The 57,671-nt window shown below is 49.8% G+C and carries 54 protein-coding genes and 1 riboswitch (1 of these 55 running past the window's edge); of the genes, 33 read left to right on the forward strand and 21 right to left on the reverse strand.

Annotation, left to right across the window (positions count from 1 at the left end):
* Positions 1-117: 117 nt before the first annotated feature.
* The 4 genes from BZG72_RS03665 to nagB form a co-directional block, all read right to left on the reverse strand.
* The gene (locus tag BZG72_RS03665; RefSeq protein WP_077666120.1) at positions 118-1,698 is read right to left on the reverse strand and encodes a cation:proton antiporter family protein; all 1,581 of its coding nucleotides are present in this window, start codon (positions 1,696-1,698) and stop codon (positions 118-120) included.
* A 283-nt stretch (positions 1,699-1,981) separates the two neighbouring features.
* Positions 1,982-3,196, reverse strand: coding sequence for a DNA-binding transcriptional regulator NagC (gene nagC / locus BZG72_RS03670; protein WP_046073573.1), 1,215 nt, complete (start codon positions 3,194-3,196; stop codon positions 1,982-1,984).
* 7 nt (positions 3,197-3,203) lie between these two features.
* Complete coding sequence (nagA, locus tag BZG72_RS03675) at positions 3,204-4,340, reverse strand: N-acetylglucosamine-6-phosphate deacetylase (protein WP_077666121.1); 1,137 nt, start codon at positions 4,338-4,340, stop codon at positions 3,204-3,206.
* A gap of 11 nt (positions 4,341-4,351) precedes the next feature.
* Complete coding sequence (gene nagB, locus BZG72_RS03680) at positions 4,352-5,152, reverse strand: glucosamine-6-phosphate deaminase (RefSeq protein WP_077666122.1); 801 nt, start codon at positions 5,150-5,152, stop codon at positions 4,352-4,354.
* A 317-nt stretch (positions 5,153-5,469) separates the two neighbouring features.
* On the opposite strand from nagB, the gene nagE reads away from it, so the two are divergent.
* Together nagE and glnS are read left to right on the forward strand one after the other, a co-directional pair.
* A complete protein-coding gene (gene nagE, locus BZG72_RS03685) occupies positions 5,470-6,978 on the forward strand; it encodes an N-acetylglucosamine-specific PTS transporter subunit IIBC (RefSeq protein WP_046073570.1) in 1,509 nt (502 codons plus the stop codon).
* A gap of 211 nt (positions 6,979-7,189) precedes the next feature.
* Entirely contained in the window at positions 7,190-8,857 is a 1,668-nt protein-coding gene (gene glnS, locus BZG72_RS03690; protein ID WP_046073569.1) for a glutamine--tRNA ligase, read from the forward strand.
* A 52-nt stretch (positions 8,858-8,909) separates the two neighbouring features.
* Here the strand turns inward: glnS and fcrX are convergent, their stop codons facing one another.
* On the reverse strand, positions 8,910-9,356 hold the full coding sequence (gene fcrX, locus BZG72_RS03695; RefSeq protein WP_046073568.1) for a ferric iron uptake transcriptional regulator FcrX: 447 nt from the start codon (positions 9,354-9,356) through the stop codon (positions 8,910-8,912).
* Positions 9,357-9,540: 184 nt separating this feature from the next.
* Between fcrX and BZG72_RS03700 the strand changes: the two genes are divergently transcribed.
* Positions 9,541-10,041, forward strand: a complete 501-nt coding sequence (locus BZG72_RS03700; RefSeq protein WP_046073567.1) for a DUF4442 domain-containing protein — start codon at positions 9,541-9,543, stop codon at positions 10,039-10,041.
* 70 nt (positions 10,042-10,111) lie between these two features.
* On the opposite strand, the gene fldA is transcribed toward BZG72_RS03700, so the two are convergent.
* The 3 genes from fldA to BZG72_RS03715 all read right to left on the reverse strand — a co-directional run bounded on the left by fldA (position 10,112) and on the right by BZG72_RS03715 (position 11,806).
* Positions 10,112-10,639 (reverse strand): flavodoxin FldA, encoded by a 528-nt coding sequence (gene fldA / locus BZG72_RS03705; RefSeq protein WP_046073566.1) that lies wholly within the window; start codon positions 10,637-10,639, stop codon positions 10,112-10,114.
* Between the two features lie 111 nt (positions 10,640-10,750).
* Entirely contained in the window at positions 10,751-10,972 is a 222-nt protein-coding gene (locus tag BZG72_RS03710; RefSeq protein WP_021022467.1) for a DUF2788 domain-containing protein, read from the reverse strand.
* Positions 10,973-11,032: 60 nt separating this feature from the next.
* The gene (locus BZG72_RS03715; RefSeq protein ID WP_077666123.1) at positions 11,033-11,806 is read right to left on the reverse strand and encodes an alpha/beta fold hydrolase; all 774 of its coding nucleotides are present in this window, start codon (positions 11,804-11,806) and stop codon (positions 11,033-11,035) included.
* Between the two features lie 99 nt (positions 11,807-11,905).
* Between BZG72_RS03715 and seqA the strand changes: the two genes are divergently transcribed.
* Both seqA and pgm read left to right on the forward strand, forming a co-directional pair.
* On the forward strand, positions 11,906-12,451 hold the full coding sequence (seqA, locus tag BZG72_RS03720; RefSeq protein WP_046073564.1) for a replication initiation negative regulator SeqA: 546 nt from the start codon (positions 11,906-11,908) through the stop codon (positions 12,449-12,451).
* 28 nt (positions 12,452-12,479) lie between these two features.
* Positions 12,480-14,126 carry a phosphoglucomutase (alpha-D-glucose-1,6-bisphosphate-dependent) gene (pgm, locus tag BZG72_RS03725; protein ID WP_077666124.1) on the forward strand — a complete coding sequence of 549 codons (1,647 nt, stop codon included), beginning with the start codon at positions 12,480-12,482 and terminating at the stop codon, positions 14,124-14,126.
* A 55-nt stretch (positions 14,127-14,181) separates the two neighbouring features.
* Here pgm and BZG72_RS03730 read toward each other — a convergent pair whose 3' ends face one another.
* Complete coding sequence (locus BZG72_RS03730) at positions 14,182-14,991, reverse strand: DUF1853 family protein (protein ID WP_077666125.1); 810 nt, start codon at positions 14,989-14,991, stop codon at positions 14,182-14,184.
* Between the two features lie 147 nt (positions 14,992-15,138).
* Between BZG72_RS03730 and BZG72_RS03735 the strand changes: the two genes are divergently transcribed.
* Both BZG72_RS03735 and BZG72_RS03740 read left to right on the forward strand, forming a co-directional pair.
* The gene (locus BZG72_RS03735; protein ID WP_046073561.1) at positions 15,139-15,336 is read left to right on the forward strand and encodes a DUF2517 family protein; all 198 of its coding nucleotides are present in this window, start codon (positions 15,139-15,141) and stop codon (positions 15,334-15,336) included.
* Between the two features lie 176 nt (positions 15,337-15,512).
* Positions 15,513-16,271: a Nif3-like dinuclear metal center hexameric protein gene (locus tag BZG72_RS03740; RefSeq protein ID WP_077666126.1), complete on the forward strand. Its 759-nt coding sequence runs from the start codon at positions 15,513-15,515 to the stop codon at positions 16,269-16,271.
* Between the two features lie 112 nt (positions 16,272-16,383).
* Here the strand turns inward: BZG72_RS03740 and BZG72_RS03745 are convergent, their stop codons facing one another.
* Complete coding sequence (locus BZG72_RS03745; protein WP_046073559.1) at positions 16,384-17,673, reverse strand: citrate synthase; 1,290 nt, start codon at positions 17,671-17,673, stop codon at positions 16,384-16,386.
* Between the two features lie 399 nt (positions 17,674-18,072).
* Here BZG72_RS03745 and sdhC point away from each other — a divergent pair, with 399 nt between their 5' ends.
* The 8 genes from sdhC (at position 18,073) to sucD (ending at position 27,612) form a co-directional block, all read left to right on the forward strand.
* Entirely contained in the window at positions 18,073-18,465 is a 393-nt protein-coding gene (gene sdhC, locus BZG72_RS03750) for a succinate dehydrogenase cytochrome b556 subunit (RefSeq protein WP_046073558.1), read from the forward strand.
* Positions 18,459-18,809 (forward strand): succinate dehydrogenase, hydrophobic membrane anchor protein, encoded by a 351-nt coding sequence (gene sdhD / locus BZG72_RS03755; RefSeq protein WP_046073557.1) that lies wholly within the window; start codon positions 18,459-18,461, stop codon positions 18,807-18,809. Before sdhC ends, sdhD begins: the two co-directional genes overlap by 7 nt.
* On the forward strand, positions 18,810-20,576 hold the full coding sequence (gene sdhA / locus BZG72_RS03760) for a succinate dehydrogenase flavoprotein subunit (protein WP_046073556.1): 1,767 nt from the start codon (positions 18,810-18,812) through the stop codon (positions 20,574-20,576).
* Between the two features lie 14 nt (positions 20,577-20,590).
* Positions 20,591-21,301: a succinate dehydrogenase iron-sulfur subunit gene (locus BZG72_RS03765; protein WP_077666127.1), complete on the forward strand. Its 711-nt coding sequence runs from the start codon at positions 20,591-20,593 to the stop codon at positions 21,299-21,301.
* 114 nt (positions 21,302-21,415) lie between these two features.
* The gene (gene sucA / locus BZG72_RS03770) at positions 21,416-24,226 is read left to right on the forward strand and encodes a 2-oxoglutarate dehydrogenase E1 component (RefSeq protein ID WP_046073554.1); all 2,811 of its coding nucleotides are present in this window, start codon (positions 21,416-21,418) and stop codon (positions 24,224-24,226) included.
* A 28-nt stretch (positions 24,227-24,254) separates the two neighbouring features.
* Positions 24,255-25,463, forward strand: coding sequence for a 2-oxoglutarate dehydrogenase complex dihydrolipoyllysine-residue succinyltransferase (odhB, locus tag BZG72_RS03775; RefSeq protein ID WP_046073553.1), 1,209 nt, complete (start codon positions 24,255-24,257; stop codon positions 25,461-25,463).
* A 107-nt stretch (positions 25,464-25,570) separates the two neighbouring features.
* On the forward strand, positions 25,571-26,737 hold the full coding sequence (sucC, locus tag BZG72_RS03780; RefSeq protein WP_046073552.1) for an ADP-forming succinate--CoA ligase subunit beta: 1,167 nt from the start codon (positions 25,571-25,573) through the stop codon (positions 26,735-26,737).
* A 2-nt stretch (positions 26,738-26,739) separates the two neighbouring features.
* Entirely contained in the window at positions 26,740-27,612 is an 873-nt protein-coding gene (sucD, locus tag BZG72_RS03785; RefSeq protein ID WP_046073551.1) for a succinate--CoA ligase subunit alpha, read from the forward strand.
* Positions 27,613-27,693: 81 nt separating this feature from the next.
* Here sucD and znuB read toward each other — a convergent pair whose 3' ends face one another.
* Both znuB and znuC read right to left on the reverse strand, forming a co-directional pair.
* Positions 27,694-28,482: a zinc ABC transporter permease subunit ZnuB gene (gene znuB, locus BZG72_RS03790; RefSeq protein ID WP_046073550.1), complete on the reverse strand. Its 789-nt coding sequence runs from the start codon at positions 28,480-28,482 to the stop codon at positions 27,694-27,696.
* Positions 28,475-29,239, reverse strand: coding sequence for a zinc ABC transporter ATP-binding protein ZnuC (znuC, locus tag BZG72_RS03795; protein WP_077579204.1), 765 nt, complete (start codon positions 29,237-29,239; stop codon positions 28,475-28,477). The genes znuB and znuC overlap by 8 nt, the downstream gene beginning before the upstream one ends.
* An 80-nt stretch (positions 29,240-29,319) precedes the next feature.
* Here znuC and znuA point away from each other — a divergent pair, with 80 nt between their 5' ends.
* The 3 genes from znuA (at position 29,320) to BZG72_RS03810 (ending at position 34,365) form a co-directional block, all read left to right on the forward strand.
* Positions 29,320-30,216, forward strand: a complete 897-nt coding sequence (znuA, locus tag BZG72_RS03800; protein ID WP_077666128.1) for a zinc ABC transporter substrate-binding protein ZnuA — start codon at positions 29,320-29,322, stop codon at positions 30,214-30,216.
* Positions 30,200-31,534, forward strand: a complete 1,335-nt coding sequence (gene mepM, locus BZG72_RS03805; RefSeq protein WP_077579205.1) for a murein DD-endopeptidase MepM — start codon at positions 30,200-30,202, stop codon at positions 31,532-31,534. Before znuA ends, mepM begins: the two co-directional genes overlap by 17 nt.
* Before the next feature lie 188 nt (positions 31,535-31,722).
* Positions 31,723-34,365 (forward strand): AraC family transcriptional regulator, encoded by a 2,643-nt coding sequence (locus tag BZG72_RS03810; protein WP_158075440.1) that lies wholly within the window; start codon positions 31,723-31,725, stop codon positions 34,363-34,365.
* 306 nt (positions 34,366-34,671) lie between these two features.
* Here the strand turns inward: BZG72_RS03810 and BZG72_RS03815 are convergent, their stop codons facing one another.
* Positions 34,672-35,100, reverse strand: coding sequence for an HIT family protein (locus BZG72_RS03815; RefSeq protein ID WP_077579207.1), 429 nt, complete (start codon positions 35,098-35,100; stop codon positions 34,672-34,674).
* A 164-nt stretch (positions 35,101-35,264) separates the two neighbouring features.
* On the opposite strand from BZG72_RS03815, the gene BZG72_RS03820 reads away from it, so the two are divergent.
* On the forward strand, positions 35,265-35,870 hold the full coding sequence (locus tag BZG72_RS03820; protein WP_077605923.1) for a DUF924 family protein: 606 nt from the start codon (positions 35,265-35,267) through the stop codon (positions 35,868-35,870).
* A 74-nt stretch (positions 35,871-35,944) separates the two neighbouring features.
* On the opposite strand, the gene argS is transcribed toward BZG72_RS03820, so the two are convergent.
* A complete protein-coding gene (gene argS, locus BZG72_RS03825; protein WP_046073544.1) occupies positions 35,945-37,675 on the reverse strand; it encodes an arginine--tRNA ligase in 1,731 nt (576 codons plus the stop codon).
* Positions 37,676-37,989: 314 nt separating this feature from the next.
* Between argS and BZG72_RS03830 the strand changes: the two genes are divergently transcribed.
* Positions 37,990-38,535, forward strand: a complete 546-nt coding sequence (locus BZG72_RS03830) for a VOC family protein (RefSeq protein WP_158075441.1) — start codon at positions 37,990-37,992, stop codon at positions 38,533-38,535.
* Between the two features lie 26 nt (positions 38,536-38,561).
* On the opposite strand, the gene purU is transcribed toward BZG72_RS03830, so the two are convergent.
* Positions 38,562-39,395 carry a formyltetrahydrofolate deformylase gene (purU, locus tag BZG72_RS03835; RefSeq protein WP_046073542.1) on the reverse strand — a complete coding sequence of 278 codons (834 nt, stop codon included), beginning with the start codon at positions 39,393-39,395 and terminating at the stop codon, positions 38,562-38,564.
* A gap of 159 nt (positions 39,396-39,554) precedes the next feature.
* Here purU and BZG72_RS03840 point away from each other — a divergent pair, with 159 nt between their 5' ends.
* From BZG72_RS03840 to rnd, 7 genes are all read left to right on the forward strand, one after another.
* Entirely contained in the window at positions 39,555-41,519 is a 1,965-nt protein-coding gene (locus tag BZG72_RS03840) for an ATP-dependent DNA helicase (protein WP_077666131.1), read from the forward strand.
* Positions 41,520-42,215 (forward strand): tRNA (adenosine(37)-N6)-threonylcarbamoyltransferase complex dimerization subunit type 1 TsaB, encoded by a 696-nt coding sequence (tsaB, locus tag BZG72_RS03845; protein ID WP_077605927.1) that lies wholly within the window; start codon positions 41,520-41,522, stop codon positions 42,213-42,215.
* A gap of 32 nt (positions 42,216-42,247) precedes the next feature.
* Positions 42,248-42,550, forward strand: a complete 303-nt coding sequence (locus BZG72_RS16555; protein WP_046073539.1) for a hypothetical protein — start codon at positions 42,248-42,250, stop codon at positions 42,548-42,550.
* A 22-nt stretch (positions 42,551-42,572) separates the two neighbouring features.
* Positions 42,573-43,118 (forward strand): Slp family lipoprotein, encoded by a 546-nt coding sequence (locus BZG72_RS03855; RefSeq protein ID WP_046073538.1) that lies wholly within the window; start codon positions 42,573-42,575, stop codon positions 43,116-43,118.
* Positions 43,119-43,136: 18 nt separating this feature from the next.
* Positions 43,137-44,096, forward strand: coding sequence for an alpha/beta fold hydrolase (locus tag BZG72_RS03860; RefSeq protein WP_241832512.1), 960 nt, complete (start codon positions 43,137-43,139; stop codon positions 44,094-44,096).
* A gap of 121 nt (positions 44,097-44,217) precedes the next feature.
* Positions 44,218-45,909 carry a long-chain-fatty-acid--CoA ligase FadD gene (gene fadD / locus BZG72_RS03865; protein ID WP_077579211.1) on the forward strand — a complete coding sequence of 564 codons (1,692 nt, stop codon included), beginning with the start codon at positions 44,218-44,220 and terminating at the stop codon, positions 45,907-45,909.
* Between the two features lie 85 nt (positions 45,910-45,994).
* Positions 45,995-47,128 carry a ribonuclease D gene (gene rnd / locus BZG72_RS03870; RefSeq protein WP_077666255.1) on the forward strand — a complete coding sequence of 378 codons (1,134 nt, stop codon included), beginning with the start codon at positions 45,995-45,997 and terminating at the stop codon, positions 47,126-47,128.
* Between the two features lie 74 nt (positions 47,129-47,202).
* Here the strand turns inward: rnd and minE are convergent, their stop codons facing one another.
* The 3 genes from minE to minC are packed head-to-tail and all read right to left on the reverse strand — an operon-like array spanning position 47,203 to position 48,966.
* Positions 47,203-47,472 carry a cell division topological specificity factor MinE gene (gene minE / locus BZG72_RS03875; protein ID WP_046073536.1) on the reverse strand — a complete coding sequence of 90 codons (270 nt, stop codon included), beginning with the start codon at positions 47,470-47,472 and terminating at the stop codon, positions 47,203-47,205.
* Between the two features lies 1 nt (position 47,473).
* A complete protein-coding gene (gene minD, locus BZG72_RS03880; protein WP_046073535.1) occupies positions 47,474-48,286 on the reverse strand; it encodes a septum site-determining protein MinD in 813 nt (270 codons plus the stop codon).
* A gap of 17 nt (positions 48,287-48,303) precedes the next feature.
* Positions 48,304-48,966, reverse strand: a complete 663-nt coding sequence (gene minC, locus BZG72_RS03885) for a septum site-determining protein MinC (protein WP_077666132.1) — start codon at positions 48,964-48,966, stop codon at positions 48,304-48,306.
* Positions 48,967-49,235: 269 nt separating this feature from the next.
* Here minC and BZG72_RS03890 point away from each other — a divergent pair, with 269 nt between their 5' ends.
* Together BZG72_RS03890 and BZG72_RS03895 are read left to right on the forward strand one after the other, a co-directional pair.
* The gene (locus BZG72_RS03890; protein WP_069361431.1) at positions 49,236-49,511 is read left to right on the forward strand and encodes a YcgL domain-containing protein; all 276 of its coding nucleotides are present in this window, start codon (positions 49,236-49,238) and stop codon (positions 49,509-49,511) included.
* Positions 49,512-49,521: 10 nt separating this feature from the next.
* Entirely contained in the window at positions 49,522-50,493 is a 972-nt protein-coding gene (locus tag BZG72_RS03895) for a lytic murein transglycosylase (protein ID WP_046073532.1), read from the forward strand.
* A gap of 51 nt (positions 50,494-50,544) precedes the next feature.
* On the opposite strand, the gene BZG72_RS03900 is transcribed toward BZG72_RS03895, so the two are convergent.
* Positions 50,545-50,970: an H-NS family histone-like protein gene (locus BZG72_RS03900; RefSeq protein WP_046073531.1), complete on the reverse strand. Its 426-nt coding sequence runs from the start codon at positions 50,968-50,970 to the stop codon at positions 50,545-50,547.
* A gap of 272 nt (positions 50,971-51,242) precedes the next feature.
* A riboswitch (Lysine riboswitch) is annotated at positions 51,243-51,424 on the forward strand.
* An 88-nt stretch (positions 51,425-51,512) separates the two neighbouring features.
* On the opposite strand from BZG72_RS03900, the gene BZG72_RS03905 reads away from it, so the two are divergent.
* Positions 51,513-53,096, forward strand: a complete 1,584-nt coding sequence (locus BZG72_RS03905; RefSeq protein WP_046073530.1) for a Na+/H+ antiporter NhaC family protein — start codon at positions 51,513-51,515, stop codon at positions 53,094-53,096.
* 107 nt (positions 53,097-53,203) lie between these two features.
* Positions 53,204-53,785: a thymidine kinase gene (locus BZG72_RS03910; RefSeq protein ID WP_046073529.1), complete on the forward strand. Its 582-nt coding sequence runs from the start codon at positions 53,204-53,206 to the stop codon at positions 53,783-53,785.
* 77 nt (positions 53,786-53,862) lie between these two features.
* On the opposite strand, the gene cspD is transcribed toward BZG72_RS03910, so the two are convergent.
* The gene (gene cspD, locus BZG72_RS03915) at positions 53,863-54,084 is read right to left on the reverse strand and encodes a cold shock domain-containing protein CspD (protein WP_046073528.1); all 222 of its coding nucleotides are present in this window, start codon (positions 54,082-54,084) and stop codon (positions 53,863-53,865) included.
* 804 nt (positions 54,085-54,888) lie between these two features.
* On the opposite strand from cspD, the gene clpS reads away from it, so the two are divergent.
* Together clpS and clpA are read left to right on the forward strand one after the other, a co-directional pair.
* On the forward strand, positions 54,889-55,209 hold the full coding sequence (gene clpS / locus BZG72_RS03925; protein ID WP_046073527.1) for an ATP-dependent Clp protease adapter ClpS: 321 nt from the start codon (positions 54,889-54,891) through the stop codon (positions 55,207-55,209).
* A 45-nt stretch (positions 55,210-55,254) separates the two neighbouring features.
* Complete coding sequence (gene clpA, locus BZG72_RS03930; protein WP_077579213.1) at positions 55,255-57,510, forward strand: ATP-dependent Clp protease ATP-binding subunit ClpA; 2,256 nt, start codon at positions 55,255-55,257, stop codon at positions 57,508-57,510.
* Between the two features lie 64 nt (positions 57,511-57,574).
* Here clpA and infA read toward each other — a convergent pair whose 3' ends face one another.
* Positions 57,575-57,671, reverse strand: the end of a protein-coding gene (gene infA, locus BZG72_RS03935; protein ID WP_021022425.1) for a translation initiation factor IF-1. 122 nt of this gene lie beyond the right edge of the window; the window shows 97 of its 219 coding nt (coding positions 123-219); the start codon falls outside the window, past its right edge; the stop codon is at positions 57,575-57,577.

Consider the following 57,671-nt stretch of genomic DNA (forward strand, 5'->3'; position numbering starts at 1 on the left):
GGTAAATATTATTTAATAAAAACCATAAAAAATGAATTTAATTCAAAAATGGCGCAGTTTTTATACAAAAACGCACAAGTGAAGCATCACTTGTGCGTGAGTAGGGTGGCAGAGTGGTTAGGTATCCGGATGTGAGAAGCGGTCTCTTACGTGACGCGCAAAGCCACTACCTGCCTCTTGATAGATATTAAAGGCTTCATCCACGCCAAGTGCTTTGAGTTGGTCGAGCTCATCTTGATATTTGGCGATGGCAGCGACTTTACCACTGAATTGTGTTTGTCGAATTTGCTCGAGTGCCAACGTATTGGCGTGGCTGTGAGGCATGGCCAGTAAAATGAGCGAGATATTGCCATCAGACACGGCTCGTGACCAAAAGTCGGGATCAGTCGCGTCGCCTAAAATAACACGTCGTCCTTCTTGCTGATGACGAGTGACAGAGTCTTCTCGTGTGTCAATCCCCACTATGGGTTGGTGGTGTGTGGTGGCGAGTTCGTCGTAGGCGCCTGAGCCAATACGTCCCATCCCCAATACCAAAATACTGGCATCACCGAGATTGATTTGTTGATCACTGGGGTGAAGTTTGTCGGGTGCACGCTCAGGTAGCCAGCGTGATGCCCAACCATACAGCTGATTACTAAAGGTATTGAGCGGGGCGGAAAAGGCAAAACTGAGTGATACCGCGATGGCGATGGAGACCAAGATCGGGCCGGGCATCAGTCCTGTTTTATACGCCAAGCCACCCACAATGAGTCCAAACTCACTGAAGTTGAATAAGGTGAGCGTGGTAAATAAGGCAGTACGGACGCGGTAACGGAATCCATTAACGATCCAATAGTAGAGTACGCCCTTGATGGGCAGTAATAACATCAAGATCAGGGCAAAACTAAAGCTTTGCCAGGTAGGCTGTTCGGACAAGCCAATGTTGAGGAAAAAGCAAACTAGAAAAAGCTCTTTCATATTAAACAGTGACTTGGCCATTTCGGATGCACGTGGGTGACTGGCAAGCAGCATACCGAGAATAAGTGCGCCTAAGTCAGGTTTAATCCCCACCGCTTCAAACAATCCAGCGCCAGCCACTAGGGCGAGGAACACGGCATAAAGAACCAACATTTCACCGTGACCTGCCTTGTCCAAAAGCTTACCCAATAGAGGTTTTAGCAGAGGTAAACCAAAGAGGAGGAGGGCGGTGAGTTCGGGGGTTTTTCCTGATGTGGCGGTGAGGAAAATCACGGCAAAGATATCTTGCATGATCAGCATGCCGATGGCCAAGGTGCCATAGGTGGCATTAAGCTCACCTTTTTCTTGCAGCGCTTTGATGGCAAAGACGGTGCTAGAAAACGAAAGCGCGAAGCCAAGCAGCAGCATTTCAGACATACTCATGCCTGACAGCATAGGAATGCTCAGTGCTTTAAGGCCCATTAGCGCGAGAGTAAAAAACGCGGTTGTCAGGACATTATGGGCAGTGGCCCCAAACCAGATTTCTTTCGCAAGCAAGGTTTTGACATCAAGCTTTAAGCCGATAGTAAACAGCAGCAATGTGACACCCAGGTCGGCCAGCTGCGTGATCACCGGTGTCGACTGGTAGCCCATGGCATGGAGAACAAAGCCAGCGATAAGAAAGCCAACCAGTGGCGGGAGGTGGCAGCGCATTAATGCATAGCCACTGATAAATGCAGCGGAAATAAAAACCAATTCCATATCTTGTACTTATTCTAAAGTTGAGTGAGACAAGGCATTGTCGGTAACGTGGCTATAATGTACACGTTTTGTGGTCAGTATGTGAATGTAAAATAAGGAAGCGTGAGAAAAGGCCGGTGAAGATAAGATGAGGCAAGGCGGCATTTGCAGAGAAGACTGACGTTGCGAGAGAAGATGCCCGCTCTCCTAACCGCTGGCTGACCAACGGTTAGGGATTAACGTCTCGGCTAGGTTTAACTGACATGTTTTAATCACTCAACATGTCAATCCAAGTAGTGAAAAACTACTCCTCCAACAGCTCTTGTAGGAGCTCACCATTAAGCATCGCCCGCTTGACTAAGGAAAACGCAGCCATTGTAGGCTGAGCCTCCAGATTTGCGCTAACAATCGCCAGCTTCTCGTGGAAACTTGGCAGTGATTGATTCTCTACACAGCGCTCAATGGCAGGAAACACCACACTTTTTGCCGCGGTAATTTTGCCAGCAATCACCACCAGTTGTGGATTAAACAGGTTTACGGTCATCGCGATCGCTTTACCCAGATGATTGCCAACTTTAACCAACACTTGGCGTGCTAACTCATCACCTTGCTCTGCGGCTTGGCAAATGGCTTCGATGGTTAGGCTTTGATCATAACTGAGGCTACTGGGATGCCCTTGCGCAAGCAGTTGTTGGGCGTGCTCAATGATGGCTTCGTTTGAGGCCACGGTTTCTAAGCAGCCAAAGTTGCCACACTGACATTTTTTACCCAGTGGATCGATCTGCACATGGCCGAGCTCACCGACATTGCGGTTATGGCCAAGAAAAATTTGCCCATTGACGATGATCCCCGCGCCAGTACCATGATGCACACTGACCAGCATAGAGTCATAGTAGTCTTGGCTCGCCCCAAAGTAGTGCTCCGCCAGCGCTTGACCGCGAATATCGTTGCCAACGAAAGCCTGCACACCAAACTCTTCGCGCAAGGTATCAGCAAGTGCAAGTTGTTTGATATTGATGTTGGGCATGTATTCGACCACCCCTGAATCAGGGTCAACCAAGCCAGGCATGACCACGGATATCGCAATCAGTTCTCGGAGTGCGTGTTGGTGCGTTTCCAAAAATTGGCTAACGATATGAATCAAGCCTTGAACAAGCTCGTCCTGATCATGGTAGTGGAAGGTTTCGCCGTGTTCGGCCAAAGAGGCACCACTCAAGTCATACAAAGACAACTCAATAAAATGACGACCCAATCGTACCGCAAGGGTATGAAAGGGCGCACACTCGGTGGTGAGAGAAATGGCACGACGTCCACCTGTCGATGCTTGTTGTGCCACCTCTTTAATGAGGCCTCTTTCTAGCAGTTGGCGGGTAATTTTGGTCACACTTGCCGGCGCCAATCGGCTTACATCGGCAATTTGTATGCGTGAAATAGGCCCTTGTTGATCAATTAATCGATAAACGGCAGCTCCGTTAAGTTGCTTTACAAGATCGACATTCCCGATTTTTCCGCCAGTCATAGGTGTCCTAGCTTTGTAGATATTGTCCGTTTACGATCGTCGCTTGAACGTTGATTGCACGGTCGAAAATGGCAAGATTCGCAATTTTCCCCGGACGAATGCTGCCATAGTGTTGTTCGATACCGATTGCGCGAGCGGGATAGAGCGTAGCCATCCGCAAAGCTTCATCCAAGGCGATCCCTACATGCTCAACACTGTTATAAATCGCCTGATCCATCGTCAGTGCCGAGCCGCCAAGCGTGCCATTTTCATCAACACACTTACCGTCACGGTAATATACTTTCTTACCTACAAAAATAAAGTGATCCATGTCGGCTCCTGCTGGTGCAACCGCATCCGTAACCAACACTAATTTCTCACCTTTTACTTTATGTGCGAGACGAATATTAGGGTACGAGACGTGAAAGCCGTCAGCAATTACACCAGTGTAGACATCAGGTGTATCGTAGATGGCACCGACGACACCTGGCTCACGGCCTGAAATAGAGGTCATTGCGTTAAACAGGTGCGTGGCAAAGGAAATGCCGTGGGTAAAGCCTTGCTTAGCTTGTGCGTAAGTGGCATTGGTATGGCCAGCAGAGACCACGATACCAGCTTGCTTCAGGGCTTGAATATGCGACGCGGGCGCCAGTTCAGGCGCGAGGGTGACTTTGGCAATCACATCCGCATTTTCGCATAAGTAGTTGATCATCTCATCGTTGCTTGGGCGAATATAGTCAGCGCTGTGTATCCCCTTTTTTTCGATATTCAAATAAGGGCCTTCAAGGTGTAACCCCAGCGCCTGATGGGGCTGCTGTTTTTGGTAAGCACGCATGGCGTTGATGGCGGCTTGCATATCGGTATCAGAGCTAGTGATCAGGGTGGGGAGAAAGTTGGTGCAACCTGATTTAAGGTTAGCCTGATGCATGGTCGCGATGGTGTCAGGGGTAATGGCATCATTAAACATCACGCCGCCACAGCCATTAAGCTGAAGGTCAATGAAGCCTGGGCTGACTAATGCACCGTCGAGCGCGCGCGTGGCAATATCATTGGGCAGGGCGTCTTGTCGACAGACGGCGTCAATCAGGCCTTCTTTAATCACGATGGCATGATCATCCAACACCTCATGGCCAGTAAAAATCCGGCAGTGGGTTAACGCATACATGCTTCAATTCCTTATAAATGGTGTATATTTTGGGCTTCAAGCTCTTGAAAATACTTTACAGTTTTTACTTTTAGTTCTGCTGTTGAAGGTGCATCGCACACAATCATCGCTTTTGGGTGCAGTTGTAGCGCTGATACTGTCCATAAGTGGTTTACTGACCCTTCTACCGCGGCCTCAAGTGCCTGGGCTTTATTGTGTCCTGTGACTAGGATCATGACTTCTTCTGCATCTAACAAGGTGCCGACACCAATGGTGAGCGCATGCTTAGGTACTTGACTGATATCATTATCAAAGAAGCGAGAGTTTGCCACACGGGTATCCTCGGTCAAGGTTTTGATCCGTGTTCTTGATGCTAATGATGACGCGGGTTCATTAAACGCAATATGACCATCGTTTCCTACACCACCCATAAAGAGATGGATTTTGCCGTACGCTTTGATTTTTTCTTCATAGCGTTGGCACTCGGCATCGACATCGGTCGCATTTCCATTAAGCAAGTTGATGTTTTTTTCTTGAATATCAATATGGTTAAAAAAGTTTTCGTACATAAAGGTACGATACGCTTGTGGGTGATCAGCAGGGATCCCACAGTATTCGTCCATATTAAAGGTCACCACGTGCTCAAAACTGATTTCGCCTTGCTGGTGGAGCTTAATGAGTTGCTTATAGGTGTTGAGTGGCGTCCCCCCTGTGGGTAAGCCCAGAACAAAGGGGTTATCGGCAGTCGGCGAAAACGTGTTGATGGTATCGACGATATAGCGAGCCGACCATAGGCCGACTTGTTGGCTGGTTTGTAAAGGAATGAGTCGCATCGGTCACCTCGTTCTATCAATGCTCAGTTCGTGGCCATAGCATAACGGATATGCTCATTTATTTTCATCATAAAATAAGTTTTATGATCAGGCTAACAATTTTCTCTGTGTATGGGGTGTTTTGGTGATGATTCTCACAAATAACGCGGGTTTAATTTGCGAGGCGAATTTATTGACATAAACTGCAATTGACTAACATTGCTTTACAAAAGAAGTGATTTAACAAAAGTCCTTGGGCAAGCGTCCAAGTTAGATGCCCAGCCGCGGAGCAAGCGTTAGCGTGGTGGGGCACTGAAAAATATAAAGGGGGAACGACGGTGAATATTCTTGGTTATGCACAACGTATAGGTCGTGCGCTGATGGTACCGGTTGCGGTATTACCAGCGGCTGCGATCTTGATGGGGGTCGGCTACTGGCTTGACCCAACTGGATGGGGGGGCAACAGTGCCCTAGCTGCTTTCTTGATAAAATCAGGGGCAGCGATTATCGACAATATGTCAGTGTTATTTGCCATCGGTGTGGCATATGGCATGTCAAAAGATAAAGACGGCGCCGCCGCTCTGGCAGGCTTTGTTGGCTTTATGGTGATCACCACGCTGTGTGCGCCGGGTGCGGTAAGCCAAATTGGCTTGGTCGATATTTCAGTGGGCAACAATGAGCTTGCGTTCAGCAAAATCAACAACCAGTTTATCGGTATCTTGATCGGTGTGGTGTCTGCTGAGCTGTACAACCGTTATAGCGGTGTTGAGCTGCCTAAAGCCTTGGCTTTCTTTAGTGGCCGGCGTTTGGTGCCTATTTTGGTCTCTGTTGTGGCGATCATCATCTCGTTTGTATTGATGTTTGTCTGGCCTGTGTTATTTGGTGGCTTGGTTCACTTTGGTGAAAGCATCACCAACCTAGGTGCCGCGGGTGCCGGTGTTTATGGCTTCTTTAACCGCTTACTTATCCCTGTTGGTCTGCACCACGCGCTTAACGCCGTATTCTGGTTCGATACGGTCGGTATTAACGACTTGGGCCGCTTCTGGATGGGGGCACAAGGCCTTGAAACAGGCGAAGCGATTAAAGGGACCACAGGCATGTACATGGCAGGCTTCTTCCCCGTCATGATGTTTGGTCTACCGGGTGCAGCGCTTGCGATTTATCACACAGCGCGTCCTGAGAACAAAGCACGTGTTGCGTCTATCATGATTGCTGCTGGTTTTGCGTCTTTCTTTACTGGGGTGACCGAGCCACTTGAATTCTCATTCTTGTTTGTCGCACCTTTGTTGTTCGTGTTGCATGCGCTATTAACCGGTGTTTCCTTGTTTATCGCGGCCACTTTCGACTGGACGGCAGGCTTCGGCTTCTCGGCAGGTTTAGTTGACTTGGTGTTGTCGTCGAAAAACCCTGTGGCTAACCAGTGGTACATGCTGCCTATCATGGGCCTTGTATTCTTTGCGCTTTATTATGTGTCATTCCGCGCCGCGATTTCAGCGCTCAATCTGAAAACGCCAGGCCGAGAAGATGACGCAGTAGAAAGTGCACCTGCGAGCGCCAATACCGGTGAAGCGAGCGATAATCGCGAGCTTGCACGCAAGTACCTTAAAGCCCTTGGTGGTCATCAAAACCTAACATCGATTGATGCGTGTATCACCCGTCTGCGTCTGTCGGTTGCCGACCGCGAGGTGGTTGATGAAGCGAAATTGAAAGCCATTGGAGCGATGGGAGTCGTCAAGCTTGGCGAGAACAACTTGCAGGTCATTCTTGGCCCTCTAGCAGAAATCATTGCCGGTGAGCTGAAACAAATTCCAGAAGATGAAGATTTGTCAAACGTCGCGCTGCCATAAACGAGGCACTGTACGACAATGATCTGAACAAAGCGCCCAGCCAACAGCTGGGCGTTTTTTAGGTTTGTGTCATCGCTTTCGCGCAAAAAAGTAACAAATAGGCCTACACCGCGATGACAATGACAACAACGGGTTGAGTCGCAGCGCGGAATAGGAGATCATAGTATCTATGTAGCTTTAAAATTCGCATTTTTGATACGAGGTAACCTTGATGAGTGATGCTGAAGCTCGTCCCACTAACTTTATTCGCCAAATCATTGATAAAGACTTGGCGGAAGGGAAACACACAGCGATCGTGACACGTTTCCCACCAGAGCCGAATGGCTATCTGCACATCGGCCATGCCAAATCAATTTGTTTGAACTTCGGGATCGCACAAGACTATCAGGGTGAATGTAACCTGCGTTTTGATGATACCAACCCAGAAAAAGAAAACGTGGAGTACGTTGAGTCTATCAAGCGTGATGTGCAATGGTTGGGCTTTGACTGGGCAGGAGAGGTGCGTTACTCCTCAAACTACTTTGATAAGCTTTATGGTTACGCGGTTGAACTGATTGAAAAAGGGCTAGCGTACGTCGAAGAGCTGACGCCCGATGAGATCCGAGAGTATCGTGGAACATTGACCGAGCCGGGCAAGCACAGCCCTTATCGTGAACGTTCGGTTGAAGAGAACTTAGCATTGTTTGAAAAAATGCGTGCTGGTGAGTTTGCAGAGGGTAAAGCCTGTTTGCGTGCCAAAATCGATATGGCGTCGCCCTTTATGGTAATGCGTGATCCGGTTTTATACCGCGTGCGTTTTGCGCATCATCACCAGACTGGGGATAAGTGGTGCATTTACCCAATGTATGACTTTACTCATTGTATCTCGGATGCACTAGAAGGGATTACCCATTCTCTTTGCACCCTTGAATTTCAAGATAACCGACGCCTATACGATTGGGTGTTGGAAAATATCACCATCGACTGTACGCCGCGTCAATATGAGTTCAGCCGCTTAAATCTCGAGTATACCGTGATGTCCAAGCGTAAGCTGAACCAACTGGTGGAAGAGCAGTTAGTGAACGGTTGGGATGACCCGCGTATGCTGACTATCTCTGGCTTGCGTCGTCGTGGTTACACGCCTGCCTCGATTCGTGAATTTTGCCAGCGTATTGGTGTGACCAAGCAAGACAATACCATAGAGATGAGTGCGCTTGAGTCTTGTGTACGCGATGATTTGAACGAAAATGCGCCACGAGCAATGGCGGTGCTCGATCCGATTAAACTGGTGATTGAAAACAAAGCCGATGATGTCGAATGGCTTGATGCGCCAAATCATCCCAATCAGCCCGAGATGGGCACGCGTCAGGTGCCCTTTTCGCGCGAGATCTGGATTGAACGTGAAGATTTCCGTGAATCAGCCAACAAGAAGTACAAGCGACTGGTGCTGGACAAGGAAGTGCGTTTGCGCAATGCCTATGTGGTAAAAGCAGAGCGTTGTGAGAAAGACGATGATGGCAATATTACCACTGTGTATTGCAGCTATGATCCAGACACCCTCGGTAAAGATCCTGCCGATGGGCGTAAAGTGAAAGGGGTGATCCATTGGGTCTCTGCTGCTGAGGCGTTACCCGCTGAATTCCGTTTGTACGACCGTTTATTCACGGTGCCAAATCCGGCGGGTGCGGATAACTTCGCTGAGACGATTAATCCGGCGTCATTGCAGGTACAACAGGGGTTTGTTGAACCAAGTATGCAAAATGCGCCAGTAGAGAAGGGTTATCAGTTTGAACGGACAGGCTATTTCTGTGCAGATAATAAAGATAGCCGTAAAGATGCACTTGTCTTTAACCGGACCGTGAGTTTACGTGATACCTGGGCGAAGATAGAAGGTAAATAATAAAAAGCCGGCGTGATGACCACGCCGGCTTTTTTCGAACGTTCACACTGAATCAATCAGCGTTATGAATGGATGGGTCGGCTTTGCAATCGCCTTCCTTACAGTGACCATACAAATACAAACTATGGTTTGTCAGTTGCACATTAAAGCGTGCGGCGATTTCTTTCTGACGCTCTTCAATCAAATCATCAGAAAATTCAATCACTTTACCGCAGTCAAGGCAGACTAAGTGGTCATGATGATGCTGTGTCGCCAATTCAAATACGGACTTTCCGCCTTCAAAATGGTGACGCGTGACAATGCCTGCATCGTCAAATTGGTTCAATACGCGGTACACGGTTGCTAGGCCAATTTCTTCACCTAGGTCAATTAATTTCTTATACAGGTCTTCGGCACTGATGTGCTGGCAATCTGGCTGTTGCAGCACTTCTAGGATCTTGAGCCGTGGGAGGGTGACTTTGAGCCCAGCTTGCTTCAACGCCTGGTTATTGTCTGACATGTGTATCTACCTGTTTTCTGCCTGAGTTAAGACAGTTGGATTAGCAAGGAAAATATCTTATAAGCCTATCAAAATTGCACTGCTCTCGCTACTCTCGACATGTATTCTTAGGACGAAATTTGATCATTTGTGGTTGCATCAATGTTTACGAGATGTGAATATTATCTGGTTAGACCAGATAAGGATGTCAACTTACATGTATCGCTTCTACAAACCACGTATTGTTAAGTGGGCACTTAACAGCTGGCCACCGTTTTGGGGCGCAGGGATCCATATTGATGCGATTAGCCAGGATTTTAAACGCGTCAACATGCGTTTGAAACTCCGCTGGTGGAATAAAAATGCCAATCGTACCCAGTATGGCGGTAGCATCTTCTCCTTAACCGATCCTGTCTATGCGCTCATGTTAATGGGGATTCTCGGCCCTCAGTACCATGTTTGGGACAAACAAGCAGATATCAATTTTATTAAGCCGGGAACCACGGACTTGTACGCAGATTTTGTGATCAGTGATGCGGTGTTAACCGATATCCAACAACAAGCAGGGCGAGGCGATAAGGTATTGCCCGAGTTTGTTGTCCACGTCAAAGACGCGCATGGCGAGGTGGTTGCTGAAGTAAGACGTACACTTTATGTGAGAAAAAAACGCCAGTATCGAGATACAGCCAGCAAACAAGCCGCATGATCGGCCCGTTGTGCACCGATTAGATAAAAAACGCCAAGGTTGAGTCCCCTTGGCGTTTGATAAGCCAGACTTAGTCTTCAAGCTCTGCGAGACACATTTCTTCGTAAACTTGTTTCACCCACTTGCTCACACGCTCGTCGGTCAGTTCAGGCTGGCGATCTTCATCCACACACAAGCCAACAAAATGGTTGTCATCAACCAATGCTTGTGAGGCTTCAAATTCATACCCCTCAGTTGGCCAATGACCAATGATGGTCGCGCCTTTCGCTTCAATGATGTCGCGGACGGTGCCCATGGCATCACAGAAGTATTCTGCGTAATCTTCCTGGTCGCCACAGCCGAAAATAGCCACGAGTTTTGTTGAGAAGTCAATTTGCTCTAACTCTGGGAAAAAGTCATCCCAGTCGCACTGTGCTTCACCGTAATACCATGTTGGAATACCGATCAGCAGCAAATCGAAGTTATCAATATCTTCTTTGCTGCTCTTCGCGATATCTTGCACGTGAACCATTTGCTTGCCTAACTGCTTTTGAATGGTTTTTGCAATTGCTTCCGTGTTTCCCGTGTCACTACCAAAGAAGAGACCTACACTCGCCATATAAAAAACACCCGTTTTGTCAGTGGGTTGCTGTTTGCAACTAACTCGAATTAAAGAAAAAGCGTCGCTTTTTCAAACCTATATGATTAACCAGTGACTTCAGTGCTAGGGTTAGCCGATGCCGACCCCTTCCCAAACCAACTGAATCACACCTTTTACGATAAAGCCGACACAGCCTAGTGTGAGCACAAACCAGACGATCCGTCGGCCGAATACTGGCACATTGCCCTCACGTAACACGTCTTTAATTGCCATGCCGATAAAAAAGAAAATCGCGGCGAAGACGAGATCTAGACCTATTTTCTCGAGCAATTGAAAGTGCTCGTAAAGCATGCGTGCCTCCATTGAGCACCGACTTATGCGGCGCAATATATCACAAGGGTCACTTAACTGTTAACGCTCGCTCGGCATTAAAAAACGTTCTATGACGCTGGCAACCACCGCCGGTTTTTCAGCATGTAGCCAATGACCCGTGCCTGCCACCATATGCGCTTTTGAATGAGGGAACTGAGCGACAATGGCCTCGCGGTGGTCTGGCAGAATGTATTCAGAGTTCTGCCCTTTGACAAACAGAGTTGGGCCCGAATACTGGCCAAACTCTGTCCATCCCATGATGTTACGATAGCCGTGATAAAGATTATCAATATTGAAGCGCCAGGCGTAGTGACCGTGATCGGTTTTATAGAGTGATTTCAATAAAAATTGGCTCACGCCTGGATTTTCAATCGATTCATTCATAATGGTTTGCGCTTGTTGGCGGCTTTCCAGTGTCACCCTTTGTGTCTGATGCAATGCCCTGAAAACATTGTCATGTCGGTTAACTTGATAATCGACTGGGGCAATATCCATCACCACCAATTGTTCTACGCGCTCTGGAAAACGCTGGGCGAGGGCCATCGCCACTTTACCACCCATTGAATGACCAACGATAATGGCTGACTCAAGCTGTTGTGCATCCATCCACGCGATCACGGCATCGGACTGGCTTCGATAATCTGTGTCCTGTGTATGATAGGAGCGACCATGGTTAGGTAGATCAACTTGATAGACACAAAAATGGTCGGACAGTGTCTTGGCGAGCCCGCCTAAATTATCGAGATCACCAAATAAACCGTGGATCAATACAAGCGGTGAGCCCTCACCGCGAGACTTTCCGTTTAATAACACGTTGCTTTTCTCTCAGATTACTGGCTTTAACGTAGAGTATACCTATCTATCTCTGTATAATCGCCCCGTTAAACGATAAACAGGACGCGATGAAAAACAATGAAGACGATAGAGGTTGACGACGATCTATACCGGTATATTGCCAGCCAAACTCAGCATATTGGCGAAAGCGCATCAGACATCCTGCGTCGCTTACTGCTGTCGGACTCGGCACCGCAGCCAACCCAGGCTGCGCCGACGACGCCCTCTCGTTCTAGCGGTATTGTTGTCAGTAAAGACGCTGGGCGCAGTGCGTCCGTTGATCGTGTCAAAGCGATGCGAACGTTATTGATTTCAGATGAGTTTGCGGCTCAAGAACGAGCTATTGGTCGTTTTATGCTGATCCTCACCACCTTATACCGTGTTGACCAACAAGGATTCGCAGATGGTATGGCGCTAAAAGGGCGTACCCGTCTGTATTTTGCCGATAATCCACAAACTTTATTAGAAAGCGGCAAAACCACCAAACCCAAGCAGATTCCAGACACCCCTTTTTGGGTCATCACCAACACGAACACTGGCCGTAAGCGTCAGATGGTGGAGCAGCTTATGGAAAAAATGCAGTTCCCGAGTGATTTGACTGAGAAGGTTGTGAACGCGATTTAATCTATGCCACTCATGGGAGAAGAGAATTATGGCAGTGCATCCTCAAGCCGGACAGCGCGCGAATCCGCAAGATTTGTGTGATATCCCGGCGCTTGTGACGCGTTTTTTCCAGGCTCAACCACGTCCAGGTGATCCGTCGCAACGTGTTGCGTTTGGGACGTCAGGACACCGTGGAAGCGCGTTGAACACGACGTTTAACCGCGATCATATTTTGGCGATTGCACAAGCAATTTGTGATGAGCGCAGCGCGCGCGGCATTTCTGGCCCGGTCTTTGTGGGAAAAGACACTCATGCGCTTTCAGTACCAGCATTCGATGCCGTGGTTGAAGTGTTAACGGCCAATCACGTTACGGTGATTGGCCAAGCTGAGCAAGGGTATACACCCACCCCAGGGGTATCGCAGCAGATACTCGCCTACAACCGCGCGCATGACGCGAAAGCGGACGGGATTGTCATCACTCCCTCGCACAACCCACCGCAAGATGGGGGCATCAAATACAACCCGCCCCATGGTGGACCCGCCGAAGGCGAAATCACGAAAGCAATAGAAACGCGAGCGAATCACTATATTGAAACCCATCTCGTCGGCGTTAAACGCTCGGAGATTGATGCGGCGATGCACAGTGACTATTACCAAGCGCAAGATCTTGTGACGCCATATGTCTCTGGGCTGGCCAAGGTTGTTGATATCGAGGCTATTCAAAAAGCGGGTTTAAAACTTGCCGTTGACCCTTTGGGGGGCGCAGGGATCCGCTATTGGCAGCAAATTGCCGCGCATTATCAACTGGATATTACCCTGATTAACGATCATGTCGACCCAACGTTTGGCTTTATGCCGCGCGATAGCGATGGCGTGATTCGTATGGATTGCTCGTCTGCATACGCAATGGCCGGACTATTGGCGTACAAAGATGATTATGATTTGGCATTTGGCAATGATCCAGACTTTGATCGCCACGGCATCGTGACTCCCGAAGGATTGATGAACCCGAATCACTATTTAGCCGTGTGCATCGATTATTTGTTCCGCCACCGTCCGCAGTGGTCAGCCGATTTAGGCGTGGGTAAGACCCTGGTGTCCAGTGCGATCATTGATAAGGTGGTTGGCGATCTCGCTCGTCCGCTGGTTGAAGTGCCCGTCGGCTTTAAATGGTTTGTGCCTGGCTTGAGTGAAGGAACGCTTGGCTTTGGCGGGGAAGAAAGTGCCGGTGCCTCATTCTTAACCTTTGATGGGCAGCCATGGTCAACAGATAAAGATGGTATCATTCTTTGCTTACTGGCAGCAGAAATTCTGGCGGTAACGGGGCTTACGCCACAGGCGTATTATCAAAAACTTGCCCACAAGCACGGTGATCCGTCGTATAACCGATTACAAGCGGTTGCCAATGCAGCGCAAAAGCAGGTGCTCAGTCAGCTCAGCCCCGAGATGGTGACGGCAGAGAGCTTGGCGGGCGATACCATCACCGCCAAACTGACGCATGCGCCGGGGAATGGCGCTGCCATCGGAGGACTGAAAGTGGTCACGGAGTTTGGTTGGTTCGCTGCGCGCCCATCAGGGACAGAAGATATTTATAAAATCTACTGTGAAAGCTTTAAAGGTGATGATCACTTGCGTTTGATTGAGCAAGAAGCGCAACAAATTGTTGACCGCGTGTTCAACGCTCAAGGCGTTTAGCGCGTCCCGTCGTGACGCTGTAGTCGAAAACGCGTACAGACAATGTGCGCGTTTTTTATTTCAAAGCGGGTAACGCGGGTATCGTCTCTGGCCAGTCGCGGGGTACCACGAACCAAGGGGTGAGTGAGTCATCTAACAAGTGACAGGTGCGAGATAGCTCATCAAGTGATGCGCGTTCGAGCTTGGGCAAATCAGCGAAAGCGGGCAGTGACAACCACTGGTCGCGGGCCAATACGGCAAATTCCCTGTCTGTTGGTAATGCATCTGGCCAACACCACCATCCCCCAATGCTGTCATGATTGACGGGTGGCCACTCTGGTAGGGGCTGCTCGCCATGATGATAATGGCGGTACAACCTTCCTTGCACCATTAAACGCTTCTCACTTGGTTGCCAGTGTGGGTATTGCTGACAGAAGCTTGGGTGGCTGGACAGCGCCAATTGGTGGTCAAGCATTCGCGCCACTTTGATATCCAATGCATCCTTGGCATTGGGGCCTAACCAACGGTTGTCATAGGCGAGGTAGAATTTTACCGCTACCTCCCAGTGCTCTAGTTGCCCCTGATATCTGACTAAAAAGTCGATGGCACCTCGCGTCTTGCCGCCTTCATTAATTTGTATTTCCTCAGCTTCTAACCCCAAATGCGGGTGACAATCAATGAGCTGAGTGAGCAGCCACTGATAGTAAAAGCCGATACGCTTTGGTCCCTTATAGGGCGAGGGAGATGGCAGTAATTTGTGTTGCCAAAGATGATGAGGCACAACCGGGAAGTGCTTGTCGCTGAGTAGTGAGAACTGATTTTGTAACCAGCTAAAGTCGGCATTGATTTGATCTTGGTTGCTAAATAGCGGATCGGTGTCACTCATGATGTAATTTTATTACCTTGTTAAAAGACTGTTAAAGCTGAATCTGGTAATTTTTGGGTGAAAAATAACCATTTATGTAGTAAAAAAACAAAACGGGTGGTACACTACGTCCATACTTGCAAACTGGTCAGATGAGTGAGGTTGATTATGTATACACCGTTCGATAAAACCCGTGTTGTGTTGCGCCGCTGCGCGGTTGTGATCGCGGGCATCACTTGCCTGCCAACACTGATTGTGCCGCCAATGGCATCGCGTTTATATAGCCATTTACATCAAGTCTGGCTTAAAGACAGCACCAAGCCAGTCTGGTTAGCTGAGTCGGAAAAGGTCGGTGGTTTTTTCTAACCCACCTTTACCTCATCAAGGCTTAGCCTATCGTATAAGCCATAAATACGTATAGATGCAGCCGAACAGATAGGTAGCGATTAGATAAGCGGTGAGCCATTCGTGCTCGCCGCTTTTTTTATTTTTGCTTGTCAGGTTACACTGTTGCCATTGTCTCGCAAGTGGATGTGAATGCTATGAATAATTTTGAACTGGAAGCATTGCTCAACGCCGAACTAAAACCGGATAGCATCAAAGACTACAGCCCGAACGGACTGCAAGTGCAAGGGCGTGATGAGGTTCAAACCGTCGTCACAGGGGTGACGGCTTGCCAAGATCTTATTGATGCAGCGATTGAGCAGAATGCGGATGCCATCCTGGTGCACCATGGTTACTTCTGGCGCGGCGAACCACAGCAAATTCGCGGCATGAAGTACCAACGTATCAAGATGTTGATTGAACATGGCATCAATCTATACGGTTATCACTTGCCTTTGGATATTCACCCGACGCTGGGTAACAACGCGCAACTTGCCAAACGTTTAGGCATTGAGCTGCTTGGGGGACTGGAGCCTGACAACCCTGTCTCGATTCCTGTTTATGGAAAGCTTTCAACGCCCATGACGTTGGCTCAGTTTGAGCAACAAGTGGCCACGGTGCTTAACCGAACGCCCCTTGTGATTGACGGTGGCCAACAAACGCGGATTGAAACCGTCGGGCTGTGTACTGGTGGCGCGCAAGATTTTATCGACTTGGCCGCCTCACAAGGGATGGATGCGTATCTGTCGGGTGAGATTTCTGAGCGCACAACCTTTTCGGCGCGCGAGCAGGGTGTGCATTATATCGCGGCAGGGCATCACGCGACCGAGCGTTATGGCGTGAAAGCGCTAGGGGAGTGGCTTGCCCAGCAGCATGGTTTGAATGTGCACTTTATTGATATCGACAATCCAGTGTAACGCCTAGGCGTTGAAGCTAAGTGCGATAAAAGGTAGACGCAGCAATGTGATAAACTGCTGATGATAAAGAAAAAGCCGCCTATTGGCGGCTTTGTTATATGACATTCGCGGCTTAACTGCGCTTGTCCATCGGCGTAAACTCGCGTTGCGTATAGCCTGTGTAAAGCTGACGCGGGCGCCCAATACGCTTGTGTGGGTCGGTATGCATTTCATTCCAGTGAGCAATCCAACCAATGGTACGAGACATCGCGAAGATCACTGTAAACATCGACGTGGGAATCCCGATCGCTTTCAGGATAATGCCTGAATAGAAATCAACGTTCGGATAAAGTTTCTTATCGATAAAGTAATCATCTGACAATGCGATGCGCTCTAGCTCCATCGCTACATCAAGCAGTGGGTCCTGTATTTGTAACTCATTGAGCACTTCGTGACAGGCTTCACGCATCACGGTTGCGCGAGGATCGTAGTTCTTGTAGACGCGGTGACCAAAGCCCATCAGGCGGAATGGATCATCTTTGTCTTTCGCGCGAGCAATATACTCAGGAATGTTATCAACATGCCCGATTTGCTCAAACATACGCAAGCACGCTTCATTCGCACCGCCGTGGGCGGGTCCCCATAACGAGGCAATCCCTGCCGCAATACAGGCAAATGGGTTCGCACCTGACGAGCCCGCAAGGCGTACTGTTGATGTGGATGCGTTTTGTTCGTGATCGGCGTGCAGCGTAAATATTTTATCCATTGCACGCGCAACCACAGGGTTGACCTCATACTCTTCGCATGGCGTGGCGAACATCATGTGTAGGAAGTTCTCCGCGTAGTCGAGGTCGTTACGTGGATAAATAAATGGCTGCCCGATCGAGTACTTGTAACACATTGCAGCCAATGTTGGCATTTTCGACAGTAAACGGAACGCCGTGATTTCACGGTGTTGATCGTTGTTGATGTCGAGAGAGTCGTGATAGAACGCGGCCAGTGCACCTACAACCCCGACCATTACGGCCATTGGGTGAGCGTCACGGCGGAAGCCGTGGAAGAAGCTTGCAATCTGTTCATGCACCATGGTGTGGCGCACGATCATTGAGCGAAACTCATCGTATTGCTTTTGGGTAGGGACTTCACCGTAGAGCAGGATATAACAGACTTCTAAATAATCAGCGTTATTGGCAAGTTGATCTATCGGGTAACCGCGGTGCAGCAATACGCCGGCTGCGCCATCGATGTAGGTGATTTGCGAATTGCACGAACCCGTTGCGACAAAGCCAGGATCAAAGGTGAAATAGCCTTCGTTTACCAGCTGGCGCACATCAATGACTTCTGGACCGACGGTGCCCTCGATAATCGGCAGTTCGATTGGTGCTTTCCCTTCGATATGTAGGGTAGCTTTCTTCTCTGCCATAACAATCTCCTTTGTTATTTTATAATCCCATCCAGGATACGGACTCGACCGTTGTACCGATCGACCCTAATGATGTCAATTTTTAACCTATCGATGTGTGCGTCAGTTAATAACTTATTTGCAATGCGAGTTAAATATCTGTTGTGAGATTCCGGTCAATTTTGTGCGTTTGTAATTGTCTGTTACGCCACGTATACTTTTTCGAGGTCTCTGGGCAAATCAGTATCCTAGAGCGTTTAGGGGCTCAAACACCTTTCCTAACTGACGTGATCCATTCGCCAAGAATTGCAGTTATAAGCAATAAGGTACATGAAGCGCGTTACGCAGATGTTGCAGGTCTTACGCTTTGAGTACTGAGGTTCAGAGAGTGTAATAACTATAAATGCTCAATGGAGCTGAGTGGGCAATATCGTGAAAGAAAGAAAGTCAAGACCCGTAAACCTCGACCTCCAGACGATTCGTTTCCCGATAACAGCGATTGCGTCTATATTGCATCGAGTGGCAGGTGTCATCACCTTTGTCTCGATCGCCATCCTCCTATGGCTGCTTAGCCTGTCTCTCTCTTCTCCTGATGGATTTCAATCCGCTGCTGCCATTGTCGATAGCTTTTTCGTCAAACTGATCCTTTGGGGCATTTTGACGGCGCTGGCGTATCACATTGTTGGCGGGATCCGTCATTTGATCCAAGACATGGGTTATTTTGAAGAGCTGGAGTCTGGCGCGCAAAGTGCGCAGGTTGCATTTGTTATCACTGGCGTGTTGTCTGTGTTGGCGGGGGTTTTAGTATGGTAACTAAAAACATCTCATCGGTCGGGCGCAATGGTGTGCACGACTATGTGCTGATTCGCGCCACTGCGATTCTCATCACACTTTACACACTTTATATGGTCGGTTTTGCCGTTTTTGGTCCTGAGATTACGTATGCCTCATGGACAGCGTTTTTCGGCCAGACCAGTACCAAAGTCTTTACCATGTTAGCCCTGGTCTCCGTGCTGATTCACGGCTGGATCGGAATGTGGCAAGTATTGACTGATTATATCAAGCCAGCCTTGCTGCGTGGCATGTTGCAACTGGGCGTTGTGGCCATGCTACTGATCTATGTTTTCGCCGGTTTCTTTGTATTGTGGGGTGTGTAAGTGAGTATTCCAGTTCGCGAATTTGACGCAATTGTCATTGGCGCAGGTGGCGCAGGTATGCGCGCCGCACTGCAAATATCAGAGCAGGGCCTAACCTGTGCACTGTTATCTAAAGTGTTTCCAACTCGTTCGCACACTGTGTCCGCGCAGGGTGGGATTACGGTAGCACTGGGTAACTCGCACAAGGACAACTGGCAATGGCACATGTATGACACGGTGAAAGGGTCGGATTATATTGGCGACCAAGATGCCATTGAGTACATGTGTAAGACAGGCCCTCAATCTGTGATTGAGCTTGAAAAAATGGGGCTGCCATTTTCTCGCTTCGAAAACGGATCCATCTATCAACGCCCGTTTGGTGGCCAGTCCAAAGAGTTTGGTGGCGAGCAAGCAGCGAGAACGGCAGCGGCTGCTGACCGGACCGGGCACGCACTGCTGCACACTTTGTATCAACAGAATATTAAAAACAAGACCACGATCTTCTCTGAATGGTATGCGCTTGATTTGGTTAAAAACCAAGACGGTGTAATCGTTGGTGCCACGGCCATGTGTATGGAAACTGGCGAGATTTGCTACTTCAAATCCAAAGCAACCGTGTTGGCGACAGGTGGCGCTGGTCGTATCTATCAATCAACCACCAATGCGCATATCAATACCGGTGACGGTGTTGGTATGGCGCTGCGCGCAGGCGTGCCAATGCAAGATATGGAAATGTGGCAATTCCACCCCACAGGCATTGCTGGAGCGGGTGTATTGGTGACGGAAGGTTGTCGTGGTGAAGGCGGTTATCTGCTCAATAAAGATGGTGAACGCTTTATGGAGCGTTACGCCCCCAATGTGAAAGATTTGGCAGGGCGTGACGTGGTGGCGCGTTCAATGATGATCGAGATCCGAGAAGGGCGTGGCTGTGACGGCCCATGGGGCCCACACCTCAAATTGAAGCTCGATCACCTTGGCAAAGATGTGCTCGAGTCTCGTCTACCCGGTATCCTTGACTTGTCGCGTACCTTTGCGCACGTCGATCCTATCAAAGAACCGATTCCGGTGATCCCAACCTGTCACTACATGATGGGGGGCATTCCAACACAAGTGTCTGGCCAAGCAATCAAGCAAGACCCGCTCGGCAATGACATTGAAGTACAAGGTTTGTTTGCCTGTGGCGAGATTGCCAGCGTGTCTGTTCACGGTGCCAACCGCTTAGGCGGCAACTCATTGCTCGACTTGGTTGTCTTTGGCCGTGCGACCGGCCTGCATCTTGGCGAGACACTCGCCGCGCAAGTAGAAGCGCGCGATGCGAGCGAGTCAGACATTGAGGCGTCACTGGCACGGGTTAATCGTTGGAATAACACCCAGCAGGGTGAAGACCCGGTTGAGATCCGCAAAGATTTGCAAGCTTGTATGCAAGAAAACTTCTCTGTGTTCCGAGAAGGCGAGGCGATGGAAAAAGGGCTGAAAGAGCTGAAGGAAATTCGCGAACGCCTTAAGTCGGCGCGTCTTGATGATACGTCAACCGAGTTCAACACCCAGCGTGTCGAATGTTTGGAGCTGGAGAATTTGATGGAAACCGCGTATTCAACGGCGGTATCAGCCCATTATCGTACTGAAAGCCGTGGCGCACATGCGCGTTTCGACTATCAAGACCGCGATGATGAAAACTGGCTATGCCACTCCATCTATAACCCAGAAACCGAAGCCATGTCGAAGCGCGACGTCAATATGGCGCCAGTGCACCGTGAGGCTTTCCCACCGAAAGTCCGCAGTTACTAAGGGGGTCGAGAACGATGAATGTTAAGTTTTCTATCTATCGCTACAACCCAGATGTAGATAATGCGCCATACATGAAAGACTACACGCTGGATGTGCCTGAAGGGTCTGACATGATGCTGCTGGATGCGCTCATTCAGCTTAAAGAGCAAGATCCTACTTTGGCTTTCCGTCGCTCGTGCCGTGAAGGTGTCTGTGGTTCTGACGGCGTCAATATGAACGGTAAAAATGGCCTGGCATGCATCACGCCGCTGTCCGCACTGATGGACAAGTCCGAAATCGTGATTCGTCCGCTACCCGGTCTACCGGTGGTGCGTGATCTTATTATTGATATGGGGCAGTTCTATGAGAACTATGAGCGTGTCAAACCCTACCTGATGAATGATGAAACGCCACCGTCGCGAGAGAACTTGCAAGCGCCGGAAGATCGCGCGGAACTTGATGGCTTGTATGAGTGCATTATGTGTGCATGTTGCAGTACCGCATGCCCTTCATTTTGGTGGAACCCTGACAAGTTTGTTGGTCCAGCGGGCTTGCTTGCCGCTTACCGTTGGCTGGCGGATAGCCGTGACACAGCGACCGAAGAGCGGTTATCTGATCTAGACGACGCTTTTAGTGTCTTCCGTTGCCACGGGATCATGAACTGTGTCAGTGTATGTCCAAAGGGACTGAACCCAACCAAGGCAATTGGGCATATCAAGTCTATGCTGATTCAGCGCGGCGTTTAAAACGCTGAACCAATAACGTAGAAAAAAATGCCCCGTCCTCGGACGGGGCTTAATAACAGGTAACCCGGCCTCAGACCGGTGTTTGGATAAATAACTAGTGGTTAAGGGATAACAATGCAAAATGGCGTGATGAAGGCTTGGTTAGAGTCTTCTCATTTGGCTGGCGCCAATGCAACGTACGTAGAAGACCTCTACGAAATGTACCTCAGTGACCCGGAGTTAGTTGATCAAGAATGGAGAGCGGTTTTCGACCAGCTGCCAGTGGTAAGTGATACCGCGGTAGAACAACCTCACTCTCGTGTTCGTGATTACTTTCGACGCTTAGCTACCGATACATCGCGTGCAAGTGCTTCAGTCAATGATCCAGATGTAGACGCGAAACAAGTCAAAGTTCTTCAACTGATTAATGCTTTTCGTTTCCGCGGCCACCAACAGGCCAGCCTAGACCCTCTCGGGTTATGGAAACGTAAACCTGTACCTGATCTGTCACCTGCTTTTCACTCTCTTAATGAGCAGGATTTCAACGAAACCTTTAATGTCGGCTCATTTGCGATTGGTAAAGACAATATGCAATTGGGCGAGCTGTATGATGCGCTTGAGAAGACTTATTGTGGGTCTATCGGTGCAGAATACATGCACATTACCGATACCGAAGAAAAGCGCTGGATCCAAGGTCGCCTGGAGTCTGTGGTTGGACAGCCGCAGTTTAGCGAAGAAGAAAAGCTCACCTTTTTAGAAGAGCTCACCGCAGCTGAAGGCCTCGAACGCTATCTTGGTGCCAAATTCCCCGGCGCTAAGCGGTTCTCTCTTGAAGGCGGTGATTCGCTGATCCCGATGCTGAAAGAGCTGATTCGCCACGCGGGTAGCGAAGGCGCACGAGAAGTGGTGGTCGGAATGGCTCACCGTGGGCGCCTCAATGTGTTGGTAAACGTATTAGGTAAGAAACCGTCCGAGCTTTTTGATGAGTTCGCGGGTAAACAAGACGAGAGTTGGGGAACCGGGGATGTGAAATATCACCAAGGCTTCTCGTCTGATTTCGCGACACCGGGGGGGGATGTTCACCTTGCGTTGGCGTTCAACCCCTCACACCTTGAGATTGTGAACCCGGTGGTGATGGGGTCCGTGCGTGCTCGCCAAGACCGACTGGAAGATAATACCGGCTCGAGTGTCCTCCCTATTACCATCCACGGTGATGCCTCTATCGCCGGGCAAGGAGTGGTACAAGAGACCTTCAACATGTCGCAAGCGCGAGGCTTCCAAGTAGGCGGCACCGTGCGCATCGTGGTCAATAACCAAATTGGGTTTACCACGTCGAATCCGGCTGATTCACGCTCGACGCAATACTGTACAGACATCGCTAAGATGGTGCAGGCGCCGATTTTCCACGTCAATGCAGATGATCCCGAGGCGGTTGCTTTTGTATCGCGCTTGGCGCTCGATTTTCGCAACGAGTTTAAGCGTGATGTGGTGATTGACTTAGTCTGTTACCGTCGCCATGGCCACAACGAAGCGGATGAGCCCAACGCGACTCAGCCGATGATGTACCAAAAGATCAAAAAGCATCCTACTCCGCGTAAGCTGTATGCCGATGTATTGGATCAACAAGGGGTCGCTAATCTCGAAAAAGCCACTGAGATGATCAATGAGTATCGTGACCTTCTCGATAGTGGTGAGTGTGTGGTGAAAGAGTGGCGCCCAATGGTGTTGCATTCTGTCGACTGGACGCCCTATCTAGGCCACGATTGGACGGTAGAGTGGGCGAATAAGTTCGATGCTAAGCGTCTGAAAGAGCTGGGTCATCGCATTTGCCAGTTGCCGGATAGCCATAAACTCCACAGCCGTGTTGCCAAGCTCTACAAAGATCGCAAAGCGATGGTAGAAGGCGAAAAGATGGTTGATTGGGGGATGGCTGAGACCCTTGCTTATGCCACTTTGGTTGATGATGGCAAACGTATCCGCATTACGGGTCAAGACTCAGGTCGCGGCACCTTCTTCCACCGTCATGCGGTGCTCCACAACCAAGAAGATGGCAGCACGTATTTGCCACTTGCAAATATCCATGACAAACAAGGACCATTCGAGATCTTCGATTCCGTGTTATCGGAAGAAGCGGTACTGGCGTTTGAGTACGGTTACGCCACCGCTGAGCCAGGCGGTTTAACCGTGTGGGAAGCACAGTTTGGTGACTTCGGCAATGGTGCGCAAGTGGTGATTGATCAGTTCATCAGCTCTGGTGAACAAAAATGGCGCCGCATGTGTGGCCTGACTATGCTACTTCCTCATGGCTATGAAGGGCAGGGTCCCGAGCACTCGTCAGCACGTTTAGAGCGTTATCTGCAACTGTGTGCTGAGCAAAATATGCAGGTTGTGGTGCCATCAAGCCCCGCGCAGGTTTATCACATGTTGCGCCGGCAAGTGGTGCGCCCAATGCGTCGTCCTTTGATCGTTATGTCACCGAAGTCGCTGTTACGTCACCCACTGTGTGTGTCTAACTTGGAAGACTTAACCGAGGGTGATTTCCTACCAGCGATTGGTGAAATGGACGATCTTGAGCCAAGCAAGGTGAAACGCGTCGTGATGTGCTCGGGCAAAGTCTATTATGATTTGCTACAAGCACGCCGAGAGCAAGAGATTGATGACGTTGCCATTATCCGTATTGAGCAACTTTATCCATTCCCTCTGGACGCGGTTAAAGACGCGATTGCGCCTTATAGCAATGCGAAAGACTTTGTTTGGTGCCAAGAAGAGCCACAAAACCAAGGGGCGTGGTACAGCAGCCAGCACAACTTCCGTGCTGCCTTACCGCAAGATGCCACATTGACCTATGCCGGACGCTCGGCATCCGCATCACCTGCGGTAGGTTATATGTCTGTACACCAGAAACAACAAAAAGCGTTAGTTCAAGACGCTCTGACCCTAAAGTAAGAACTAGAACATTAAGGATAAATACGATATGACAATCGAAATTCTGGTTCCCGATTTACCCGAATCTGTGGCTGACGCAACCATTGCCACATGGCACAAACAGCCAGGTGACTCGGTAACCCGTGACGAAGTACTGGTTGATATTGAAACAGATAAGGTCGTGCTGGAAGTGCCTGCCCCTGCTGATGGGGTGTTGGAGTCCATCATTGAAGATGAAGGGTCAACCGTATTAGCGAAACAGGCCATCGCCAAAATCAAAGAAGGTGCCGTCGCAGGTGAGCCAACCAAAGATGTTCCTGCACAATCAGAGTCTTCACCTGACAAGCGCCACACCGCCTCACTAGAAGAAGAGACGAACGACGCGTTAAGTCCTGCGGTACGTCGTCTGCTTGCTGAGCATGACCTCTCTCCTGACGCCGTGAAAGGCACAGGTGTGGGTGGACGCATTACGCGAGAAGATGTTGAAGCACACCTTAAGAGTCAGCCTGAGCAGGGTGAGCAAAAAGCACAAAGCCAAGATGTGCCACCTGTGGCTGAACGCGGTGAGAAGCGTGTTCCTATGACGCGCTTGCGTAAACGTGTCGCTGAGCGCTTGTTAGAAGCGAAAAACAGTACCGCGATGCTGACCACCTTCAATGAAGTGAACATGAAGCCCATCATGGACTTGCGTAAGCAATACCGTGATAGTTTTGAAGAGCGTCACGATATTCGTCTCGGCTTTATGTCTTTCTATGTGAAAGCGGTCGTCGAGGCCTTGAAGCGTTACCCAGAAGTCAACGCATCCATCGACGGTGATGATATCGTTTATCACAACTACTTCGATGTCAGCATGGCGGTATCTACACCGCGTGGTCTGGTTACCCCTGTGCTGCGCGATTGCGACAAGCTGGGCTTTGCGGATATTGAAAAGGGTATCCGTGATTTGGCGATTAAAGGCCGTGATGGCAAGCTCACCGTCGATGAACTGACCGGGGGCAACTTCACCCTCACCAATGGCGGTGTTTTTGGCTCATTGATGTCAACGCCGATCATTAATCCCCCTCAAGCAGCCATTCTTGGCATGCACAAGATCCAAGACCGCCCAATGGCGGTGGATGGCAAGGTCGAAATCTTGCCGATGATGTACCTGGCGCTTTCTTATGATCACCGTCTGATTGACGGTCGTGAATCGGTAGGCTTCTTGGTGACCATCAAAGAACTTCTAGAAGACCCAACACGTCTGCTTCTGGACGTTTAATGGCGCTACCCCCTGTTTTTGAGGGGAGCCATTTTAGAGGGGACGGAGGTCCCCTCATTTGGAAAGCAAAAAGACACAATAATGGACACTAACACGGATAGAACATCATGAATCTGCACGAATATCAGTCAAAGCAGCTGTTCGCTGAATATGGTCTACCAGTTTCAGAGGGCTATGCTTGCGACACACCACAAGAAGCTGCTGAAGCAGCCGATAAAATTGGCGGAAACAAATGGGTCGTTAAATGCCAGGTTCACGCTGGTGGGCGTGGCAAGGCAGGCGGGGTAAAACTGGCTAACTCCAAAGAGGAGATCCGTCAGTTTGCTCAGCAATGGCTTGGTAAAAACTTGGTGACCTTTCAAACCGACGAAAACGGTCAGCCGGTAAGCAAAATTTTGGTGGAGTCATGCACCGATATCGCCAAAGAGCTTTACCTGGGTGCGGTTGTCGACCGTGGTTCACGCCGCGTTGTTTTCATGGCATCGACTGAAGGCGGTGTCGAAATCGAGAAGGTGGCGGAAGAAACCCCTGAGCTTATCCACAAAGCATCGATTGATCCCCTTGTTGGCCCTCAGCCTTATCAAGGTCGCCAACTGGCCTTTAAACTGGGTCTAGAAGGTGAGCAAATCAAGCAATTTACCAAAATTTTTGTGGGTATCGGCCAGCTGTTTTTGGATAAAGATGTTGCACTGGTTGAGGTTAACCCTTTGGTTATTACTGACCAAGGCAACTTGCACTGCTTGGATGCTAAATTGGCCATTGATAGCAACGCTGTCTACCGCCAACCCAAAGTGCGCGCGATGCACGACCCCAGCCAAGAAGACGAGCGTGAAGCGCATGCCGCGCAATGGGAACTCAACTATGTCGCGCTAGATGGCAATATTGGCTGCATGGTTAACGGTGCGGGCCTAGCAATGGGCACCATGGACATTGTTAATTTGCACGGTGGCAGCCCAGCTAACTTCCTTGACGTTGGCGGTGGCGCGACCAAAGAGCGTGTAACAGAAGCGTTTAAAATCATTCTGTCTGACAGCAACGTAAAGGCTGTCTTGGTGAATATCTTCGGCGGTATCGTGCGCTGCGACTTGATCGCAGATGGCATTATTGGCGCAGTCGAAGAAGTTGGCGTTAAAGTTCCAGTGGTGGTTCGCCTCGAGGGAAATAATGCTGATGTAGGTGCCAAGAAACTGGCCGATAGTGGTTTGAATATCATTGCGGCAACATCGCTAACCGAAGCCGCTCAAAAAGTCGTTGCTGCCGCGGAGGGTAAATAACAATGTCAGTGCTGATTAATAAAGATACCAAAGTGATCTGCCAAGGTTTTACAGGTGGACAAGGTACTTTCCACTCAGAGCAAGCTATTGAGTATGGAACACAAATGGTCGGCGGTGTATCCCCCGGTAAGGGCGGTACGACTCACCTAGGTTTACCTGTGTTCAACACGGTGGCCGATGCGGTCGAGGCGACGGGTGCGACAGCATCAGTTATTTATGTTCCGGCCCCTTTCTGTAAAGACGCGATCCTAGAAGCGATCGATGCTGGTATTGAGCTTATTGTATGTATTACGGAAGGTATCCCAACACTGGATATGCTGGAAGTAAAAGTGAAGCTGGACCAAGCAGGCGTGCGTATGATTGGGCCTAACTGTCCAGGTGTGATCACGCCGGATGAGTCTAAAATCGGCATTATGCCGGGGCACATTCATCAATCTGGTAAAGTGGGCATTGTGTCGCGCTCGGGCACACTGACGTATGAAGCCGTTAAGCAAACCACTGATGAAGGCTTTGGCCAATCCACCTGTGTTGGTATTGGTGGGGACCCTATTCCAGGCTCAAACTTTATCGACATTTTAGAAATGTTCGAAAAGGATCCGGCGACCGAGGCGATCGTGATGATCGGTGAGATTGGCGGGACTGCAGAAGAGGAAGCGGCGGCTTACATCAAAGCCAATGTGACCAAGCCCGTAGTGGCATATATTGCCGGGGTAACAGCACCTCCAGGTAAGCGCATGGGTCATGCGGGAGCAATTATTTCTGGTGGTAAAGGAACCGCAGACGATAAATTTGCTGCCCTTGAAGCAGCGGGTGTCACGACGGTTAAAAGTCTTGCTGATATTGGTAAAGCATTGCGCGAGAAAACCAGCTGGTAAGCCAGACAAAGTAATCGCATAAACAAAAGCCGCTCATATGAGCGGCTTTTTGATATAGAAAACATAATAAGTGGTTAGGGCTTAGTGCGAGCGATTCGGCAATAACTGCGCCAACATAAAGACACTGGCTGCTGCAACCACCACAGATGGGCCAGCGGGCGTATCATAAAACCAAGAGCCTGCCATACCTAGCAGCACCGCAGCCATCCCAATGAGGCTAGCAAACGAGGCCATTTGCTCTGGTGTTGAGGCGATGCGCCGTGCCGTTGCCGCGGGAATGATTAGCATAGAGGTAATAATTAATGCCCCGACAAATTTCATCGCCAACGCAATGACCAAACCAATCAGTAGCATCAATAACAGCCGCAGCTTTTCTACTGCAATACCTTCTACCTTGGCAAGCTCTTCGCTGACTGTCATCGACAGTAACTGCTCCCAGTAATACGCGAGTACCCCGAGTGTTAAGCACGCGCCAATGGCTAGTAAAGTGAGATCGGCAAAAGAGACCGCCAACAAATCGCCAAACAAATAGGCCATGAGATCGACGCGCATGTTGTCCAAAAAGCTTACTGACACTAACCCCAATGACAGGGCACTGTGAGCCAATATACCGAGCAAGGTATCAGTCGAGACCAGGTGTTGGCGCTGTAGTCCCACCAATAAAACCGCCAGGAGTAAGCAGGTGATCACGAGTGCGAGGTTTAAGTCGATTTGCAGCAGAAAGCCTAACGCTAAACCGAGTAGTGAGGCGTGAGCGAGGGTATCGCCAAAGTAGGCCATACGTCGCCAGACCACAAATGAGCCCAAAGGGCCGGCAATGGCGGCGATCAATAAGCCGCCCATGATAGGGGCAAGTAAGAACTCAATCATGATGATGCTCTTGGTGTTCGCAGCTTACAGGTTGCCCTGCAAGATCATGTTTATGATGATGGTGGTGGTGATATAGCGCGAGTTGCTCACTGGTTTGGCGACCAAACATCGCCACATAAGAAGGGTGCTGAGAGATGGCATCGGGCTCACCGGAGCAGCAGACATGATGCTGCAAACAAATCACTTCATCGGTTTTAGCCATTACTAAATGCAAGTCATGCGACACCATGAGTACCGCGCACCCAAGGCTATCACGCAATTGACTGATCAGGCTATACATCTCCAATTGACCGCTGACATCAACCCCTTGCACTGGCTCATCTAACACCAACACATCAGGGTGCTTTAAAATGGCGCGGGCGAGTAGAACGCGTTGCGTTTCACCGCCGGAGAGGGTATGCATATTCGCATATTGCAAGGACTCGGCATTGACCGTATGTAGCGCCTGGCTAATCTGCGCATTGGTATAGCGTGTTCCCAGACGAATAAACCGATCAACCGTTAGCGGCAGAGTTTGATTTAACTGCAACTTCTGAGGTACGTAACCGATTTTTACGTCTCGGGCTATTTGTACTGTGCCGGCGCTCGGCTTAACTAAACCGATCAGTGCTTTGACAAGCGTCGATTTCCCGGCGCCATTGGGGCCAATTAGCGTGGTAATTTGCCCGCGCTTTAGTTGCATCGAAACCTTATCCAGCACATGGCGGCCATTGAAGGTCACCGTCACCGCATCGAGCGAGACTAGCGAGTCAGTCATAGTGAAAAAAGCATTGTGAATTGGAATTGTTATATTATAACATTTATAGCCAGTGAGAAAACATAAGAATGAGAGGAAAAATGACGGCGCGTATCATTGGGGTATTTATTGCACTACTACTGGCATTGCCCGCGCAAGCTACGTCGGTAATGACATCGATTAAGCCTTTACAGCTGATCGCGGCAGGACTTGTGACACAAGACGATACCGTCGATGTGTTGTTGCCGCCGGGGGCGTCACCGCATAGCTATGCGCTAAAGCCATCGGACATACGCGGTTTAAATCAAGCGGATGTGACGATTTGGGTGGGACCCGAGCTAGAGCTCTTTCTTTCTAAATTGTTGGCGGATAAACCTTCTGTATTGACCTTGACGCAGGTCGAGAATATGCCGTTGCGCCATTTTGATGGCGGGCACCATCATCATCATGGACACGATCATGGCGAGCACAATATTGACCCGCACCTTTGGCTGGGACCCAAAACGACTCGAGTGGCGGCACAAGCTATTACAGAGGCATTGATTGAAGCCGCTCCCGGTAAAGCAGAGCAATACCAAGCCAACCTGACTCGCTTTAATGAACAGCTCGATCAAACCGTTGCCGATATTCAGCAAGACCTCGCCACCCGTATTCAGTCAGGGTATTTTGTCTTCCATGATGCCTATGGTTACTTTGAAGATGCTTTTGGCCTCGAAAAAACAGGACATTTTACGGTTGATCCAAGTCAAAAGCCTGGGGCGAAAACCTTGGTGACGATTCGCCGAGGTTTGCTTAATCATGATGCGACCTGTATCTTCACTGAGCCGCAGTTTAATCCCGCACTGATTGATGCTGTGACACGACATAATGACGTCAATGTACTTGCCTTAGATCCATTGGCGACATCAATTCCGGTAGCGCCTGATAGCTATCAGGTGTTTTTAAAAGATTTAGGAAATCGTTTCACACGTTGTTTAAAGCATGAAACTACTGACTAACTGGCTCGCTGTGACAGCCAGACTTCCTCGCCAGCACAAGCTGGCCCTGGCTTCATTATCTCTTTTGGTTGGCGCTGCCCTCATGTGGCAGCCCCATCCTTTTTCTCCCAAAGAACGGCAACCGTTGCCGGCGGTCAACCAACACCAAGCGCCGGCGACAGTGGATCACAGTGAACCGATTGAGCAAGGCATGGATGCAAACGATCCTGCCTTGAGTGTGCCTGAAGATGCGCTCGAGCAAGACATCACATCTGAGGCGCCGCGTGTCCATCACCACACCGTCGCGGCAGGGGATACACTCGGTGAGATCTTCTCACAGTATGGTCTCGCTATCGGTCAGCTCTACCAAATGCTGGATGTGAACGATAAAGCCGGCGATATTCGCCGCGGACAAAAAATGGAATGGCAAGTTGACGAGGAAGGTCGATTGCTGACGTTCACCGTTTATCAATCGATTAAATACCGCGACTATTACCAGTTCGATCAAGGTACCGTTGACTATCAGCGCTTGGAAACCAAAGGCGAGTTTGAGAGTGTGACCTTGATTGGACGGGTGAACAGTAGCTTTTATCAGCAGGCGCGCCAAGCTGGGCTCACACCTAATCAGATTCAAAATCTGGTCTCGGCGTTACAGTGGCGTTTTGACTTTGGACGTCAATCTCGTCGCGGCGATCAGTTTGCGGTACAAGTAAACAGAGAGTTCATCGACAATAAACCCGTGTCATCGGGTAAGGTCACGGCCATGCTCTACAAATCGGGCAGTCGAGACATTTTTGTCTATCGTCATCATGATGGACGCTTTTATGATCAGAAGGGGCAAAGCCTTGATCGTGCGCTCCGTCGTTACCCCACTGCCAAGCGCTATCGTATTAGCTCATCGTTTAACCCACATCGTAAACACCCGATCACCGGGCGTATTTCACCGCACAATGGCACTGACTTCGCGACGCCAGTGGGTACCTCAGTATTGGCCGCCGGTGATGGTGTTGTCGTTAAAGCGCGTAAACACCCGCTAGCGGGTAATTACGTGGTGATTAAACACGGGCGTGAGTATTCAACGCGATATTTACATTTGCATCGGATTTTAGTGAAGCCGGGCGATCATGTGTCGATGGGACAACGAATCGGATTAAGTGGTAATACCGGTCGCTCAACGGGGCCTCATCTTCATTTTGAATTGCTCAAATACGGTCACCCGGTCAACGCGATGAAGGTACCGCTGCCTGAGGCGCACCCCGTTCCTAATGGCGAGCGTAATGGGTTCCAGCGTCAAGCTAAACGTGCACATCAGGCGTTGGCGCAGCGATTAAATGGGTAATGGGTATCAATTATGTGAGGCCTAGCTCACATTTAGGGTTGCAGGGTTTTATTTAGGGGCAGGTCGCAGGACACTACGCTACTGAATCCTGCAACCTGTCTCTCTTCTCGTACATGAAACGCCGATGTCTCTGTTTGTTATGGCTGGCTCTCATCTTTCCTTGCCTACCTTTGCAGGCGCATGATCCCTTGCTCACATCGTTTCAATCATACGGCGGTCTTAATGGCCTCGGTGATGTTCGCGATGTGGCGGTGCAGTCATCTGGTGGTATGTGGCTGTTGGATAACCAAGGACGCATTCATTTTTTTGACGGTCATCAGCGCCATCCACTCAACGACGCCCTGACCTTGCCTGATGAAAAGATCCTGACCATTGCTTATGCTCATCAGGTGCTTTGGATGGCAGGAAGGCAACATGTTTATCGTTTCCAGCCAAGTACCAATACGCTTACCGCTTTCCCGTTGCCCGATGCCGTTGCACAGACACGCGCTGATCATGCGCCTCATCCCCCCCAATCGCCACGACTGGCGACGATCAATAATACGCTATGGCACATTCAAAGCGGCCAGATAAGCGTCTATCAACGGGAAGATAAGGCATTTCACGTGTGGCGAACGGGTCCGTGGCGTGCTGATAGTGTTTGGTTTACTGCGGGTCATCGATTGTTTGCGGTCGGGACAAGCTTATACCAACTCAGTGACGCGGGTGTGCGTCAACTGACACGCTTTTCTACGCCGATTACAGCGATCACGGCGAAACAAGACAGAGCATGGATCAGTACCGAAAAGCGTGTTTATCTACTGGCATTATCGGGCGATCAAGTAAAAGCACAACACGTGTTGAATACGCGTGGAGGCTACCAAAGAATGACGGTCGGCTCGGGCGGGTTGTGGGCCGCCAATCATAACGGGTTATTTCGACTTTCCCTAGACGGTGTCGCGACGCCTGTTTGGCAGCCAGGCTCTCAGGGCATAGCAGGCCAAAGCATCACTTTTTTATGGGCAGATTTTGAAGGGGGGATCTGGTTTTCAACCGATCAGGCTACACGTTATCGTGCGCCGGGCCAGCGTTGGATCACTCATCAACACCGTGCGTTTCCCAGCGTGCTTACCCATGGTTTTATGGCGCAGAGTAACCCTTGGGGGCTAGAGAGAGGCAGTTGGCGCGATTTAAGTGGGTATCGCACTGTACCATGGACCTCGGATGCACCAAGCGGTGAATACCTCAGTGCCACCCGAGACGGTCAGCGCCTTTGGTGGTCAACACCGTCAGGTACAAAAGGGATCAATACGAAAACAGGGGCAAGCATCGTCATACCCGACCAGTTGGCAACCTTGCCCGCTGAGCATTTGTATACTGATGCCGAGGGCACCATCTGGTTATCGGTTGACGATCAGGTGATGCGCTACTGGCCGGACACACAGACATTGGTCAGTTATGGTACGCGATGGCAGGCTCATCACGCGGGTGAGGTGTTAGGCTTTTACGATGATGGTCGCGGCAGTGTATGGATCCGTGACCAGAATGGCTTAACCCGTTATCGAGACGGTCATTTTAAGCCGGTCCCCTTGGCGAAAGACCGACTGCCTGTGCAGGATATGTATACCGATGAACGAGGTCGTTTATGGCTCACCAGTGCGCGCGGTGTGTATCAATACGATCCTAGCGCCCCAGACGCCGCGTCATTGGTTTATTTATCGCTACCCGATGAGCGATTCCACTGTGTCACTGGTAACCGCGACGGCGTATGGGCGTACAGTAACCAAGCATTGGTACACATTGCCCCACGAGGGTTCGTGCGCACATTTCGCCTCCCATCTGATGCAGAAAAAGTGGCCTGCTACGCGACCCAACCCCATCAACTCACTCTGTTGGCAGGGGATTATACCTACCAGATAGATACTGACCAATTGGCGTTTTCTCTGCGTAAACCGCCAAGTGTTGTGATTGGTGCGGTTTGGCAGCAACGCAAGCGTTGGCGTATTGGTCCTCGACAGCAAACAGCGGTGACATTACTAGAGCAAAGCCCCGCCTATCTAGCGTGGGGGAGTTGGCCTCCAGAACGACAAGTGACACGCGTGCATTACCAGCTCGTGCCTTATCAGCACGCTGGTCAGCCAATGGCTGACAAACTGGCCGCTTGGCAGCAAACCGGCAGTGATACGATTTCTTTGGCCAATATGGTGGGGGGGCACTATCAATTACGTATTGCTATCCCGCGTGATGGTGCTTCCCATACTGTGTTAGACATCTCTGTCTCTCTTCCTCTGTTGCCTCACATTATCAATGGCATGGTACTGGCCTGCTTTGTGAGCCTGGTTCTTGCGGCTGTCATCTTAGCCTTGAGACAACGTCACTTGTCGGCGGTGCACATAGAGACATCGAGCGTGCCCACCTCCGGGCCGCTGGATGAAATCTCGGATGTTACATATCCTATCGGATTTGAATCGCCCTCATCACTGGCGCTGGCTTCAGACCAAGCCAATCAGCGATGGACAGCCGAGTTTGAGAAAGTTATCGCGGCCAAGTACCAAGATCCTGACTTTTCAATGGCTCAGGTAGCAAGCGCGTTAGCGATGTCTGAGCGTAATTTGCAACGTAAGTGTCGACAGTATTTTGGTGTGACAGTGACCGCTTATGTGACGCAGAAACGACTGAGTGATGCCGCTGCGCGCTTGCAGCACGGGCATTCGGTTGCGGATGTGGCTGAGGCGTGCGGATATCGCGATCCGGCTTACTTTAGTCAACGGTTTAAAAGCTACTTTGGTGTCAGTCCTTCGCAGTATCGACGCACGACGACCGATATGACCGTGGCAGATATACGTGATTAGGTTGGGCTGTTGACCTGAAACCCAGGGGGAAATGCGCGTAAAAGAAAACGTGGCATAGCCGGGGAGCCATGCCACGGGTGTCAACGACACCTTCGCTTGCTGCCGAGGGCGGGGAGCCCGCCCTGGTAAAAAACGGGCTGGTCAGGCGTGTATTGTCTCAACCAGCGGCATCAATATACCGTAATTTGCGCTTGAGTCGTTATGACTAAACCGCCAATCGCATCTTGACAGGATTAAGGTTAAGGTATTGATAATTATTGCTTTTATTTCCTTTTTTCTGATTTTGACGAAAATAACGAAGTGCACTTACCCATTGACGACTAACCCACTGGCGGCGAGTGTCTCCCTCAGCTGTTGGATGAGGGGCTGTGCTTGCTCGTGAGGACGATGCCCCACTTGTAGGTGGCCCCAAATCGGATTTGGCCATACCGGATCCGTTTTAAACCGAGCAACATGGTGGAGATGGAGCTGGGGAACTAGGTTGCCGATTGCGGCGATATTGAGCTTGTCAGGGGAGAATAGACGCTCAAGACAGCGCGCCACTATGGCCGACTCTTGCCACAGCGAGTGCTGCTCAGTATCGTCAAGGTGGTGAATTTCTTCGATGTCCTGCTTACGTGGGATCAGCAAGAGCCATGGACCAATATCGGCATGCGCAAGGCGCAACTGACAAAGTGAGAAATCACCGACATAAGCGCTATCGGCGGCTAATCGTGAGTGGAGAACAAAGGACATACAGACTCCTTATTGCAATGCGAGCGCATAGCTTACATCACAACTTGCTTTTGGGTCACAAACTCCTCACCGAATAGGAGGATTCGCCTCATAAGAAACAAAAAGCAAGTACGCTTAACACAATGTTGAAGCCAAATGTGTCGACGAACGCGAGAGGAGGTGGCATGCATTATCAAGACGTCCTAGCTTTTTGGTTTGGCGACGAGCGTAGTGAGTGGGTTCCTTCGTCCGCCTCGCAGGCACGATGGTTTGGCGGTAGTCCAGACGTTGATGAGGCGATTCGCGAGCGATTCCAATCTTGGGTCAGTGCGGCCGGCGCGGGCGCATTAAATGACTGGGCCCAGACCGCAGAGGGGCGTTTGGCATTGATTATTCTGCTCGATCAATTCCCCCGAAACTTATATCGCGGGTTGGCGGCAGCATATCGGTATGATGCCTTGGCATTGGCTCTCTGTAAGGCAGGGCTTGCGAAAGGTGACGACCAAGTCTTGACCCCGCTTCAACGGGTGTTTTTCTATCTTCCCTTGGAGCATGCTGAAGAAGAAGCAGACCAAGAAGAAGCACTGTTTCGGTTTGATCAACTGCGCCAGCGAGTGAGTGGGGAGGCAAAAGCTTGGTACGAGCAATGCTTTGATTACGCACGCCAGCACTACGACATTATTACTAACTTTGGTCGATTTCCTCATCGCAATGCGGTGATGGGACGGTTATCGACTCCCGAGGAACGATTGTGGCTTAGCGAAACGGATCAGCATTTTGGTCAGGGATAAAAAAGGCGCCCACTTGCAACCAGTGGGCGCCCTTCTTCTGTGCTTATCCGCACAACAAGGATCATCTAACCTTGTTACATGCGCTCAAGCGTGTTGATACCCAACAGATCTAGGCCTTGCTTGATGGTTTTGGCCGTCAATGCAGCCATTCTTAGGCGGCTTTGGCGCGTATTCCCTTCAGAAAGCAGGATAGGGCATGCTTCGTAGAAGCTTGAGAATAGACCAGCCAGTTCAAATAGGTAGCTACACATTAAGTGAGGCTGACCCTCTCGCGCGACTGATTTAACCGCTTCTTCAAACTGAAGCAGTTTGGCGACCAGCGCTTTTTCTTTCTCATGCTCAATGAGCATTTCACCGTCGAGTGCATCACGGTCAACCCCAGACTTGGCAAAGACTGACGCCACACGGGTATAGGCATACTGCATATAGGGGGCGGTGTTGCCCTCGAAGGCCAGCATATGATCCCAGTCGAAGATATAATCCGTGGTACGATGCTTTGACAGATCGGCATACTTGACGGCTGCCATCGCGACCGTGGTTGAGATATCTCGCTGCGTATCAGCATCCATATCTGGATTTTTCTCTGCGATCAGTGCCTTGGCTCGTGTTTCTGCTTCATCGAGTAAGTCAGCGAGGCGGACTGTGCCCCCAGAGCGGGTTTTGAAAGGTTTACCGTCTTTGCCGAGCATCATGCCAAACGCGTGATGCTCAAGACTGACCGAATCCGGCACATAGCCCGCTTTGCGCACAATGGTCCAAGCTTGCATGAGATGCTGGTGCTGACGTGAGTCAATAAAGTAGAGCACACGGTCAGCGTTGAATTGCTCGTAACGATATTTGGCACAAGCAATATCAGTGGTGGTGTACAAATAGCCACCATCACGTTTTTGGATGATCACACCCATTGGCTCGCCGTCTTTGTTTTTGTACTCGTCAAGGAAGACAACTTGTGCGCCATCATCTTCTACGGCAATCCCTTTGGCTTTTAAGTCTTCAACAATACCGGGCAGCATATCGTTATACAGACTTTCGCCCATCACATCTTTATTGCTCAATGAGACATTCAGGCGATCATAGTTACGTTGGTTTTGCTCCAACGTTACTTTGACAAGCTTTTCCCACTTTTCTTTGCAGTAGGCGTCACCGCGTTGCAGGCGAACCACGTAGTCGCGCGCTGTGGCGGCGAAAGCTTCATCTTCGTCGTAGCGGGCTTTGGATTCACGATAGAAGTTTTCGATATCACCCAGTTCCATGGAGACATCGTCACCGCGTGACTCATGTAACTCGAGGTTGGCAATGAGCATACCGAACTGTGTCCCCCAATCACCGAGATGATTGGCACGGGTCACGTTGTGGCCTAAAAATTCGAGGGTGCGTACAACGGCGTCACCAATGATAGTGGAGCGAAGGTGGCCAACGTGCATTTCTTTTGCCACGTTAGGGGCTGAATAGTCCACCACAATGTTTTGTGTGTCTTGTTTATCGACACCCAAACGTGCGTCCGACAGGGCGGCATCTGCCTGTTTGGCTAACCACTGATCGTTAAGGAAGATATTGATAAAGCCTGGGCCGGCAATTTCTGTTTTGCTCGCCATATCACCGAGGTCGAGCGCATCCAAAACGTGTTGAGCAAACTCACGGGGGTTCGTGCCGAGCTTTTTGGCTGCTCCCATGACTCCATTCGCTTGATAGTCACCAAATTGTGGCTTCGCAGACTGACGCACTGCCGCTGGTGTGCCCTCAGGCGCACCCGCCGCAACCATCGCGGCAGACACTTTTTCGTTAAGAAGACTTTGAATATTCACTTGCTTACCTTTACTACTAGCCGGGCTGATTATGAACGACCCGTTATGTGGGCTTCCAGCTTATTAATACAAGAATCCGCCAACACTGCACTGCCACGTAACCAAGCGTGCAAACACAGTGTTGGCGGGATGCTGTATTGTTGCGAACCATGACGTCAATCGACGCGGATTAGCCCTAATGATACCCATAAAACAGCAGGCATTGGCAATAGTTATTCAACGCCATCCTTGATATCTTTCGCGACTGGAAGACAACGAGCACTATAAAACCTTGAGAGGTCACTATGCATGATGCCAGCAATTGGGTATCCCTGATGCGAGATCAAGCAACTTTTACAGATAAAATCAATCAGTTGCTGGAAACGCTGGCGATTGATTGTACCCAGTTAACGCTTGATCACGTTGCGATCCGTACCAATGATAGCGTGTTAACACAATCGCTTGCCGGCCATCTAAGCGAACAGGGGCAATTAATATCACAGGCGATGGTCAACCAGCGGCCGATCCATATTTATCAGCTTAATACCCCATTACACTTTGGTGTCTGGCAAACTGATTTAGTGGAATTGCCGTTTCCTCACCACAAAACCTATCCTTTTCAAAACTGGGAACATATGGAGTTTGTGGTTCCTTGCCGCCATGCCACCCTATCAGGGCTTGAAGACGCGTTACACGTGCAGTTTCCAGGCTTACTCGCGCGCGCAGCAAAGCTGAGCGAGATAACGGTTAAACACAGTGAGCCACAGGTTGCGGGAGAGCGGTTGGCCAATCCAACCATCGCGTTTAAGCAAAATGGTGTTTGCGTGAAGTTTCATCCTTACTCACTCGCGCAAATTATTGCTAGCGAAGCCAGTGCTTGAGCACTGGCTCAACCAATGTTGTCGGTTTACAAGATCACGGTTTTATTGCCATGGACAAATACCCGGTCTTCGACAACACATTCAATTGCTTGACTTAGCACACTTTTTTCCACGTCGCGGCCTGCTTTGGCCATATCTTGTGCGCTAAAGCTGTGATCAACATGAATCACGTCTTGGCCAATAATCGGCCCTTCGTCCAAGTCATTGGTGACAAAGTGGGCGGTGGCACCAATGATTTTGACCCCACGCTCAAACGCTTGATGGTATGGACGGGCACCGATAAATGCGGGCAAAAAGCTGTGATGAATATTGATGATACGATGCGGATATTGGGCAACAAAGTCAGGCGTCAGAACCCGCATGTATTTCGCGAGAATGATGTAGTCAGGCTGATGGGGTTGAATCGCTTTGAGCATGGCTTGCTCGTGCTCTTCTCGGCTTAGGCCCTCATGGCTGACATAATGAAAAGGGATATCAAAGCGCTCAGTCAGATGTTGTAGTTTGTCGTAGTTACCGACTACCGCTGCAATATCAATCTCGAGCGAGCCATCATAGGCTTTCATTAAAATGTCGCCGAGGCAGTGGGATTCTTTGGTGACCATGATGACGACGCGTTTGCGGCGCGAGCTAATCAGCTGGCGCTGGCTGCCAGGTGGTAGCGCATGGTCAAGATCGAGAAGCAGGGTGTGATCGTTAAAAATCCCCTCCAGCTCAGTGCGCATATAAAACTGCCCAGTGACATTATCGACATACTCTCGGTTGTGAATAATGTTGAGCTGATGTTTATAGCAAATGTTGGTGATAGTCGCGATGAGCCCTTGGGCGTCAGGACAGTCCGTGAGAAGTGTTTTTCGTTCCATGTTGGTCGTGTACTGCTGATGACTAAACCCTCGGTTGTACCCTGTCTCAGCCGCAAGGTCAAAGTGATTTTACGATGCGTCAGCGGTTTCTCTGGGGAGTGGTTTCATCCCGAAGAGGGGTTTGGCATAATGGCGGCTTTCCCCCTGTGTATTTATACAATGATCCGTAAGGTTTTCTCAGACACCGGTGCGCTGGCCAAAGCGATTGATGGTTTTGTGCCTCGCCAGCCGCAAACAGATATGGCGATTGCTGTTGATGCGGCAATTCGTGACCAAGGCCAGCTCGTGGTGGAAGCGGGCACAGGAACCGGGAAAACCTATGCCTATCTGGCGCCTGTTTTATTAAGTGGTAAAAAAGCCATCATCAGCACTGGCTCGAAAAATCTGCAAGAGCAGCTCTACCATCGAGACTTACCGCTGATGAAGTCAGCCTTGGGCTATACAGGAACCACCGCCTTATTGAAAGGCCGAGTCAATTACCTGTGCCCAGAGCGACTCGAGCGACAAATTAGTGAGTGCCACCGCCCCGACAGCGAGCCTGGGCAATTGAGTCAGCTGGTCAAAATTCGCGAGTGGTCGTCCTATACCGAGTCGGGTGATCTGAGTGAATGTGACGCACTGGCTGAAGACAGCCCCCTGATCCCTGTGGTGACGTCCACCAATGACAATTGCCTTGGTAAAGACTGTCCAAGTTATGAAGACTGTTATGTGGTCAAAGCGCGGCGTCGTGCGATGGATGCCGACGTGGTGGTGGTCAACCATCACCTATTTTTAGCGGATGTTGCCATCAAAGAAACGGGGTTTGGCGAGCTCATCCCAGAAGCAGACGTGATGGTGTTTGATGAGGCGCATCAGCTTCCGGACATTGCCAGTCAGTATTTTGGCCAATCTCTATCTAGCCGACAGCTGCAAGATGTTGCCAAAGACATTCATATCGCCTATCGCACTGAGTTACGAGACACGCGTCAACTGGAAAAAGTGGCTGATCGCCTCTCGCAAGCTGCGATGGATATGCGCTTGGTGATGGGCGAGCCTGGATACCGAGGTAACTGGCGCGAATTACAGACGTCGCCCAGCGTAGAGAAAGAACTGGTACGGTTATCAGATGCGCTCGATCTTGCGCATGACGTGGTGAAATTATCACTCGGCCGCAGTCAATTGCTTGACGCTGCATTTGATCGCATCACTTTATTTAAAGCGCGGCTTGCACGCTTAAAAGATACCTCAATCACCGGGTACTCTTATTGGTACGAATGTACTCGTCACCACTTTAGCCTCAATATTACCCCCTTATCGGTGGCGGATCGTTTTCGTGAGCAAATGGCCGAACAGGGCGGCGCTTGGATTTTTACCTCCGCTACCTTGGCCGTTGAGGGCGACTTCGCGCATTTTAATCACCGTCTCGGGATTGATGCTAAGCAACAAATGACATTGGAAAGCCCCTTTGACTACCCCAATCAAGCGAGGCTTTGCGTGCCTCGTCATGTACCGGAAACCAATAGTTTTCGTCGTGCCAACAAACTTGCCGCATTATTGGGACCGGTGATTGAACGTAACCAAGGGCGTTGCTTTTTCCTGTGTACGTCACATCAAATGGTACGAGAGCTGTCAGCCTTGTTTCGTGAGCAGCTGTCATTGCCCGTCCTCATGCAAGGAGAGATGCCCAAGCAGCGCTTATTGGCAGAGTATTTGTCGTTGGGCAATGCGTTGCTGGTGGCGACGGGCGCCTTTTGGGAAGGCATTGATGTGCGTGGACAAGCGCTCAGTTGTGTGATCATCGATAAACTCCCGTTTGCTTCCCCCGATGATCCTTTATTAAAAGCACGAATAGAAGATTGTAAACTGCAAGGGGGCGATCCCTTTGCTCAGGTACAGATCCCCGAAGCGGTGATCACCCTAAAGCAAGGGGTGGGGCGTCTCATTCGGGATCAACAAGATTTTGGTGCACTGGTTATTTGTGACAACCGATTGGTGACCCGCGCATACGGCGCAACCTTTTTGCGCAGCTTGCCGGCGATCCCTCGCACGCGGGATTTACACCACATTGACGATTTTTTGTCGGGCAGTGACATCAACAGCAACACGATGCAATCGCATTTATTAGATCAACCGATAGAGGGTTAAATGACGCTACGAATATTGGCCGTAGATACGGCGACCGAAAACTGCTCTGTCGCACTGTGCTGTGATGATCAGATTATCACACGCAGCGAAATTGCACCGCGTGAGCATACCAACAAGATCCTACCCATGGTCGATGAGGTATTGGCAGAAGCGGGCCTAACATTGACGCAATTGGATGCACTCGCGTTTGGCCGCGGGCCGGGCAGTTTCACAGGCGTCCGTATTGGCATCGGAATTGCACAAGGTCTAGCGTTTGGTGCAGATCTCCCAATGATTGGCGTTTCAACATTGGCAGCGATGGCAGCACAAAGCGGTCGCTTACATAATGCGACGCGCGTATTGACGGCGATTGATGCGCGTATGGGTGAACTCTATGTTGGCCAATATCTGCGGACTGACGCTGGCGTATGGCAGTGTGTCGGTGAAGAGAGGGTCGTCGCCCCGGACGCATTCACCCCTGAGTGCACCGAGGGGGTGTGGACATTGGCAGGAACCGGATGGGCAGCCTATCCTGATCTGGCAACACGCTTGTCATTGCAGACAGCGCCGTCAGAGGTGTTATACCCCCAAGCACAAGATATGCTGGAGATTGCTAAGCAGGCGTATCGTGCGGGAGACACAGTCGCTGCGGAGCTTGCTAGCCCCACGTATCTGCGGGATAAAGTCACTTGGAAAAAGTTACCCGGGCGCGAATAACCACCATGAGGCCGGCAGCATAGGACGTGAATATGGTATCGATTAACGGTGTATCCTCCCCACAGACAAACCGGCCTAACCATCCCCAGCGAGCGGGCAAAAAGCCGCAAACGACGCGCAAACAAACGCCCAAGACGACGCAAGTGGCTAAGGCGGTTCGCCAGCGTGTCGACCCCGCCGCGATTGCGCAAGCAGAACAGGCGAAACAAGCGTACGTGCAATATGATTTGCCGGATGGCCGCGGCCGTCAAGCGATGGCTTCCTACTTCGCGGTGTTAAATCAAGCCAGGCGAGAGGAACTGATCAACTTAGTAGGCGTCGATATCTATGTGTGATGTGGCGCGAAAGGAGCCTGATATGAAGTCTTACCTGTTAGTTTTATGCGGCATGTTACTACTGAGTGGCTGTACAAGTTTGCCTGAATCCCTAAAAGGCCGGATGGACCAGCCCGTGACCGAATACCCGGTGGTCGCGAAAATGACAGAGGCAAACCAAGGGGAAGAGGTGCGCCTTGGTGGCTTGATCGTTGGGGTGAATAACCGTGAACAGGACTCTGTGGTTGAAATAGTGGCGGTGCCAACGTCGACAGCAGGTAGGCCCGATATCGATGCCTCGTCGCTTGGGCGCTTCAAAGCGATTTTTAATGGCTTTATTGAACCGGCTGATTATGCCAAAGGCCGGCCGATAACGGTGTTGGGCGAGTTTCAGGGCCGTCAAGCGGGAAAAGTGGGGGATTATTCCTATGATTACCCCGTGCTTAGGGTAACAGGGCACCAGCTTTGGGATATTGAACAGCATGTGGTTGATGATGACAGACCTTATTGCTACGGCTTGTACTGCTCCCGAGTGCGCATTGGCGTCGGCACGGGACGGGTGCAAAGCGTGATTAGCTTACCTTATTAGCCCTTGTATGTGATTGTGATGATGACACCGCCATTGACGGAGGCTCTCGAGGCATTATTGGCGTCTGATCCGGCAGCACTCGGGTTATCGTCTGGCTTAACGCCGACCTCGATTCGACTTAATGATGCGACAGTGGCCGCGGCAAGACGCCCAGCAAACGGCTTAGCGCCAACATTGGTTTTTTTACATGGTTGGCAAGACAACCTGGCGAGTTTTCATTCGCTGATCCCCATGCTGCCTCAAGACTACGGGTTACTTATGTTTGATTGGCCCGGGCACGGTTTGTCTGAGCACAAAACCGGGGATTATCACTACCCGTTTTTTGATTATCTAGACAGCTTACATCAAGTGCTTCACCAAACACTTTGTTCGCAACCTGAGAAAAAGGGACCTGTCATATTGGTGGGGCACTCATTGGGAGGGTTAGTGGCTAGCTGTTACGCGGCCAGTTTCCCTGAGTTGATCGCGGGGGTTGTCTCGATAGAAGCGTTGGGGCCCATTGTTGAACCTGAACATAAAATCACCGAACGCATCGCGAAAAGTCTCAATCAGCGCTTAAATTCAGCGCAAAAACCCCCACGTCTCTTTGGTTCTGCGATTAAGGCGCTACAATTGCGCGCATCCATTAATAAAGTCGCCTGTCAGTCACTGATGCCACTGGTAGCACGCGGGATCGAGACATGCGGTCATGGTGTACGTTGGCGTCATGATCCTAAGCTTCGTGGTGAGCCACTGTATCGAATGGCGCCCGGCCATGGAGAGTCGATTATTCGAGCGATTGAATGCCCTGTGCTGGCGATTCGCGCGACAGATGGGTATCCTGCGCTGCGCTCAGCCGATGCCGCGCAACGAGCCACGTGGTTTAAGCAATTGACACTCATTGAGATCCCCGGGACACACCATTGTCACCTTCAGCAACCGCAACAAACTGTGTCGTTAATAACGGATTTTGTGACCAAAATTCAAACGCGCACTTAAAATGCTCGTGTAAAAATAATGTTAACGCTATGGTGGGCAGGTTAAACACCTGTTTGAATTATGCCTCGCGTCGATCGAAGCAGGCAATATAGCCTGCAAGTTAACACATAGGAGAAAGCCAGTGGAAAAGGTATGGCTTAATCGTTACCCGTCGGATGTGCCGGCGGAAATAGATCCAGATGCCCATCGCTCTCTGGTCGAGATGTTTGAACATTCTGTCCAGCAGTACGCGGATCAAACTGCCTTCATTAATATGGGGCAGGTCATGACATTTCGTAAACTGGAAGAGCGTAGCCGTGCGTTTGCAGCCTATCTACAAAACGAGCTGAAACTGAAAAAAGGCGATCGCGTTGCCATTATGATGCCGAACTTGCTGCAATACCCAATTGCCCTGTTTGGTATTTTACGAGCCGGTTGTGTCGCCGTGAACGTTAACCCGTTGTACACCCCTCGCGAGCTTGAGCACCAATTAACGGACGCCGGGGCAAAGGCGATTGTGATTGTGAGTAACTTTGCTCACACGTTAGAGAAAGTGGTCGACAATACGCCGGTGAAACACGTGGTATTGACCAGTTTGGGTGAACAGTTGCCACGAGCCAAAGGGACCCTGGTTAACTTTGTAGTCAAATACGTCAAAAAAATGGTGCCTAAGTATCATTTGCCGCACGCGACCTCGATGCGCCAAGCGCTGCGCCGTGGTCGACGTATGCAATATGTGAAGCCTTTTTTGAAAGGCGAGGATATTGCATTTTTACAATATACCGGTGGCACCACGGGGTTAGCGAAAGGCGCCGTACTCACGCATAGAAATATGTTAGCTAACGTCTATCAAGCCAAAGGGACGTATCAGCCGGTACTCAATGCAGGTGAGGAGTTAGTTGTCACTGCATTGCCGCTTTATCACGTATTTGCGCTCACGGTCAATTGCCTCTTGTTTATTGAAATGGGTGGACAAAATCTACTGATCACCAACCCACGCGATATTCCAGGTTTTGTTAAAGAGCTACAAAAGTATCCGTTTACGGCCATTACAGGCGTGAATACCCTGTTTAACGCGCTACTCCATAACGAAGATTTCCATGAGTTGGACTTTTCTAACCTGCGCTTGACCGTCGGTGGCGGTATGGCCGTGCAAAGGGCTGTCGCGGAAAATTGGAAAAAGCTGACTGGCAAGCATTTGCTCGAAGGATATGGGTTGACGGAGTGTTCGCCACTGGTTGCGGCCTATCCTTATGATTTACGTGACTACAACGGCTCCATTGGGTTGCCCGTGCCATCGACGGAGGTGCGCATCGTTGATGATCAGGGTGAAGATGTGGCGGACAACCAGCCGGGTGAGTTGTTAGTGCGTGGCCCGCAAGTGATGCAAGGGTATTGGAATCGTCCAGAGGCGACACGAGACAGTATCGACGAACAGGGTTGGTTAGCGACTGGCGATGTGGTGCAGTTCGATGATGATGGTTTCTTGCATATTGTCGATCGCAAAAAAGACATGATCCTCGTCTCTGGCTTTAATGTGTATCCTAATGAAGTGGAAGATGTCGTTGCGTTACATGACAAGGTGTTAGAAGTGGCCGCCATTGGCCAGCCAGATGAGAATTCTGGTGAAGTGGTTAAAATTTGTGTGGTCAAAAAAGATCCTTCGCTTACGCGAGATGATCTTGTGGCGCACTGTCGCAAACACCTCACTGGCTACAAGGTACCACGTGTCGTGGAATTTAGAGATGAACTGCCTAAAACCAATGTGGGTAAAATTCTGCGTCGAGAGTTACGCGATGAGCCGCAAGCCACTGAGCAAAAAGCGTCAGCTTAATGCGAACCGACCCAGAAAAGGGTAAACTGTCGATAACGAATCACGAAATGCCGGCCTCGCCGGCATTTTCTTTATGGGCTTTTTTGTGAACTATCAACAAATCACCACCGATCAACAGCTGGTCGATATCTGCGCACATTTCCGTGACCAAGCCGTTGTGATGCTTGATACCGAGTTTGTCCGTACGCGTACCTTTTATGCACAATTGGGGCTGGTCCAGATTTATGATGGCGAGCAACTGGTGCTGGTTGACCCGCTAGCCATTGATGATCTTTCTCCGTTATGGGCGCTGTTGACTGACACCCAGGTCACCAAGGTGTTACATGCGAGTAGCGAAGACTTAGAGGTTTTTCAGCACTACGCGGGCGTGTTGCCAACCCCCATGGTAGACACGCAAATCGTCGCCGCCTTTTTAGGTCATGGCGTCTCCGAGGGCTTCGCAAGCTTGGTAGAGCGTTATGTCGACGTGAGCTTAGATAAAGGAGAGTCGCGCACTGATTGGTGTGCACGTCCGTTAACGGACAAGCAGAAACAGTATGCGGCCGCTGATGTGTATTACTTGCTACCGCTTTATCAAGCGCTGACTCAAGCGCTATCCGACACACCGTGGTATGACGCCATGGTAGAAGAGTGTGGCCTGTTGTGCCGCAAAAAGCAGTGGGTAAAGCCGGATGAAGCAGCTTATCTCGATATTAAATATGCGTGGCAGCTTAAACCTCAACAGTTAGCGGTATTGCAAGCCCTTGCCAAGTGGCGAGCTAAGGAAGCACGCCGCCGGAATATGGCACTCAACTTTATCGTTAAAGAGCAAAACCTCTGGAAAATGGCGCGTTATGGTATTCGTACGGTTGAGCAAATGAACGAGCATGGGTTCGACAAATTTGAAGTGCGTTATCACGCGCAAACCTTGATTACCTTGGCCACGCAAGCGGATAAAACCCCGTTAGCCAAATGCCCGCCGGCCATCACACGCTTAGTCGATGAGCCTGGGTATAAGTCGGTGATTAAAGCGATTAAGGAGCAGGTGCAAGCCCAGGCAGATAAATCAGGCTTAGCGCCTGAGTTTATTGGTTCTAAAAAACAGCTTAATCAATTGATTACCTGGGTATGGCGAGAGGAGCGTCAAGAAGACAAACGTCCTGACTTAGCCTCGGGGTGGCGCTTTCGGTTAGTGGGTGAGGCATTGCTGACGATGATCCCTAACGCCCCAGGGGCATAGTGATCATCTCACGCATAAACAAAAGCGGTGGCCTTGAGCCACCGCTTTCTGTATTAGCCCTTTGTGATTGAGATCTAGCTCTCTTTTCCCTCTTCGGGCAAGGTGACATTCAGCTCCAAGACGGATAGGTCATCATCGCCTTGCTCTAGGCTGACAGACACTTGGTCCGGTGCGATATCCACGTATTTGCGGATCACGTCTAAAATATCTTGCTTGAGCTGAGGCAAATAAGTCGGCGCTGGGCTATCTGCACTGCGACGCTCGGCAACAATAATTTGTAAACGCTCTTTGGCAATATTGGCCGACTTTTTCTTAGATGGGCGGAAGAATTCAAGCAGTGCCACATTAGCCTCCAAATAAGCGTTTTAGGAAACCTTTGCGCTCTTCCTCGATAAAGCGGAAGGGACGCTCTTCACCCAGCAGACGCGCAATGGCATCTTCATAGGCTTGGCCTGCATCAGATTCTTGGTCAAGTACCACTGGCTCGCCTTTGTTTGAGGCGTGCAACACAGACTGGCTCTCCGGGATGACCCCTAACAGTGGAATACGCAAGATATCTTCAACATCCTCAACACTGAGCATTTCACCGTTGGTCACACGTGCAGGATTATAGCGAGTGAGTAATAAGTGATGTTTTACCGGATCCTCGCCGTTTTCTGCGCGGCGTGACTTGGAGTCGAGAATACCAAGAATCCGATCAGAGTCGCGTACGGATGAAACCTCTGGATTGGTGGTAACAATCGCTTCGTCAGCAAAATACAGCGCCATTAATGCACCGGCTTCAATGCCCGCGGGCGAGTCGCAAATAATGTATTCAAAGCCAAGCTCATCCATGTCTTTTAGAACCCGCTCCACGCCGTCTTTGGTTAGCGCATCTTTATCGCGTGTTTGTGAGGCTGGCAGAATAAACAAATTGTCTACGCGTTTGTCTTTAATTAATGCTTGATGCAGATTGGCTTCGCCATTAATGACATTGACAAAGTCATAGACGACCCGACGCTCACAGCCCATCACCAAATCCAGGTTACGTAGGCCAATATCAAAATCGACCACGGCGGTTTTTTTGCCTGTCATGGCCAACCCGGTCGCCAATGCCGCACTCGATGTTGTTTTACCAACACCGCCTTTACCGGAAGTAATTACAATAATTCGTGCCATTCCTCTTCCTTATTCTCTTATAGCGTGAGGGGGTCAATGTGTAAGCTTTCTTGATTAAGCGAGACCATGGAAGGTCGCTCTAAATGTTCTGATGGAATTTTATCGCTGAGCCAATAGCTTCCTGCTACTGACAATAATTCTGACTGAAGGTTCTGACAATAAATACGCGCTTGCTTTTGTCCACTTGCGCCGGCAATAGCTCGGCCACGCAAAACGCCATAGATATGAATACTGCCATCGGCTATCACTTCCGCGCCGGCACTGACATGATTGAGGATCACCAGATCGGCGTTTTTCGCATAGATTTGCTGACCTGAACGCACGGGGGCGGTGACCACTTTGGCAGGCGGCTGAATCGGATCGGCAACTCGGGATTGCTTGCTTGACTTGAGCACGGCTAGCTGCGCATTCAGCGCAAGCTCGCGTGTATCATTATGGGTGACGCCGGTCAATCCGACGGGAATCATGCCTGTGGCCTGTAAGCACTGCTTTAAGGCACCGATATCAGGACATTGTGATAGACGGCTAATGTCAGCGACAACAGGGGCGCCTTGAAAAAAGGCCGGTGCTTGGGTGACTTTCTCTGTCAAAACATTGGCAGCGGCAGCAAAATTATCGTCAACGAGGTGGAGGACGGAAAGGGTAAAGGTTGAGCCTTTCAACTCCGGTTGTTTGAGCATGTTATTCGATCCCGGTTTTGTCATTTAAACACGAGTCAGACGCGCATTATCAGACGTTGGATAGCATGGTATATTCACAGCGCCAATGCGGCAAGCAGGGTTTGCCGTTGATGCGGCATTTCTCCCTTTAATGGTGTTTTTTTAACGTTTGAACGAGAAATGGCAGCAGAGACGCGTTTTGACACACTTTGCTGCAAAGCTTAACAAACCTTTACCCCGAGATGACAATTTATCGCCAGTAATATGGCATGCTCATGAGGACTTTTGAGATGTATTGCGCAATTTATCGTAGCAAAAAGAAAGAAGGCACCTATCTTTATCTTGCAGAGAAAGATAAATTTGATGATGTGCCTGAGGCATTAATGAATAGCTTTGGGCAACCCGAATTTGCCATGATGATCAACTTAGACAAGCGCGATAAACTGGCTGCTGTTGACATCAATAAGGTTAAACAAAGCCTGCAAAGTGATGGTTTTTTTGTGCAATTGCCCCCGCCACCTGATGCGGCATTGCAGGCCATTCGTAATAAAAACGAAAAACTGTAAAAGGAAGACTATGCGCAAAGGTATGATTTCAGCTTCTATCGCGGCGGCACTTTTGGTGAGCCCTGTGATGGCCAAGCCCGGATTCGAGCAGTATGTGACCACCTTAAAAGCCGAGGCACGAGAGGCGGGCATCAGTGATGCGTTACTTGAGCGTGCGTTTAAGGACGTTGAATACCACGAGCGTGCGGTCAGCTCCGATCGAAATCAACCTGAGCGACGCCTTACGCTGGATGAATATATTCCGCGTGCTGTGCCTGATTGGAAAGTCGCCCAAGCGAAAAAACTGTATCGTGAACATTACGACACGTTGAAAACCATCGGTGAGCAGTACCAAGTTCAGCCGCGTTTTATTGTGGCTTTATGGGGCGTAGAAAGTAATTTTGGCAAACTTCAGGGCAGTTATAATGTGATTGAAGCTTTATCAACATTAGCCTTTGATGGTCGTCGAGAGGCATTTTTTCGTAAAGAGACCATGGCCGCGCTGAAGATATTACAGCAAGGGCACATTGCGCCAGAAGCGATGAAAGGCTCTTGGGCAGGGGCAATGGGCCAATGCCAGTTTATGCCAAGCTCGTTTATTAATTACGCGGTCGATGGCAATCAAGATGGTAAGAAAGACATTTGGCAAACAGAAGCCGATGTTTTTGCGTCTGCTGCGAATTACTTAAAAAAAGCCGGGTGGGATGATACTTATACATGGGGGCGGCAAGTACAGCTACCTGCAGGGATAGATCGTACTTTGCTTGGCACCGACAGTGATAAAGCACACTCATTGAGTGCCTGGCAGACGCGTGGTGTGCGCCGGTTGAATGGTCAGGCGCTACCTGCCGTCGATATCAACGCGTGGTTGATTCAGCCTGATGATGGTAAAGGCAGGGCTTATCTTGTTTATAATAATTATCAGAGTTTATTGAAATGGAATCGCTCGCACTACTTTGCGTTAGCGGTGAGCCATTTGGCAGACAGAATTAAATTTGGTTAAGGGATAAAAAAAAGAGGCTGAGCGCCTCTTTTTTTATGCGGGAATATGGACTTAGGCTTCTTGGCCTGGGATGAGGAAATCTTCCTGCTTAGCCGCACCGCTCTCAATCGCTTCGCGAATCACTTTAGGCATACGACCTTGGCCTGTCCAGGTTTTTTGTGAGCCATCTTCGCCCGTATATTGATATTTTGCTGGACGAGTCGCGCGTTTACCCGATGCTTTGCTCTTTGAAGCACCACCTAACAATGCCACGATTTCTTCTGGGTCAATACCGTCGGCTTCTAACATAGCACGGTATTTTTCTAACTTCTCTAAGCGCTCTTTTTCTTGCGCTTCAGCTTGGCGATCGATTTCTTTGCGCTCTTCAACAACCGTTTGTAATTTTTCTAAGGCTTCGTTCAGTTGCTCAGTAGACATCTCTTTTGCAACTGCGCGTAAGCTACGCAAATTGAGTAAGGCTTTCATTGCATCAGACATTATTGGTTCCTATTTGATTTATATGTTAATTGAAAGAATGATAGCAGTATAATTGAAATATACAATATGACCTATATTAATACGCCATATTGTTCATTAATTGCAAGTTAACCGCAAATTTGACTTTAATTCTATTGTCTTTTTTGAAACAGATGTCTAAAAAAATAGAAGATAAGACGCATTTTATTGGCATCGAGTAAGGTGGGGGTTAATCGACGTTTTTTCAACCATAAATAGTTGCGATAGTAAACACGTTGTGTAGAATGCACCACGCTTAACGTAGAGGTGCGTTGTTTATAAGTCGTGCGCAAGAGGGTGATACCGATGAGAGCGCATAAAAGGAAACAACGCCGAAGCCAATCAGGTCATCACACCGATTGAGCTGGGGCTGTTACCGAATAGGGGCAGCACTGCCATAGTACTTGGAAATACACTATGGAGCGCTACTGTATGTAGGAGGCAAGCTGTTTGCCGTGTGATACCACACCTTACCGTCTTCATTTCTGCAGTAGATCTCCAACCACCTGGTTGACACTGAGATCATGAACTTAACAGATTTTTCTTCATCCGCTTTATCACTGCTTCCCCCTTTATTGGCGCTAGGCCTCGCGATTGCCACACGACGGGTTTTATTGTCGTTGGGCATGGGAATCGTACTGGGTACTGTATTACTGACCGATTTTTCTTTCCTCTCTTCTGGACAGTACTTACTTGAGGTGATCACTGGACTATTTATTGCTGATGGAGGCTTAAATAGCTGGAATTTAAGTATTCTCGCGTTTCTTATTTTACTCGGTATGATCACTGCGCTCCTGTCTCTTTCTGGAGGCACACGCGCGTTCGCCAATTGGGCGCAAAGTCGGATCAAGAGTAAACGTGGGGCGAAACTGCTCGCCGCTTTTCTCGGCGTATTTATATTTGTCGATGATTATTTCAACAGCTTAGCGGTGGGCGCCGTTTCTCGCCCCGTGACAGATAGATTTCACGTCTCTCGAGCGAAACTGGCTTACATTCTTGACTCCACGGCAGCCCCTATGTGTGTGATCACACCAGCATCAAGCTGGGGAGCCTATATCATTACCGTGATTGGCTCGATTTTAGTGGCGCATGGTGTGACGGATTACACGGCGCTAGGGGCATTTGTCACCATGATCCCGATGAACTTTTACGCCATTTTTGCCTTGCTCTTAGTGTTTGCGGTGGTTTGGTTTCAACTGGATATTGGCCCGATGCGTCAGTTTGAATATCAGGCGAAAAAAGGCAGTCGATTGGGCGATGAAAGTGAAAACTGCGCTGATATCTGCGATGACTTAGGGATTGAAGAAAGTGATAAAGGCAGCGTGGCTGATTTGGTCGCCCCCATTATTATGCTAGTCGTGGCGACGGTGGGGGCGATGCTATATACCGGCGGGCAGGCCTTGGCCGCTGATGCACAATCCTTTTCTCTCCTCGGCGCGTTTGAAAATACCGATGTCGGTATGTCATTGCTGTGGGGTGGACTGGCGGGTTTAGCTGTGTCCTTAGTGATGACAGGTAAACAAGGTATTGCGGTATCAGATATTGCGAAAACCCTTTGGGTGGGCGCAAAGTCTATGTTTGGCGCGATCCTCATTCTGTTATTTGCTTGGTCAATTGGCCATATTATTGGTGATCTACAAACAGGCAAATATTTGTCGTCCTTAGTTGAGGGGAACTTACCGGCGCAACTCTTGCCGGTGGTGCTCTTCTTGTTGGCAGCAGTGATGGCCTTTGCAACAGGGACGTCGTGGGGGACGTTCGGTATTATGCTTCCTATCGCAGGCGATCTTGCCGCGGCGACAGACATTGCACTGATGCTACCTATGCTCTCAGCAGTATTGGCGGGGGCGGTATTTGGCGATCATTGTTCACCAATTTCTGATACCACTATCTTGTCTTCAACAGGAGCACGATGTGGACATATTGACCACGTCGCCACCCAGCTCCCTTATGCTATTGGCGGGGCGCTTGTCTCAACCGTAGGCTTCATGGTGTTAGGCTTTACCGCGTCACTTCTTTGGTCTTTGATGGCGACCGTGTTTGCGTTCGTTGCACTATGTGCTGGGTTAATGTGGCTTAAAAAGCGACCGTGTAAATTGGTCGGTTAATTATCTAGCCTCGCTTCGGCGGGGCTTTTCTTTTTCTGCTAGTGCGGTAGCATGCCTGTTTATTTAATCCAGCTCGCCCAAAACGGGCATTACGTGTAGAGACAGTTATGGCTCAGTTATACTTTTATTATTCGGCAATGAACGCGGGTAAGTCGACCACCTTGTTACAATCGGCCTTTAACTACCAAGAGCGCGGTATGCAGCCTCTACTATTTACCGCCGCGATTGATAACCGCTATGGGGTCGGAAAAATTAGTTCGCGAATTGGCTTAGAAGCTGATGCCCACCTGTATGACAATCAGACGTCGCTATTTGAGCACGTTGCGACCATCTTGGCGCAAGAGAAAGTTGACTGTTTATTGATTGATGAGAGCCAATTTTTGACCAAACAGCAAGTCCTTGAGCTCACCGATGTGGTGGATAAGCTGCGGATCCCAGTATTGTGTTATGGATTAAGAACGGATTTTCGTGGTGAGCTGTTTGAAGGGTCGCAGTACTTGTTGGCGTGGGCTGATAAGCTCGTTGAACTGAAAACCGTGTGCCATTGTGGACGTAAAGCGAGTCGAGTTATTCGCCAAGATAGCGAGGGTAATGCCATTGCGGATGGTGATCAGGTGGTGATTGGGGGCAATGAACGTTATGTTTCTGTGTGTCGCCGCCACTACAAACAGATGCTTGGGTTACTCTAGACGGCATTGAGTTCGGTCAAACACAACAAAGGCGAGCGGTAAGCTCGCCTTTTCCATTTGGCCGACCGGATTCAGCGCTATTTAGCCGCTTCTTGATCGACTGGCACAATTTCACTGGCATGGTAGCCTTTTGGTCCTTCCTGAACCTCGTAGTTGACGGTTTGTCCCGCCTTTAATGTCTTATATCCGTCCATCTGGATGGTAGAATAGTGGGCAAACACATCGCCTTCTCCTTCTACCGGACAAATAAAGCCAAATCCTTTTGCATTGTTAAACCATTTTACTGTACCAGTTTCCATGCGACACATCCTTCTTGCATCAAACTTTGCATACCTGCGATAAACGCGTTCATTCCACCTCATCAATCCCGGCAGCGCGGCACTGTTGCCATCACTGATATGATTGAATAGAAGTGACATGGTTAGTTTACCTACCACATGTTTCACTTTAGTAGATACTTTTAGGCAGTCAAGTGTGGGGTATAACTTATAACAGTAATGTAATATCGAATCGAAAAAGTGTGAGGAAGTGGCAATTATTCATTCAACAACAGACATCTCAATTGCATAGTTTTTTAGATTTTACCCTGGATGTTTTCGCTATAAACCCGTGTGACTACAGTGATAGATGCGCTATTACAGGGCTGAACTATTACTTTTTATTCTAATAACTTGCTCTTTAGCCCTTAAGTGTTTGGATTGGCATGATCGCTACTGGCATTACGTAACGAGTACGCCTGCTTAAAAATGATCATGGAGTGAATATTGTGAATCGAGAGAGGCGTGTGCCTATTTCTCACCTGTCGCGCTTGATGCGATCCACCCACACGTTATTTGCTAGCCGGATTGCCTTGTTTTTTATGCATTTTGATGCAGTGAGCGATGACACGTTCGTGTCGCGCGCAGTGAACGAAATGCTGCGTCAGACACTATTACATAATGCAGTGCTTAACAATTGCTCAGGCAAACGGTGTTCGCAATGAAAAGGTTGCTGGAATACAATCTGTGGCTTAACTTTAAGTATAGGTGGACGGGAATCGTGGATGGCAGTAGTGCCCCGCCACATCACTTACCGAGACACCCTAACAATGCATTGAATGAGTTATGAGTAATTGGAACCAGTGGGGTTTGCCTGACGCAGAGGCCGAATCGTCAGAAAAAACCAAGTTGCAACCGCCATCAATGTACAAGGTGGTGCTAAATAATGATGACTATACTCCGATGGAGTTTGTTATCGATGTGCTCCAGACGTTTTTTGCCATGGATGTGGACAAAGCGACGCAAGTCATGCTGACGGTGCACTATGAAGGAAAAGCGGTCTGTGGCGTATTTACCGCCGAGGTCGCTGAAACGAAAGTTGCACAGGTAATGATGTATGCCAAAGAGCATGGCCATCCGCTACTGTGCACGATGGAGAAAGCTTAGCCGGCTCCATCACGCTTTAGCGCGGTTTTTGAGGGAGGTGCCTTTATGCTTAACAAAGAACTTGAAGCCAGTTTGAATGGCGCGTTTGCACGTGCGCGTGAAAAACGCCACGAATTCATGACGGTGGAGCACCTGCTTCTCGCGTTGATCGAAAATGCGGCCGCGCACGATGCGCTGGTCGCGTGCCGTGCAGATTTGGAGGCGCTGCGCAAAGAACTTGATGCGTTTATCGAACAAACCACGCCGCTGATCCCTGCGGACGATGAGTCGCGGGAAACGCAGCCAACGCTAAGCTTCCAGCGAGTACTCCAGCGGGCTGTTTTTCATGTGCAGTCATCCGGTCGTAGCGAAGTAAGCGGTGCGAACGTGTTGGTGGCCATCTTTAGCGAACAAGAGTCCCACGCCGCTTACCTGCTTAAAAAGAACGACGTGAGTCGCCTTGACGTAGTCAACTATATCTCTCATGGCACCACAAAAGATGAAGGCGACGATCTGCCAAGCAGTGACATGGGCGCCGATGAGGCCGGTGCGGAGCCGGGTGAAGACCGGTTGGAGAACTTCGCGACTAACCTTAATCAGCTCGCGCGTGTTGGCGGTATTGATCCGCTAATCGGTCGTGATAAGGAACTTGAGCGCACCATCCAGGTACTGTGTCGCCGTCGTAAGAATAATCCCCTGTTGGTTGGCGAAGCCGGGGTCGGTAAGACGGCAATTGCAGAAGGGCTCGCATGGCGCATTGTCGAAGGGCAAGTGCCAGATGTGATCAAAGATTGCGTGATTTATTCGCTCGACATTGGGTCTCTGTTAGCCGGGACCAAATACCGTGGTGACTTTGAGAAGCGCTTTAAATCGATCTTGAAGCAACTCGAAAAAGAAGATCATGCGGTGCTCTTTATCGACGAGATCCACACTATCATTGGCGCAGGTGCTGCCAGTGGTGGCCAGGTAGATGCCGCCAACTTGATTAAGCCGCTGTTGAGTAGCGGAAAGTTACGCTGTATCGGCTCGACGACCTACCAAGAGTATGGCTCTATCTTCGAAAAAGAGCGGGCACTGGCGCGCCGTTTCCAGAAAATCGACGTGATTGAGCCCTCTATTGATGACACCACTAAAATCTTGATGGGGCTGAAACCCAAATACGAAGCCCACCACGAAGTGCGTTATACCAATAAGGCCATTCGCGCTGCTGTGGAGCTGTCGGCGAAATACATTAATGAGCGTCATTTGCCAGACAAAGCGATCGATGTGATCGATGAGGCGGGGGCGCGGTGTCGTATGGCGCCAGCGAGCAAACGCAAGAAGACGGTCAATGTCCCTGATGTTGAGAGTATGATTGCGAAAATGGCGCGTATTCCTGAGAAGTCGATTTCTTCGTCAGATAAAGATGTGCTGCAGTCGCTGGATGACAAGCTGAAAATGTTGGTGTTTGGCCAAGATACCGCCATCACCGCGTTGTCTGAAGCGATCAAGTTAAGCCGCGCAGGACTGGGCGATGAGAATAAACCGGTCGGCTCTTTCTTGTTTGCCGGGCCCACCGGGGTCGGTAAAACCGAGGTCACGGTACAATTGGCCCGCGCGATGGGCATTGAGCTGCAGCGCTTTGACATGTCGGAGTACATGGAACGTCACACCGTGAGCCGCTTGATTGGTGCTCCCCCAGGCTATGTGGGATACGATCAGGGCGGGTTGCTGACCGATGCGGTGATCAAGCACCCATACAGTGTAGTGTTGCTTGATGAAATTGAGAAAGCACACCCAGACGTGTTCAACCTGTTGTTACAGGTGATGGATAATGGCACTTTGACGGACAACAACGGACGCAAAGCCGATTTCCGCAATGTTATCTTGGTGATGACGACCAATGCTGGCGTGGCCGAGACGGTGCGTAAGTCGATTGGCCTGATTCAGCAAGACCACAGTCATGATGCAATGTCCGAAATTAAGAAGGTGTTCTCGCCAGAGTTCCGTAACCGTTTGGACAACATCATCTGGTTTAATCACTTGGATGAGCAAGTTATCTTGCAAGTGGTGGATAAGTTCATTGTCGAGCTACAAGCTCAACTGGACGCCAAGGGCGTGTCGCTTGAGGTGACGTCAGAGGCTAAGCGCTGGCTAGCGGAAGAAGGCTATGACAAGGCAATGGGAGCACGGCCGATGGGGCGCGTTATCCAAGATAACTTGAAAAAGCCACTGGCTAATGAGCTGCTGTTTGGCTGTCTGGTCAATGGAGGGACGGTTCGTGTGGTATTGAAAGATAACCGGTTGGACTTCCAATTCAGTGATCAAATGGAACCTGCTTAATCATCTTGAGACGAAAAAGCAAAACCCGGCATCGCTGCCGGGTTTTTTGATCGCGTTCGGAGGATTAACGCGAACGGAAAACGATGCGACCTTTGGACAAATCGTAAGGGGTCATTTCAACAGTGACTTTGTCGCCGGTCAGGATGCGGATGTAGTGCTTA

Origin of the sequence: Salinivibrio sp. PR6 (genome assembly GCF_001995955.1) — a bacterium.
GTDB lineage: Bacteria > Pseudomonadota > Gammaproteobacteria > Enterobacterales > Vibrionaceae > Salinivibrio > Salinivibrio siamensis.

What these genes read in the sequence shown, in the direction of transcription:
- tsaB (WP_077605927.1), top strand. Translation starts at nt 41,520, where the DNA reads ATGACGCTACGAATATTGGCCGTAGATACGGCGACCGAAAACTGCTCT.
- mepM (WP_077579205.1), top strand. Translation starts at nt 30,200, where the DNA reads ATGAAACTACTGACTAACTGGCTCGCTGTGACAGCCAGACTTCCTCGC.
- minD (WP_046073535.1), bottom strand. Translation starts at nt 48,286, where the DNA reads ATGGCACGAATTATTGTAATTACTTCCGGTAAAGGCGGTGTTGGTAAA.
- BZG72_RS03890 (WP_069361431.1), top strand. Translation starts at nt 49,236, where the DNA reads ATGTATTGCGCAATTTATCGTAGCAAAAAGAAAGAAGGCACCTATCTT.
- clpA (WP_077579213.1), top strand. Translation starts at nt 55,255, where the DNA reads ATGCTTAACAAAGAACTTGAAGCCAGTTTGAATGGCGCGTTTGCACGT.
- clpS (WP_046073527.1), top strand. Translation starts at nt 54,889, where the DNA reads ATGAGTAATTGGAACCAGTGGGGTTTGCCTGACGCAGAGGCCGAATCG.
- BZG72_RS03700 (WP_046073567.1), top strand. Translation starts at nt 9,541, where the DNA reads ATGTCAACTTACATGTATCGCTTCTACAAACCACGTATTGTTAAGTGG.
- BZG72_RS03830 (WP_158075441.1), top strand. Translation starts at nt 37,990, where the DNA reads ATGCGAGATCAAGCAACTTTTACAGATAAAATCAATCAGTTGCTGGAA.
- znuA (WP_077666128.1), top strand. Translation starts at nt 29,320, where the DNA reads ATGACGGCGCGTATCATTGGGGTATTTATTGCACTACTACTGGCATTG.
- BZG72_RS03900 (WP_046073531.1), bottom strand. Translation starts at nt 50,970, where the DNA reads ATGTCTGATGCAATGAAAGCCTTACTCAATTTGCGTAGCTTACGCGCA.
- odhB (WP_046073553.1), top strand. Translation starts at nt 24,255, where the DNA reads ATGACAATCGAAATTCTGGTTCCCGATTTACCCGAATCTGTGGCTGAC.
- fcrX (WP_046073568.1), bottom strand. Translation starts at nt 9,356, where the DNA reads ATGTCAGACAATAACCAGGCGTTGAAGCAAGCTGGGCTCAAAGTCACC.
- nagA (WP_077666121.1), bottom strand. Translation starts at nt 4,340, where the DNA reads ATGTATGCGTTAACCCACTGCCGGATTTTTACTGGCCATGAGGTGTTG.
- BZG72_RS03860 (WP_241832512.1), top strand. Translation starts at nt 43,137, where the DNA reads ATGATGACACCGCCATTGACGGAGGCTCTCGAGGCATTATTGGCGTCT.
- BZG72_RS03815 (WP_077579207.1), bottom strand. Translation starts at nt 35,100, where the DNA reads ATGTCCTTTGTTCTCCACTCACGATTAGCCGCCGATAGCGCTTATGTC.
- BZG72_RS03745 (WP_046073559.1), bottom strand. Translation starts at nt 17,673, where the DNA reads ATGGCAGAGAAGAAAGCTACCCTACATATCGAAGGGAAAGCACCAATC.
- cspD (WP_046073528.1), bottom strand. Translation starts at nt 54,084, where the DNA reads ATGGAAACTGGTACAGTAAAATGGTTTAACAATGCAAAAGGATTTGGC.
- sucD (WP_046073551.1), top strand. Translation starts at nt 26,740, where the DNA reads ATGTCAGTGCTGATTAATAAAGATACCAAAGTGATCTGCCAAGGTTTT.
- znuB (WP_046073550.1), bottom strand. Translation starts at nt 28,482, where the DNA reads ATGATTGAGTTCTTACTTGCCCCTATCATGGGCGGCTTATTGATCGCC.
- glnS (WP_046073569.1), top strand. Translation starts at nt 7,190, where the DNA reads ATGAGTGATGCTGAAGCTCGTCCCACTAACTTTATTCGCCAAATCATT.
- sucC (WP_046073552.1), top strand. Translation starts at nt 25,571, where the DNA reads ATGAATCTGCACGAATATCAGTCAAAGCAGCTGTTCGCTGAATATGGT.
- BZG72_RS03735 (WP_046073561.1), top strand. Translation starts at nt 15,139, where the DNA reads ATGTATACACCGTTCGATAAAACCCGTGTTGTGTTGCGCCGCTGCGCG.
- BZG72_RS03740 (WP_077666126.1), top strand. Translation starts at nt 15,513, where the DNA reads ATGAATAATTTTGAACTGGAAGCATTGCTCAACGCCGAACTAAAACCG.
- nagC (WP_046073573.1), bottom strand. Translation starts at nt 3,196, where the DNA reads ATGACTGGCGGAAAAATCGGGAATGTCGATCTTGTAAAGCAACTTAAC.
- BZG72_RS03710 (WP_021022467.1), bottom strand. Translation starts at nt 10,972, where the DNA reads ATGCTTTACGAGCACTTTCAATTGCTCGAGAAAATAGGTCTAGATCTC.
- seqA (WP_046073564.1), top strand. Translation starts at nt 11,906, where the DNA reads ATGAAGACGATAGAGGTTGACGACGATCTATACCGGTATATTGCCAGC.
- sdhD (WP_046073557.1), top strand. Translation starts at nt 18,459, where the DNA reads ATGGTAACTAAAAACATCTCATCGGTCGGGCGCAATGGTGTGCACGAC.
- purU (WP_046073542.1), bottom strand. Translation starts at nt 39,395, where the DNA reads ATGGAACGAAAAACACTTCTCACGGACTGTCCTGACGCCCAAGGGCTC.
- nagB (WP_077666122.1), bottom strand. Translation starts at nt 5,152, where the DNA reads ATGCGACTCATTCCTTTACAAACCAGCCAACAAGTCGGCCTATGGTCG.
- BZG72_RS16555 (WP_046073539.1), top strand. Translation starts at nt 42,248, where the DNA reads ATGGTATCGATTAACGGTGTATCCTCCCCACAGACAAACCGGCCTAAC.
- BZG72_RS03765 (WP_077666127.1), top strand. Translation starts at nt 20,591, where the DNA reads ATGAATGTTAAGTTTTCTATCTATCGCTACAACCCAGATGTAGATAAT.
- BZG72_RS03910 (WP_046073529.1), top strand. Translation starts at nt 53,204, where the DNA reads ATGGCTCAGTTATACTTTTATTATTCGGCAATGAACGCGGGTAAGTCG.
- BZG72_RS03820 (WP_077605923.1), top strand. Translation starts at nt 35,265, where the DNA reads ATGCATTATCAAGACGTCCTAGCTTTTTGGTTTGGCGACGAGCGTAGT.
- znuC (WP_077579204.1), bottom strand. Translation starts at nt 29,239, where the DNA reads ATGACTGACTCGCTAGTCTCGCTCGATGCGGTGACGGTGACCTTCAAT.
- BZG72_RS03855 (WP_046073538.1), top strand. Translation starts at nt 42,573, where the DNA reads ATGAAGTCTTACCTGTTAGTTTTATGCGGCATGTTACTACTGAGTGGC.
- sucA (WP_046073554.1), top strand. Translation starts at nt 21,416, where the DNA reads ATGCAAAATGGCGTGATGAAGGCTTGGTTAGAGTCTTCTCATTTGGCT.
- BZG72_RS03665 (WP_077666120.1), bottom strand. Translation starts at nt 1,698, where the DNA reads ATGGAATTGGTTTTTATTTCCGCTGCATTTATCAGTGGCTATGCATTA.
- pgm (WP_077666124.1), top strand. Translation starts at nt 12,480, where the DNA reads ATGGCAGTGCATCCTCAAGCCGGACAGCGCGCGAATCCGCAAGATTTG.
- BZG72_RS03840 (WP_077666131.1), top strand. Translation starts at nt 39,555, where the DNA reads ATGATCCGTAAGGTTTTCTCAGACACCGGTGCGCTGGCCAAAGCGATT.
- fldA (WP_046073566.1), bottom strand. Translation starts at nt 10,639, where the DNA reads ATGGCGAGTGTAGGTCTCTTCTTTGGTAGTGACACGGGAAACACGGAA.
- BZG72_RS03895 (WP_046073532.1), top strand. Translation starts at nt 49,522, where the DNA reads ATGCGCAAAGGTATGATTTCAGCTTCTATCGCGGCGGCACTTTTGGTG.
- BZG72_RS03730 (WP_077666125.1), bottom strand. Translation starts at nt 14,991, where the DNA reads ATGAGTGACACCGATCCGCTATTTAGCAACCAAGATCAAATCAATGCC.
- minC (WP_077666132.1), bottom strand. Translation starts at nt 48,966, where the DNA reads ATGCTCAAACAACCGGAGTTGAAAGGCTCAACCTTTACCCTTTCCGTC.
- BZG72_RS03905 (WP_046073530.1), top strand. Translation starts at nt 51,513, where the DNA reads ATGAACTTAACAGATTTTTCTTCATCCGCTTTATCACTGCTTCCCCCT.